This window comes from Xanthomonas sp. WHRI 10207, from assembly GCF_040202975.1.
In the GTDB taxonomy this organism is placed as follows: domain Bacteria; phylum Pseudomonadota; class Gammaproteobacteria; order Xanthomonadales; family Xanthomonadaceae; genus Xanthomonas.
Genome location: NZ_JBEGDX010000001.1, coordinates 229,614 through 286,103, shown reverse-complemented (window position 1 = coordinate 286,103; position 56,490 = coordinate 229,614). Strand labels below are relative to the sequence as shown.

Sequence of the window (56,490 nt, the reverse complement as noted above, 5' to 3'; positions counted from 1 at the left end):
TCGATGAGGGCATCGACGAAACGAAACCCGGCGTTGTGCCGGGTTTGCGCGTGTTCCGGACCCGGATTCCCGAGCCCGACGATCAGCCGAAGTGCAGACATGCCAGTCACCGCAGCCGATTCCCCGCGCAGGCGAGGAATCGGCCGACGGATTACTTGGTTTCTGCGCCTTCGCTGCCTTCTTCACCGGCAGCGTCTTCTTCTTCGATGCGCACGTGCTTGGCAGCAACCACGGCAACATCGTGTTCCTTGCCCAGCTTCAGCTCGGGGATTTCCACACCGGCCGGCAGCTTGATTTCGGACAAGTGGATCACGTTGCCCACTTCCAGCGCACCGAGGTCGACTTCGATGAACTCCGGCAGATCCTTCGGCAGGCAGACCACCTGGACTTCGTTGAGCTCGTGGGTCACGACCACTTCGCTCGACTTACCAGCCGGCGAAGTTGCTTCGTTGACGAAGTGCAACGGCACCGCGGCGCTGAGCTTCTCGTTGGCGCTGACGCGCTGGAAGTCGATGTGGATGATCAACTGCTTGAACGGATGGCGCTGCATGTCACGCAGCAGCACCTGCTGCACGTCGCCATTGAGGTTCAGGTCCAGGATCGACGAGTAGAACCACTCGTTCTGCTGGGCGAGCCAGATCTGCTCGTGGTTGAGCTGGATGCTGACCGGCTCGAGTTCGCCACCATAGACGATGGCCGGAATGACGCCAGCGTGACGTAGGCGGCGGCTCGCACCCTTCCCCTCGTTCGCGCGGCGCTCGACCTTGATTTCGTGAGTCTTTGCCATGTTATTTCACTACCTAGATTGGAATACCGCCTCGCGGCGATGAAGCGTCTCACCCGCGACCAGGAGAGACGTAGTACGGCACCCGGAGATCCGGGCGCCGAATGGGATATCAGTCGACGTAGAGCGAGCTGACCGATTCGCCGAAGGCGATGCGGCGGATGGTCTCTGCCAGCAGTTCGGCCACGCTCAGCTGACGAATCTTCGGGCAGGTGCGCGCCGCTTCGTTCAACGGGATCGTGTCGGTGACCACCAGCTCGTCGAGCTGCGAATTATTGATGTTGTCCACCGCCGGGCCGGACAGCACCGGGTGAGTGATATAGGCCACCACCTTGAGCGCACCGCGCTGCTTGAGCGCTGCGGCGGCCGCACACAAAGTGCCGGCGGTATCGACCAGGTCGTCGACCAGCACGCAGGTCTTGCCCTGCACGTCGCCGATGATGTTCATCACGGTGGCGACATTGGCGCGCGGACGGCGCTTGTCGATGATGGCCAGATCGGCGTCGTCCAGACGCTTGGCGACGGCGCGCGCGCGCACCACACCACCCACGTCGGGCGAGACCACGATCAGGTTGTCGGTGCCGTAGGCGCGCCAGATGTCGGCCAGCAGCAGCGGCGAGGCGTAGACGTTGTCGACCGGGACATCGAAGAAGCCCTGGATCTGGTCGGCATGCAGGTCGACCGTCAACACGCGGTCGGCCTCCATCGCGCAAATCATCTTGGCGGCGACCTTGGCGGTGATCGGCACGCGCGAGGAGCGCATGCGACGGTCCTGACGCGAATAGCCGAAGTACGGGATCACCGCAGTCACCGAGGCGGCGCTGGCGCGCTTGAGCGCGTCGATCAGCACCAGCAGCTCCATCAGGTTTTCCGCGCTCGGCGCGCAGGTCGGCTGGATGACGAACACTTCCTGCCGGCGCACGCTTTCTTCGATCTCGACCTGCACTTCGCCATCGGAAAAGCGCGTGACCAGCGCCTTGCCCATGCGAACGCCCAGCTCCTTGCAGATGCTCTGGGCAAGCGGCTTGTTGGCATTGCCGGAGAACACCAGCAGATTACGTTGGTCTTGCATGGGATCTCTCAGGCGGCGGCGATAGAGCGTGCGGGTGGGTGAAAGAGCAGACGAGCCAAGCCGTTGCCCGGCCGTTCCTCGATCTCCGCACGTGGATGTGCGGGCGTTTGCAGAAGAATCTGCGTCTACAACTCTTGCAGGGCGACCTGCATCGGTACATTGGCAGGGGCGGTAGGATTCGAACCTACGAATGCCAGGATCAAAACCTGGTGCCTTGGGCCTCTTGGCGACGCCCCTGCATCAAACCTTTGTTGCGTCCAGTGCGTCGAGCAATGGCGAGTGCGCTGCACCCTCCACCACCCACGCCCGCAGGCTGTCCGGCAATTGCGCCAAGGCCTGCTCTGCAGCAGCGCGCGTGGCGAATTCGACGAAACACCCACTCCCCGACCCGGTCAAACGTGGCGTGCCGATCTGGGACAACGCCTGGAACACGGCCTCTACGGCAGGTTCGCGGCGCCGCAGGACCGGCTCGAACGCATTGTCGAGCAGAGAACCGGAAGCGAAGTCCGCTATTTTCACGGGCGCAGCATCCCGCGTCAATTCCTGTGATTGAAATAACGCCGGCGTCGGCACGTGAACGCCCGGATCGACCAGCACATAGGCGGCGTCGGGAAGCGCAATCGGGGTGAGTTGCTCGCCCACGCCTTCGGCCCAGGCGTTGTGTCCGCGGACGAACACCGGCACGTCCGCGCCCAACTGCAGGCCCAGCGCGGCCAATGCATCGACCGGCAAGCCCAGGCGCCACAAGGCATTGAGCGCGACCAGCACGGTTGCCGCGTCCGACGAGCCGCCGCCAAATCCGCCACCGGCGGGGATGCGCTTGTCGACGCGGATCTCCGCGCCCGCCCGGGTGCCGGTAGACGATTGCAGCAGGCGTGCGGCGCGGATCACCAGGTCATCGTCTTCGGCAACGCCAGGCAAACTGTCGCCGATGCGCCGGATCAGGCCGTCGCTGCGCAAACGAAGATGAATGGTGTCCCCCCAGTCCAGCAGCCGGAACACGGTCTGCAGCAGGTGGTAGCCGTCGGCACGGCGCCCGACGATCTGCAGAAACAGGTTCAGCTTGGCCGGCGCAGGCCACGCCGACCAGCCGTCCAGCGCTGCCATCAGGGCGATACCGTCCACTGATCGACCAACAGGCGGACCTTGGCGGTGCCGTTATGGGCTTCGATGCGCTGCGGCAGCGCGGGCTGGCCGTCGCTGGCCGGCGCCCAGGCGAGAAATTCGATGGTCCAGCCATCCTGTTGCACGGTGCGTGGGCGCCCGGCAGCGTCGAGATCGACGCGCTGCGCGCCGGCATCGGCAATGCGCAGCGCGCGCACCCAGTCCGGCATCTGATTGACCGGGATGGTCCAGCCGGTCGCTTCCAGCAAGACCTGTTCGGCATCGGGGCCGCTGCGCGGACCGCCGTCCAGCCCTTCGAGCCGACCGGCGCCGGTAGTGGTATCGCCGGTAAGCACCCAGCTCTGCCGGGTCACCGGGGCACTGAGCTGCACGCGGTACTGCGGGCCGTTCTGCTGCCAGTCGATGCGCCCGCTGCCGCCGTTGCGGTCCTTGCTGATCGCCACCCGCCCCTGGAACGACCACTGTGGGTGGACCTGCAACCAGGCCTGGCGCGCAGCTTCGGCGTGACGCGCTTCATCGGAGACGCGCTCGACCACCGCCGCGCCGCCGCCCTGCCCGCGAGGCACGCTGACGCAGCCGGACAGGCCGACCAGCACCAGCCCGCTCAGGGCCAGCGCGCGTCGTGCAGCGCTCATAGCCCGAACTTTTCCACGGCGCGTTGCAGCGCGCGGTTGTCAGGATCCAGCCGGCGGGCTTCGTCGAAGTAGCGCCGCGCCTCGTCCTGCTTGCCGCTGACCCACAGCACCTCGCCCACGTGCGCGGCGATTTCCGGGTCCTTGACCAGCGCCCAGGCGCGGCGCAGCTGCACCAGCGCTTCCTTGGTGCGGCCCATGCGATACAGCACCCAGCCATAGCTGTCGACGATGGCCGGGTTGTCCGGGTCGGCGGTGCGGGCGCGATCGATCAGCGCCAGCGCTTCCTTGTAGCGGGTGGTGCGGTCGGCCAGGGTGTAGCCCAACGCGTTCAAGGCCGCCACGCTTTCCGGCTCGGCGACCAGGATCTTGCGCAGGTCGGCCTCGGCGCGCGCCACGTCGTCGCGACGCTCCCAGGCCAAGCCGCGGGCGTACAGCAGCGCGCTGTCGTCCGGATAGGCGGCCAAGCCACGTTCGAAGGCATCCAGCTCGCCCGGGGCGTCGTCGGCGCGCTGATGCAGCTCGGCTTCCAGCACATAAGCATCGCGACGGGCATCGTCGTCGGCGCTGGCATCGCCCTGCAATGCACGTACTTCGGCCAAGGCTTCGGGCTTGCGGCCCAGCTCGTATAGCGCGCTGGCGGCGCGCAAGCGCGCTTCGCTCACCTGCGGCCCGCCGGGTACGCCGCGGTACCACTCCACCGCTTCGTCGTAACGCTTGAGGAATTCGGCGATCTTGCCCAGCAGCAGGCGGCGATCCGGGTCGGGCTTGGTGGCGTTGCTCTTGAGCTCGCCATACAGCGCTTCCAACGCGGTGCGGTCCTTCTCTTTGGCGAGCATGGACGCGCGCAGCCCGTAGGTCTGGGTGTCCTGCGGGCCGGTGGACAGCACGCGCGCCGCCGCTTCGGTCTGACCCATGGCGTCGTAGGCGAAGGCCAGCGCGCCGCGCAGTTCGGAATCCTTCACTGCCTGCGGTTCGACGTTCTTCAGCAGCGCCAGCGCTTCGTCGTTCTTGCCCTCCTGCTGCAGCTGGGTGGCATGCAGCAAGGCCACGCGCGGCTCTTCGGGGAAGCGGCGCACCACTTCGTCGACGATGCGCTTGGCCAGCGCCGGGCGCTCCATGCGCAGCGCGAGCCGGCCGAATTCCTGCCACACCTCGATCTGGTTGGGGATGGCGCCGGCCTTGACCAGGTCTTCGAGCACGTCGGCCGAGGCTTCCGGCTCGCGGCCACCATTGGCCAGCGCGATCAACGCAAAGCGCCAGCCGCGCGGGTCGGGTTCTTTGAGCAGGCCGAGCAAGTCGCGGCGCGCGGTGCGCAGATCGTTGCGGCGCAGGGCCAGCGAGGCTTCGGTGCTGCGCATCGACATCGACGATGGCGCGCGGGCGCGCCACAGCGCCAGGGCTTCGATGGCACGCGGGTCGTCATTGGCCAGCATGGCGATGCGGGCGGCGCGTTCAGCCAGCCCGGCGTCGCCGGCCTCGGCCTTGGCGGCGTCCAGATAGGCGCGGGCGGCTTCGTCCAGCTGCCCGGCCTGCAAGGCGAATTCGCCGGCAAGCACAGGTTCCAGCGAGGTGGCGCCGGCACTGCTGACGGGTGGAGCGGGAGGTGCTTTTTTGGGTGCTGCCGTGGCGTTGGCGGACACTGCTACCAGCAAAAGAACACTCAGGATGCGAATCGGTACAGGCATCGGGGGCAACCGGGCCGTAAAATGGGGCCCTGAATGGCCGCCAGCTTATCGCAAGCAACTGAACAATGACGTTGTGGGTGCTCGGACTGAATCACCAGACCGCACCTGTGGACCTGCGCGAACGCGCGGCGTTCGCAGGTGACGCGTTGCCGCGCGCGCTCGAATCGTTGCGGGCCTTGCCGCAGGTGCGTGAGGCCGCGCTGCTGTCCACCTGCAACCGCACCGAGCTGTATGCGATGGCCGACGACGTGCAGGCGCTGGCCGGCTGGCTGGACGCGCATGCGCCGGGACTGAGTAGCTATCTGTACCAGCATCAGGATGCCGACGCGGTGCGCCACTTGTTCCGGGTCGCTACCGGGCTGGATTCGATGGTGCTGGGCGAGCCGCAGATCCTGGGCCAGGTGAAAGATGCCTGGGCGGTGGCGCGCGCGCATGGCGCACTGGGCAGCGGGTTGGATCGGTTGTTCCAGCAGACCTTTTCGGTAGCCAAGCGCGCGCGGACCGATACCCGTGTCGGCGCCAATCCGGTGTCGGTGGCCTCCACCGCCGTGCGCCTGGCACAGGAGTCCTTTGCCCGGCTCAACGAATCGACCGTGTTGCTGGTCGGCGCCGGCGAAACCATCGAGCTGGCCGCCAAGCACCTGAGCGAAGGCCGCGTGCGGCGCCTGTTGATCGCCAATCGCACCCTTGCGCATGCGCAGACACTGGCCAGCCAGCACGGCGGCTATGCCTTGCCGCTGACCGATCTGGAACGCCATCTGGCCGAGGCCGATGTGGTGTTTTCGGCCACCGCCGCGCGCGAGCCGGTCATCACGCGGGTGCAGGTGGAACAGGCGCTGCGCGCGCGCAAACGCAAGCCGATGCTGTTGTTCGACCTGGCGGTGCCGCGCGATATCGAAGCCTCGGTGGCCACGCTGAGCGATGCCTACCTGTACACCGTGGACGATCTGGAACGCGCGGTCGAAGACAACCGCCGCAGCCGCCGCGAAGCCGCAGACCAGGCCGAGGCGATCATCGACCTGCAGGTGGCGCGCTATGTCGAGACCGTGCAGGCCAACGCGCGCCAGGCACCGCTCAAGCGGCTGCGCGCGTTCGGCGACAGCACCCGCGACGAACTGTTGGCCAAGGCGCGTCAACAGTTGAGCAACGGCAAGCCGGCCGACGAAGTGCTGGAGCAACTGGCGCATGCGCTGACCAATCGCCTGTTGCACCCGCCGACCGCCGCGCTGCGCGATGCCGCGCTCAACAATGACCTGGAATTGACCAGCGCGGCCGACCGGCTGTTCCCGGAAAAGCCCGGTTACCCACATCCCCCTGTAGCTACCCCGATCGTGAGGACTGATGACGCCGACCCTGCGCCGTAAGCTCGAAGCGCTGGCCGAGCGCCGCGAAGAACTGCAGCACCTGTTGTCCGACCCGGACGTGGTCAACAACAACGACAAGTTCCGCAGCCTGTCGCGCGAACTGTCGCAACTGGAACCGGTGGCCGTAGCGCTGGAAGACGAGGCACGCGCCAAGGCCGACCTGAGCGCGGCCGAAGCCATGCGCAACGACCCGGAAATGCGCGAGTTGGCCGAAGAGGAAATCGCTGCGGCACAGGCGCGCCTGGACGAACTGGATGCGCAGCTGGCATTGCTGCTGGTCCCACGCGACCCGCGCGACGACGGCAACCTGTTTCTGGAAGTGCGCGCCGGTACCGGCGGCGATGAGGCGGCGATCTTTGCCGGCGATCTGTTCCGCATGTACGCACGCTATGCCGAGCGCCAGGGCTGGAAGGTCGAAATCGAATCCGACAGCCCCGGCGAACACGGCGGCTACAAAGAAGTGGTGGCACGCGTGGTCGGGCGCGGCGCGTATTCGCGGCTGAAGTTCGAATCCGGCACCCATCGCGTGCAACGCGTGCCGGCCACCGAGTCGCAGGGCCGCATCCATACCTCGGCGGCGACGGTGGCGATCATTCCCGAAGCCGACGACGTGGAAGAGATCGTGATCAATCCGGCGGATTTGAAGGTGGATACCTTCCGCTCGTCCGGCGCCGGCGGCCAGCACGTCAACAAGACCGAATCGGCCATCCGCATCACCCACGTGCCCAGCGGCGTGGTGGTGGAGTGCCAGACCGAGCGCAGCCAGCACGCCAATCGCGACAAGGCGATGAAGCGCCTGAAGGCGCAATTGGTGGAAGCCGAACGCAGCAAGGCCGCGGCCGCCGAAGCGCACACGCGCAAGTTGCAGGTGGGCAGCGGCGACCGCAGCCAGCGCATCCGCACCTACAGCTTTCCGCAGGGCCGCATCACCGACCACCGCGTGGAAGGGCTGACGCTGTACGACCTGCCCAACATCATCGAAGGCGATCTGGATGCGTTGGTGGCACGGTTGCTGCACGAGCATCAGGCCGACGAACTGGCGCGGTTGAGCGACAGCCCGTGAGTGCCAACGTCCCGCGCGAGTTGCTGCAGCTGCGCGAGGCGGTGCAGCGACAGCCCGGCGATTTCGTTGCGTGGTTGATGCTGGCCGATGCCGAGCTCGGCATGGGCGGCATCGCTGCTGGCGAGCTGGCCGTGCAACGCGCGTTGGCCCTGCATCCCGGCCACCCGGAAGCGATTGCGCGGCTTGGGCGCGTGCGTTGGGCGCAACAGCGGCATGCCGAGGCGTCACGTCTGCTGCAGCAGGCATCGGACCTGGTGCCGCAGCATCCGGGCATTGCGCTGTGGCTGGGCCATGCCTTGGAAGACGCCGATCAGCCGGAACAAGCGGCAGCGGCCTATACACGCGCGTATCACCTGCTGCCCGACGAGCCGTACATCGCCGCGCAGCTGCTCAACTGGCGACGTCGGTTATGCGATTGGCTCGGCCTGGATGCCTTGGCCACGCAGGTCCGCAACGCCGTGGCACATGGCGCGGCGGCGGTGGAGCCGTTCGCGTTCCTGAGCGAAGACGCCACTGCGGCCGAGCAACTGGCCTGTGCGCGCACGCGTGCGCAGGCGATCGCTTCAAGCCTGCAGCCACTGCCACCAGTTGCGCTACGCAGCCGCGGCGGGTTGCGCGTGGGCTTCGTATCCAATGGCTTCGGCGCACATCCCACCGGTGTGTTGACGGTGGCATTGTTCGAGGCATTGCAGCGGCGCCAACCGGAACTGCAGCTGCACCTGTTTGCGACCAGCCAGGACGACGGCAGCGCGATTCGCGCGCGCCTGACGCAGGCCACGACCCTGCACGATGTCACCGCGCTTGGGCATCTGGCCACCGCGCAGCACATCCGTGCGCAGGGCATCGACGTGTTGTTCGATCTGCGCGGCTGGGGCGGTGGCGGACGCCCGGAAGTGTTCGCGCTGCGGCCGGCGCCGGTGCAGATCAATTGGCTGGCATACCCGGGCACCTCCGGTGCACCGTGGATGGATTACGTACTGGGCGACGCGTTTGCATTGCCACCGTCGTTGGGGCCGTTTTACAGCGAGCAGGTGCTGCGCTTGAACCGCGCGTTTCAGCCGTCGGATACCACGCGCACGCCTGGCGAACCGCCGTCACGCACCGCCTGTGGGATACCCGCGCAGGGCACGGTGTTTTGCTGTTTCAACAATAGCTACAAACTCAATCCTCGCAGCATGGCGCGCATGCTGGCAGTACTGCATGCGGTGCCCGGCAGCGTGCTGTGGCTGTTGTCGGGGCCGGGCCAGGCCGATGCGCGGTTGCGTGCGGCAGCACAGGCGCAGGGCGTGGATGCGCAGCGCCTGGTCTTCATGCCGAAGTTGCCTCACCCGCAGTATCTGGCACGTTACCGGCACGCGGATCTGTTTCTGGATACGCATCCTTATAACGCGCACACCACCGCCTCCGATGCGTTGTGGGCGGGTTGTCCGGTGCTGACCGCGCCCGGCGAGACGTTTGCCGCGCGGGTCGCGGGCAGCCTCAATCAGCATCTGGGGCTGGAAGAGATGAACGTGGCCGACGACGCGGCGTTTGTGGCCAAGGCGGTGGCATTGGCAAGCGATGCGGATGCGTTGGCCGATCTGCGTGCGCGGCTGGCTGAGCAACGACAGCGCAGTGGCGTTTTCGATATGGATGGGTTTGCGGACGATCTTGCAGCTCTGCTGCAGACGATGGCGCGGGAGCGTGGTTGGTTGGGGGTTTAGATGTCGGCCAAACACTGCCGGTGGACCTGCTCCCTTCTGCCGTCGGGAGAAGGTGGCGCGCAGCGCCGGATGAGGGTGCGAGCAAGCCTGCAATGCTCAGGCTGCGACCGATCGCCAATACTCGTGTCTCCGCGGATCGCTGCTGCCTTGTGCTCACCCATGTAGCAAGTGCTGCCATGCAGGCTTCGCCCGTACCCTCACCCCAACCCCTCTCCCGCAGGAGAGGGGCTTTGTTCACTGCGCGCTGAGAGTCGCAGCGCGCGTAGTGGCTGACGCTCGATAGCCCAACACTGATCGACGTCCAACATTGAACGAATCCCAGCAGTGATCGATCTCCACCGCTCGGCTTCCTTCAAATTCACACTGCAGCGCTGTACCCGGCCGCTGCGGCTGGTTACGCTGCGGCATGCCTTCTACTCCCGACTTCATTCCCCTGCGCCTGTGCGTGCTGACGGTGTCCGACAGCCGCACGCTGGCCGACGACCGCTCCGGCGATTACCTGGCCGACGCCCTCACCCAGGAAGGCCACGTGCTGCACGACCGTGCGCTGTGTCCGGACGATCGTTACCGCATGCGTGCGGTCGTGTCGGCATGGATTGCCGATGCGCAGGTGGACGGCATCCTGGTCACCGGCGGCACTGGCTTTACGGGCCGCGACAGCACGCCTGAGGCGATCACGCCGCTGCTGGACAAGATCATGCCGGGCTTCGGCGAGATGTTCCGCGCCATCAGCGTGGAAGAAATCGGCACGTCTTCGCTGCAATCGCGCGCGTTTGCGGGGCTGGCCAATCACAGCTTCGTGTTCTGCCTGCCCGGCTCCACCTCGGCGTGCCGCACGGCGTGGGAAAAGATCGTGCGTGCGCAGCTGGATGCGCGCACCAAGCCATGCAATCTGGCGACATTGCGTCCACGGCTGGGCGAATAGCCTGCGCGTTCGATCGTCGAACGGAACCCGCATGTCGCACCTGAAACGCAAGGCCTACAAAAAGTTGCTGGCACCGCTGCAGTTGGAGCTGGTCGGTATGGCGCGCTGGTTGCGCCACACCAATCAACGCGCCCTGGTGCTGGTGGAAGGCCGCGACACCGCCGGCAAGGGCGGCGTGATCCAGACCATCGCCAGCCATCTCAACCCGCGCCAGTGCCGGGTGGTGGCGCTGCCTAAGCCCAACGACCGCGAAAGCACGCAGTGGTATTTCCAGCGCTATGTAACGCATCTGCCGGCCGGCGGCGAATTGGTCCTAATGGACCGCAGTTGGTACAACCGCGCCGGCGTGGAACGGGTGATGGGCTATTGCACCGACGCGCAATACGAGGCGTTTCTGGAGCAGGCGCCGCGCTTTGAACAGATGCTGGTCGATGATGGCATTCTGCTGTTCAAGTACTGGTTGTGCGTGGACCAGGCCGAGCAGGAAGACCGCTTTGCCGAGCGTCACGAAGACCCGCTCAAGGGCTGGAAGCTGTCGCCGGTGGATCTGCAATCGCGCACCAAATACGACGATTACACCACCGCGCGCGAGCGCATGCTCGAAGTGACCCATATCCCGGATGCGCCGTGGACGCTGGTGGACTTCAACGACCAGAAACGTGGCCGGCTGAGCCTGATCCGCGATTTGCTGGATCGGCTGCCGGACACTTCGGTGCCGGAAGAGCCGCTAGCGCTGCCGCCCTTGCACGGCAAGCCGCACAAGGAGCGCTACGGCGTGCTGGAACCGATCGACGATTACGCCGGCCAGTCCTGAGAAACTTCGTCGCTGGCCGTGGTGGCGCGCGGCAGCGGATGCAGGCCGGCCTGACGTTCGGCCTGCTCAGCCTGCAGCACCAGCTGGCTCAGGCGCTGACTGAACAACTGCATGAAACCGCGGTGCAGCGGGCGCATCGCTTCCATGTAGTCCACATCGTCGGCTTGCGCGCCGAGCGGGCTGCAGGACGACAACAGCACTTCGTCCAGGCGTAAGGCGCTGTCGGGCAGACGGACCAGCGCAGCGCGACGCAACCAGTCGCGCATGCCTTCGCGGTATTCGGCGGCCAGGATGTAGGCCACTTCGACCTGGTCCAGGTCCACGTCCGGGTTCCATGCCAGCACCTGGATCACCTGCGAGCGCTCGTCCAGCATGCGGCCTTCGGCCACCAATGCATGCAGTTGCTGCAGCAGCCGCCACTGCACGCCGGCCGCGTCGCGTTGTGCGGTCGGCATCGCTTCGATCGCCAGCGCCAGACGGCGCGAGAACAGGGCCGGTACATCGGCCAGGACCACTGGGCCCGCATCGGCGCCCAGCAGGAAACGCTCGGTGCGCAACGCGGCGGTATCCGGCAGATAACCGTCCTGCAGCGGGCGCATCACACCGTGATCGAGCAGCGACAGCACCACGTCGAGCCAGTAGCGGCGATCCTGCTGCAGCGCGCGGTTGACCGAGGCGTTCTGCCAGGCGGTGCGTCCCTCGTCCAGACGTGCGATGCAGGCCTGGGCATCCATCCCATCCCACGGTGCGCGGGTGGCATCGTTGGGGTCGAAGGTTTCGGCGCTGAGCATGCCGGCGCCAAAGCGGTGCCAGGCGGCGCCACGCTGGGTGTCGGTCGGGTCGAGGCGGGGGGTGGCAGGCGCGACCGGAGCCGCCGGACGCAGCAACGCCGCGTAGGCATCGGTCCACGATTCGGGCAGGCGTGCGGACATCGGGTAGGTCGCCGCTGGCTGCGCCAGACCGCGACGCGCCAGACGCAGGCTCCACGCCACCGCACCGATCACGATGCCGCCAAACGTCCACGCCAGCAGCCAGCTGGTGGCCGCCTGTTCGGGCTGGAGGACGCGGGTGGACGGCTGCACGAACAGCAACCAGCCGCTGCCCAGCAGCGCACCGAGATACAGCCACGGCCCGAACTGCGTCAGCTGGTGATTGCGGCGATGTGCCGCCGGAGCGTGCCCGTCGTTGTGATCTTGAGATGGAGCGGCCATTACATTCCCCTGAACGCCTGATCGCGTTGAGAAGGTTATCGGCGAAGCAACGCAACTCTGTTGCCCCGCCGTGGCGGCACGCACTCAGCCAGTTACAAATTCTTCAGTCGGCGGAACCGCGCACGCCGTGCGTGTCACCGACGTCACCTGCGCCGCTGGCGGGCCTTGCCACAGCCAGGTTTCCAACGCATCCAGTGCGGCCTGGCTGCCGACGGCGACCACCTCCACGCTGCCGTCCGGCTGGTTGCGGGCGTGGCCGTACACACCCAGCGCAAGCGCGCGCTCGCGGGTGGAGGCGCGGTACCACACGCCCTGCACTGTCCCGCTGACCACAAAGCGCGCCGCCTGCATCACCCTGCCTTGCCGGTGATGCCGACCGCCGCCTCGATGTCGCGGGCGGTGACCGGGCCGAGGAACTGCTTGGCGACCTTGCCGTCCGGGCCGATCAAATAGGTCATTGGCAAGCCGCGTGGCGTGGCGAAGTCCTGCGGCGGCTGATACGGGTCCAGGATCGCCACCGGGTAAGACACCGGGTGATCCTTCAAAAACGCCTGCATGTCGGCGGCGGTGATGTCTTCATAGGCAAGGCCGACCACTTCGACGCTGTCGCGCATGGTGTGCAGTGCCGACAGCTCCGGCATTTCCTTCAGGCAAGGCGCGCACCAGGTGGCCCAGAAGTTGACCACCACCCACTTGCCGCGATGCGCGGCCAGGTCGTAGGTCTCTCCCGACACCGTGGGCAGCGACAGCTTGGGCATCTCGGCGGTCTGCTGCACCACCGAGGTATTGGCCGCGCTTGCCGGGTCAGCGGCGGGTTTTTCGGGTGTCTGGGTGGTTGCGGCAGGCGCAGCCGCCGAATCGGCTGCAGCGGGGGTGCCCTCGCCGGTAGGCTTGCAGGCGGTCAGGATCAATAGCGGCAACAGCAGCGCGCATGCGCCGCGCACAAGACGCATCGTCATAGGGGATCTCCGGGGAGGTGGGTGTAGAGGTCGCCGACCGGTTGCGCCAGAACGCCGCGCAACGGTTGACGCAATTGTTCCAGCGCGGCGGCGGCGGCCTGGCCGTAGGCATCGTCGCGGCACGGCAGCGGGCGGTCTTCGATCGGCACGCGCAGCTGGCAGTTTTCGTAGAGTTCGGCCATTGGCACCACGTCCAGATCGCGCGCCAGCAGCCATTGGCCGCGTTCGTCGCGCCGCAGCAGGCGGATGCGTTTGAGCTCGCACAGCAGCTCCTGCATCAGCGTGTCGGTGAGCATCGGCTCCAGCGCCAGGATGCGGTCTTCGTCCAGGCCATTGCCGTGGATGCGCGCCTGCCGGAACCGGCCGAGCAGGCGCAGCAGGCCATAAATTTCGAAGCCCGGCGGCAGGCGCATGGCTTCGGGCTGATAGCGGAATGCGGACATCGACGACGCCAGCGACGCGCCCAGCAACACCGACACCCAGCTCAGATAAATCCACAGCAGCAGGATCGGCAGCGCCGACAGCGCGCCGTAGATGCGCTGATAGGTCTGGAAATTGCCCAGATAGAAGCCGAAGCCCCACTTGACGATTTCCATCAGGATCACCGCCAGCAGCGCGCCAGGCAGCGCGTGCCGCAGGCGCACCGCATGCTGCGGCACCACGCGGTAGATCAGCACGATGCAGACGAACTCCACCGCCATCGGTGCCAGCCGCCAGGCGAATTCGGCCAGCCACTGGCCTTCGGTGGTGCGGAACAGCGGCAGCGCGAACACGTAGGCCGCCATCGCCATCGAGGCGGCGGCGAGCATCGTGCCCAGGGTCAGCACGGTCCAGTAAATCAAGAACCGCGTCACCTTGGGCCGCGCGGCAGCCACCCGCCAGATGCTGTTGAAGGTCTGCTCGATGCTGTGCAGGGTGATCAGCAACGAGGCCACCAGCGCCACCATACCGGCGACGGTGAACTTGCCCAGATCCTCGAGCGAGCGGTTGAGATAGTTCTGCACCGAGCGCGCGGCGCCGGGCACGAAATTGTTGAAGATGAAGTCGGTGAGCGCGTCCTTCCACTCGTTGAATGCAGGAAACGCCGACAATACGCCGAACACCACGATGGCCAGCGGCACCAGCGCAAACACCGTGGTGTAGGCCAGCGAGGCCGCTGCCTGGAACAGGCGGTCGTCCAGAAAGCGGCGCCACAGAAAGCGCCCGAAGCTCACCGTCCGCGCGCGATCGCGCAGACGCTCTTTCCATTGGTGGAGTTTGTTCACACGCGACATCGCGCAAGGGTACCCGATGCGCCGTCATCGCGGCCTTGTCGCACCTGCGGCGTGCAGGCAGGCGGCGGCATGGCCGATACTGCGGCAACTCAACAGGCGGCAGAGGCACGATGGCGGAGATTCTGGTGCTGTATTACAGCCGCGGCGGCTCGGTGGCGCGGCTGGCGCGGCAGATCGCGCGCGGCATCGGCGAGGTGCCGGGCATGAATGCGCGGCTGCGCACGGTGCCGCCGGTGGCTGCGGTCACCCAGACCAGCGCCCCACCGGTGCCTGACGAAGGCGCGCCGTATGTGGACCGCGTCGATCTGGCCGAATGCAGCGGCCTGCTGCTGGGCAGCCCGACCCGCTTCGGCAACATGGCCGCACCGATGAAACACTTCCTCGACAGCCTGGGCGCCGAATGGGCCACCGGCACCCTGGCCGGCAAGCCGGCAGGCGTGTTCACCTCCACCGCATCGATGCATGGCGGCCAGGAATCCACCCTGCTGTCGATGCACCTGCCGTTGCTGCACCACGGTTGCCTGATCGTCGGCATCCCGTTTACCGAGGCCGCGCTCAGCCACACCACCAGTGGCGGCACTCCGTACGGCGCCAGCCATGTGTCCGGCGCCGCTGGCGACCCGCAACCCAGCGAGGACGAAACCCTGCTGGCGCGCGCGCTCGGCCGCCGCGTGGCCGACATCGCGCGCCGGCTCGCCACGCCGTGAGCCTGCGCGCCGTGCATTGGCTGCTGACGCTTGCGCTGCTGGCGCTGGCGGTGGTGTACGTGATCTGGTTTCACGACGACCCGCATCGCACCGCCGCCTTGCTGGTCTTCGCGCTGCCGCCGGCACTGACCGGCGTGCTGGCCGTGCGCAGTGCCCGTGCCCGCTTCTGGGCCGGCACCTTTGCGCTGGGCTGGTTCAGTCACGGCGTGATGGCGGCCTGGAGCCAGCCCCACGTCCGTGGGCTGGCGTGGCTGGAACTGCTGCTGGCGCTATTGGTCATCGGGCTGGTCAGCGGGCCCGGCGTTGCCGCGCGCTTCGGTAAGCGCCGCCCGACACCCTAACCGCAAGCGACACGCGGGCACTCAACGTACTGGAACACCCCCGTTGCCAAGCGGCGGGCGGGCGCTGTTGCACGCCACCACCAGTCACCGGCAAGCGCGCCAGGCGTTGATGTTGATCATTGGCACTAGCGCCAGACTGCCCTTGGTGGGCCGAATCGCCAAACACCGTGGTTTTTTTAAAAACACGACGTTAATTTTTTGCCGACACATCCATCTCCGAATCATTAGAGATAAAGAAAATATTAGAGACCACTCCTACAAAACAGAGTTTGTCTTTCTGTGCGGATCCCCAATACATTCTCGCAACACGGAATAGATCGATTCCACAACACTCAAAGCCACTGGCTTAATGCTTCGTTAAAAAGGTCACATATTCTCCTGTCCAACCGGCTATCGCCACAGGAGACATGACCACATCTAGAGACCAATAAATACCCGCAAAACGGCCTGGCAACGTAGTCTTATTTAAACAAACTATCTAATTTTAATCTTTGCCTGAATCTTTAGCGCAGCGACACACAGTGTCAGTCGATGACACGTAGCCAATCAAAGGCACCAGTACGTTTGCGACGCAGGGCGGCACCCGCATCAACTTAACTACGCACTGCCTTTCGTAGAAATGTGAATCTGTAACGACGGAATAAATCACGCCGTCGTAGTCCCGTTTTACTTGCCAACCTCAATCACTATCCGGCACGAACTGCGCGATTATAACCGAGCACCCCACTCTTCCTGGGACATTCAACGATGCACCAATACACACCGCGACGCCGAAATCTTTTATTCTTCGCTATCGGCAGCGTGATCGCCTGCATAGCAATATACAGTTACTCCGGCACCCCTTCACCCAATGGGAAATACGGCAATTCAACCAGCGAAAATTCCTTGAGTAAAAAAGCTCCTTCTTCACGCAATTATTTTTCGCCACCCGCCACCGATGCGCGTGCCCTGACCTCTGAAAATCCACTGCCATCGCAGGATGAAGGCATCTTTTCTGCTGACGAGATCGCATCCCGGGTCAAGGAGTATTTCGAGCGCCTAGTGTCCGACCCATCGCTCTCCGATGCACAGCGCAGCGCGTTCGCGGCACGTCTGGTTGCAAGCATTGAGGCCGATCCCAAAGCGAAGCTTGCCGTTTCAGACTACCTCAGCAAGATGCCTGATGACATGCTCCGGGACGAACTTGGCAACATGCTGGTGCTTAACGCAACCGGCAGGGAGATGCTGGTTACCGAGGCAAACCGCATTTGGCAAAGCAAGGACAAGACACTGTATCGGGGCATGTACATGACATATGCCAACATGCCCGGCACTGCTTCTCCTAACATCCTGGCCGATGCGATTTCCTCGCTAGGCGAGCGCAGCAATAGCGACTATCCGTCGATTTCAGCACTGAACTTCATCGGGACCCTGGAACAGGACACCTCCATCGAAGGTGCCGCGCTTCGACAAAGCGCACTGTCGCAATTGGAGTCCCTGATCAGAGGCGATGGCGACGACACCGTGCGCGCCATCGCCGCTCAAAAAGTCTATCGCCTGTCTTCCCCAGAGGCGGCTGCAGAGGCAGCCACAAACTATCTTTCGCATAACCCGAGCAATCCGTTGGTAATGGAAACGCTCAATTCGGTGCGCAGCGGAGATGTGGAGCTGACTCCGCCACTCAGATCCAAACTTGCCGCAGCCGTGTCCCGTCCACAGGCATCCCAATCGGAAATACAAAGTTTTGCCGCGTTGACCAAGGCACGCGGCTCGTAGGACTGCTTTCACCGTGAACGAGGGGGAAGTGCATGACACCACATCATCGTGGTCGCCGGTCATGAACGGTGTCGCCGCCTGATCTGGATGGAATGCGTACGTCGTTAAGCCGCTAAATCACTCAAGGTGCATCCCCAATGACTTAAAGCCCTCCGGCCTAAGCCGTGCGCACGCTCAAATATTCAAAAACTTATCATTCTCAACGGAGTTGAAAAATGCTGAATAAAACATTCAAAACCACTTGGTTGATTGTTGCGGCGGCTGTTTTGTTCGCAAGCAGTTGCGCCAATGCCGCAACCATCCATGCGAAGGATATCGAGTTATTCAATGGTTGGGTCGGCAAGACGCAAAAGGCGTTCTATGAAGACGGCGATTTCAAGAATTGGTCCACTTGCTTCAGCTCGACCAACGGAAGCTGCAGCGCCAGCACCAAGTCCTCCACCGTTGGCACGTGCCGGAGTACCGAATTCGGTATCGGCGCAGACTGGGAGCTACCGATGAAAATCCCAGGATTGTCACTGAGCGGAAGTGCCAGCCATAGCTGGACCGAGTGCAACGAACGCTCCGAATCGACCGAATGTACGCCCCATGTAGGATTCAAGGGCGGAACAGCGGTTTTGGTGAGCGAACGCATTGGCCGAACGAAGTATCTGGGCGTGCTTGCGATTCCCCTTGGCAAGGTGACGTTGCCAGCCAATTACTTTGCAAGCAGTTATCAAGGCCGCAAGATCTACCAATACTCGGGAGCACCCATCATCACGCAAGGCTATCTTCCCGAGTACAGAGCCTATGGATGCCAGTATGTTCGCCCGTGGGTGAACTGATCGCATCGCGTCTGGGCACTCGGCCGTCATACGTCCGGCCTTGCACCCTCGGCGTGTTTGCGTGACCTGAAGTGTGTGACACAAGGAGTCCGTGCTTGCATAGCAAGCACGGACTTTGTACAGGCGCCCATCCAACTGCATCACTGCGGTGGGTAGCCACATCATGACAACCTCATCCAATTGGGGTGCCTTGCACTGCTGATGCAGCGCCCTGCAGGGCGCCGGCCGGGGCCGTATCATGACGGCCTTGCGCGGCCCGCACCGTGCCGGCCCTACAGGATCCGCAGCAATGGAAGACCTCCTGATCGTCACCACCGGTGGCACGATCGACAAGATCTACTTCGACGACAAATCCGACTACCAGATCGGCGACCCGCAGATTGGCCAGATCCTCAAGGAGCTGGGCGTGACCTTCCGCTTCTCGGTCATTCCGATCATCCGCAAGGATTCGTTGCACATCACCGAGGCTGATCGCGAGCTGATCCGCGCCACCATTGCCGCCCAACCGACCCGCCACGTGTTGATCACCCATGGCACCGATTCGATGGTGGCAACCGGCAAGGTGCTGCAGTCGATCGCCGACAAGACCATCGTGATGACCGGCGCGCTCAACCCGGCGCGTTTCCGCGGCTCGGATGCGGAGTTCAATATCGGTTGTGCGGTCGGTGCGGTGCAGTCGCTGCCGGCCGGCGTGTATATCGCCATGAACGGGCGGATCTGGAATCCGGAACAGGTGCGCAAGAACGTCGCTGCCAACCGTTTCGAATCGCTCTGAGGTCATGAGCAAGGCCACTCGCGCGACCAAGGCATTGGACGCTGCCGGCGTGGCCTACGGGCTGCACCCTTACGACTATCAACCCGACGCAGACGCCAAAGGCCTGCAGGCGGCAAACGCGCTTGGGCTGGCACCGCAGACGGTACTGAAAACATTGATGGCCTGGGTCGACGACCTGGCCGTGTGTGCAGTCATTCCCTGCAACCGGCGCCTGTCGCTGAAACAACTGGCCAGCGCATGCGGCGGAAAGTCCGCTCGCATGATGGACGTGGCGGATGCCGAACGCCGCACCGGCTACAAAGTGGGCGGTATCAGCCCGCTCGGTCAGCAGCGGCAGGCGCCGGTGCTGATCGAAGCCACCGCGCTGGACGCACCGGCACTGTGGATCAATGCCGGCCAGCGTGGCTTGCTGCTGGAATTGCCCGGCGCGCAGCTGCTGCAGGCCCTCACTGCACGGGCTTGCGTGCTGTGCGAGTAACAGCGGCCAACAAACCGTAGCGCACCCGTCAGGTCCGCATGGACGGCATGCTCAGCACCGGAACGTAGGCGTGGTACATCCCGCACCCAGCATCGGCCACGCCCACCTGGTGGTAAGCGCAGCCGGTGTGTCGGCGGTCTTAAGCCCGCATCGGGAGCCGTGCTCCCGCGATGCTCAGTACGTCGCCGTAACGCTGACCCCTGAAAACGCCAGCGTTGCCTTCAACCGCACGTAATACGTGCCGGCCGCCGGTGCGTTCAATGTGCAGCTGTCGGCATTGCCCGGCAGCAGGCTGCGGCAGTTGTAGGCGGTGTCGGTGGGCAGTGCAGCTGCGCGTAGCGACAGATCCGCATTGCCGCTGCCCCCGTTGAGCGCCACCTTGAGCGAGCGCGTACCGGCCGGCACGTTGATCTTGTAATACAGCACGTCCGACTGCGCTGCACTCAAACCGGTACGTGCCACATTCCTGTTCAAGGTGGTCGACGCGATCACCGCCGCCACCGCGCCATCGGCATTGACCAGCCCCGCACCGCACCCCTGCGTGCAGGCAACCGGCAACGGCCGGGCGCTACTTTTGAGCAGGGCTTTCACCATGGCCGGCGTGAGCGGATTCAGTGCCACCGACTGCATCAGCGCCACCACACCTGCCACATGCGGTGCAGCCATCGAGGTGCCGCTGTAAGACGCATACGCCGCATTCCCCGGCACCGTGGTGCCGCTGTTGAGCGTGGAGACGATGGCCTGCCCCGGCGCTGCAATATCCACGCCTTTGCCGAAGTTGGAGAAGCTGGCCTTGGCGCCCGCCGAGGTGGTGGCCGCCACGGCGATCACGTTCGGGCAATTGGCCGGCACGCTGGTGGCCACATCCATATTGCTGTTGCCTGCCGCCACCACCACCGAGCTACCCCGCGTCACCGCACCGGCGATGGCCGTGCTCAGCGTTGTCGAACAATTTCCCGCACCACCCAGCGACAGATTGATCACCGTGGCCGGATTCGGATTGGCCGGCACACCGGTGACCTTGCCGCCCGATGCCCAGACGATCGCATCGGCGATATCGGACATGTACCCGCCGCAGCGGCCCAATACGCGCAGCGGCAGCAACTTGGCATTGAACGCCGTGCCGACCACGCCGCCTGCATTGTTGCCGACCGCCGCCACGATGCCGGCCACATGTGTGCCATGCCAGCTGGAGCTGGAGGCGGACGCACCGGGCCCGCATTCGTTTGCCGCCGTCCAGTCGCCCTGGTCGGCGGCATTGGCGTCGCGCGCATTGCCGTCGCGCGCCGTCGCCGGGTCGACGATGAAGTCGTAGCCGGGCAGCACATTGGCGTCCAGATCCGGATGCTTGGTGATGCCGGTATCGATCACCGCCACCACGATGCCCTTGCCGGTGGTGCGGTCCCATGCCGGCCGGATGTTGAGACCGGCGGTGCTGGTGCCCATCGCCCACTGCTGCGGCACGCCGGGATCGTTGGGCACCAGCAAGGCGCGCATCAACACGTCCACTTCCACACGCTTGACGGCCGGGTCGGCGGCAAGGCGCCGCATCAGGCTTTCCGCATCCACGCGATCCAGTTTGCGATCGGCCACCAACAGCATCGGGCCAGTGCTGAGCCGGCGCGTGGCGGACAACCCCAGCGCGCGCCCGCGCTGTGCAGGCACGGCGCGGGCGATCTCGCGCCACGGCGCAGACAGGCCGGTCGCACGGCTGCTGCCGACACGGTCCTTGTAGCTGACGATGAAACGTTGATGGGTGGAACTGGACGCCAGCCCTTGCAGGCTGACCTCGCCGGCAGTGGCATAAAACGTGCAGGACAACGCACAGACAAACGCAGCGTGGCGCAGCACACCAACCGAGACATGCGACATGGATCAACCCTCCCCAAGGAGCTGAAAATTCGGAAGACAACGCGCTGACGCCCTCTGCGACGCGCACTGCCTGATCGTGGGGCGGTTGCACACGGCCATGCCTCACGTGCGGTGGCTATCGGCGCGCCGTTTGCGGGGCTGAAGCGGCAGCAAGGCTGCTCCATGCGCTTTGTTCAGCCATTGCCGCCGCCGGTTGGCCGACGCCCAGTCGTGGCCTATGCCCAAACGCACACTGCCCCGCCGAAGCGGGGCAGTGCAGGATTCAAAACACCGACAGCTGCGTCGGGGCCGGCCCGACGTCGATGCCGACGGTCAGTCCGGCATCGCGCCTTGCCTTCGCCTTACGGAGTCTGGCTGACCGCACCCGCCGCGTTGACGATACCGGCGCCGCAGCCGCCCGAGCAGGCGCCCGGCAACGGACGTGCGGTGTTCTTCAGCAGGGTTTCCACCGCCGCCGGCGTCAGCGGACGGCTGGCCGCCGATTGGACCAGCGCAACCACGCCGGCCACGTGCGGGGCCGCCATCGAGGTGCCGTTGTAGGACGCGTAGCTGGCGGTGCCCGGCGTGGTGGTGCCGCTGTTCAAGGTCGACAGGATCGCCGAGCCCGGGCCGGAGATGTCGATGGTGGTGCCGAAGTTGGAGAAGCTCGAACGCGCACCGGCCGAGGTGATCGACGCCACCGAGATCACGTTGGCGCAGCTGGCCGGGGTGAAGTTGGCCACGTTGGCATTGCTGTTGCCGGCCGCCACCACCACCGTGGTACCGCGCGAGACCGCACCGTTGATGGCGTTCTGGTAGGTGCTGGAACAGGTGCCGTTGCCGCCCAGCGACATGTTGATCACCTCGGCCGGATTGGCGTTGGCCGGTACGCCGGACACCGTGCCGCCGGAGGCCCACACGATGGCGTCGGCGATATCGGAGGTGGAGCCGCCACACCGGCCCAACGCGCGAACCGGCACGATGCGCGCGTTGAATGCGGTGCCTGCCACGCCGGTGTTGTTGTTGGTGACTGCGGCGATCGTGCCGGCCACGTGGGTGCCGTGCCAGCTTGAGTTGGAGGCCGGCGAACCCGAGAAGCACTGGTTGGCCGTGCTCCAGTCGCCCTGGTCAGCCGGATTGTTGTCGCGGCCGTTGTTGTCGCGCGCTCGCGTGGCATCGCTGATGAAGTCGTAGCCCGGCAGCACGTTGGCATTGAGATCCGGGTGGCTGGTAATGCCGGTGTCGATCACCGCCACCACCACGCCGGTGCCGGTGGCGGTGTCCCAGGCCGGACGCACGTTGATGCTGGATGCGGTGGTGCCGAAGCCCCACTGCTCGGACAGCCGCGTGTCGTTCGGGGTCAGCGTCGGATACATGATCTGATCGATTTCCACGTAGTCCACGCTCGGATCGGCGGCGATGCGGCGCATCAGCGTCTCGGCTTCGGCACGGTCCAGGCCACGGCTGGCCTTGAGCACTTCCGACCCCAGCGCGGTGCGGCGCACGTGGCTCAGACCCAGCGCGCGACCGGCGCGGGCCGGCACGGCGGAGGCGACCGAATTGAGCGATGCGCGCATCGACGTCGGGCTCACTGTCGGGCTGCTGCCGTCCTTGTACTTGACGATGAAGCGGTCCAGCGTGGGCTGCGATTCCAGACCGGACAGATTGACCTGACCGGCAAACGCCGGCACGGCCAGCAGGGAGGTCAGCGCGGAAACACCCAGCACTACCAGTGCGCGTGCAGGTGCACGACGTTGCGACACATTGGACATCGATCGTTCCTCAAGAAGTAGAAGTGCCGCAGCTGCGGCGAGATGACCGAGCCCTTGCCGCAACACCGCGGATCGGGCCGGACGAAACGGGCGCTGGCGCCCGTCGAAACGACTGACCGGTGTCCATTCCGGCCGAGCGGCAATGCCCTGCCTGCGCCTGCCGAAACGGCAGACGTGGGCGGACATCGCAGATGAGGTGTCGCGCTGGGACAGCGCTGCCTGGCCACGCGGCCAGACAGCGCAACAGCGTCGAACGGCAACGTTTAGTAGCTGGCGCTCAAGGTCACGCCAGAGAACGTGCTGTACGCCTTGACCCGCACGTAATACGTGCCGGAGGGCACGCTGATGTTGCAGGTTTCGGTATTGCCGCTGAGGTACGGACGGCAGGCGTAGGTGGTGTCGGTCGGTGCACTGCCGGCGCGCACGTACAGGTCTGCATCGCCGGTGCCGCCGCTGATCGCCACGGTGAGCGTGCCGCTGCCGGCGGGAACGGCGATGGTGTAGTTCAGCTCCGCACCGCTGGACGCGCCCAGGCCGGTGACCGGCGTGCCGTTGGTCAGCGTGTTGCCGGTTCCGCCACCGCCACCACCGTTGCTGCCGCTGATGGCAGCCGTCACCGCGGCGTCGGCATTGACGATGCCGGCACCGCAACCGCCGGAACAGGCACCCGGCAACGCGCGTGCGGTGTTCTTCAGCAAGGTTTCCACCGCTGCCGGAGTGAGCGCGGTCGGCGCGACCGACTGCACCAGCGCGACCACGCCGGCCACATGCGGCGCCGCCATCGAGGTGCCGTTGTAGGACGCGTAGCTGGCATTGCCCGGGGTGGTGGTGCCGCTATTGAGCGTGGACAGGATCGCCGAGCCCGGCGCGGATACATCGATGCCGGCGCCGAAGTTGGAATAGCTGGCCTTGGCACCCGCCGAGGTGGTGGCCGCCACCGCGATCACGTTGGCGCAGTTGGCCGGCAGCGAGCCGGACACGTTGGCCGAGCTGTTGCCGGCCGCCACCACCACGGTGGTGCCGCGCGACACCGCACCGCTGATGGCGTTCTGCATGGTGGTCGAACAGGCACCGCCACCACCGAGCGACATGTTGATGACCTCGGCCGGGTTGGCGTTGGCCGGAATGCCGCTGACGCTGCCGCCCGACGCCCACACGATGGCGTCGGAGATGTCCGACAACGAGCCGCCGCACTTGCCGAGCACGCGCACCGGCACGACCTTGGCGTTGTAGGCGGTACCGGCCACGCCGGTGCTGTTGTTGGTCACCGCAGCGACCGTGCCGGCCACATGGGTGCCGTGCCAGCTCGAGTTGGAGGCCGGAATCCCGGTGCCGCACTCGTTGGCGGCATACCAGTCGCCCTCGTCTGCAGGGTTGCTGTCGCGGCCATTGCCATCGCGCGCAGCCGTCGCGTCGCTGATGAAGTCGTAGCCGGGCAGGATATTGGCGCTGAGGTCGGCATGCGTGGTGATGCCGGTATCGATCACCGCCACCACGACGCCGGTCCCGGTGGCCTTGTCCCAGGCCGGACGGATGTTGAGGCCGGCATTGGTGGTGCCAAAGCCCCACTGCTCGGACAGCCGGGTGTCGTTCGGGGTCAGCGTGGCGCGCAGGATCTGGTCGACTTCCACGCTCTGCACGTTCGGGTCGGCGGCCAGTTGACGCATCAGGGTCTCGGCCTCGGCACGGTCCAGCGCGCGGTCGGCCTTGATCAGCTCGGGCCCCAGCGCCAGACGGCGCACCGCGTTCAGACCCAGCGCCTTGCCGGCCTTGGCCGGAACCGCGCGTGCGGCGGTGCGCAGCGAGGTGCTCAGCACAGTGGGACTGGCCAGCGCAGTGCTGCCGTCCTTGTAGGTCACGATGAATTTCTGGTGGGTCTGGGCAGTGGCAAGACCGTCCAGGTAGACCTCACCGGCAAACGCAGGTGTTGCCAGCAACAGGGAGGTCAGCGCGGTGGCGCCCAGGACGGTAAGCGTGCGAGGACGCTTGCGGAATGACTCGTTCGACATCGAATTCCCTTCCAAATCAAAGAGAACCGCCTTGGCGGTGTAATCCGGCACCGCCTGCATAGGTCGGCGCCGAGTCCCCGAATCAATCCCCTGTTATTGATCCGTTCAGCGAACCTATCCCACTCCAACCAGACTGGACAATACGAAATCGACACTTTTGAAACTTAAATATCAGTTTTGTGACAAGCGTCATGTCTGCTCAGTCCGCTTCCCACAGTTTTTTGACGGGATGCATGTCGCCCTGCTGCACAGCAGGCAAAAAAAAGCCCCTGCGCTGACGCGCAGAGGCCTGTTTTTGACGCTGTACCGCTGACTCAGGACAAGCGCACCAACCAGCCATGCCGGTCCGGCACGCGGCCGTACTGGATATCGGTCAATTCCTGGCGCAGCGACATGGTCACCTCGCCAGCCGGCGCGGACAGATCGCCCACCGCAAAACCGTCGCCCTTGAGCTCACCGATCGGGGTGACCACCGCAGCGGTGCCGCAGGCAAACACTTCGACAATCTCGCCCGACGCCACGCCCTGCTTCCATTCGTCGATGGACACCTTGCGCTCGACCACGCGCATGCCGCGGTCGCGCGCCAGCTGCAGGATGCTGTCGCGGGTAATGCCTTCCAGGATGCTGCCGGACAGTTCCGGGGTCACCAAGGTGCCGTCCTGGTAGACCAAGAACACGTTCATGCCGCCCAGTTCTTCGATGTACTTGCCTTCGACCGGATCCAGAAACAGCACCTGCGAGCAGCCCTGCGCATAGGCTTTCTGCTGCGGCAGCAGCGAAGCGGCGTAGTTGCCGCCGCACTTGGCCGCGCCGGTGCCGCCCTTGGCCGCACGTGCGTATTCGGTGGACAACCAGATCGACACCGGCGCCACGCCCTTGGCGAAGTACGGGCCGGCCGGACTGGCGATCACGTAATACGACGCCTTGTGCGCGGCGCGCACGCCCAGAAAGGCCTCGTCGGCGATCATGAACGGGCGGAAATACAGGCTGGTCTCCGGCGCCGACGGCACCCAGCCGGCGTCCACGGCCACCAGCTGGCGCAGCGATTCGACAAACAGGTCTACCGGCAATTCCGGCAGCGCCAGACGACGCGCCGAGCGCTGCAGGCGTTCGCCGTTGGACTGCGGGCGGAAGGTCCAGATCGAGCCATCGGCATGCCGGTAAGCCTTGATGCCTTCGAAGATTTCCTGGCCGTAATGCAGCACCGACGCGGCCGGGTCCAACTGCAGCGGGCCGTAGGCACGCACTTGCGCGTCGTGCCAGCCCTGCTCGTTGTTCCAGGAAATGGCGACCATGTGGTCGGTGAAGTGCAGCCCGAAACCGGGCGCGGCCAGGATCACGGACAGTTCGTCGGCGCTGCGCGGCGACGGAGAACGGGTGGAAGCGAAGGACACGGACACCGGAAGATTCCTGTATGGCGGGCGAAAGGACGCGGCGCCACATCTGCGGACATGGCGCCTGACGATCAGAGCATGCCGGTCTCGAGACGGGCCGCTTCGGACATCATATGCCGGCCCCACGGCGGGTCGAACACCAGCTCGACATCGGCCTCGGCAATGGTCGGGATCATTTCCACCTTGCTGCGCACGTCGTCGACCAGGATCTCACCCATGCCGCAGCCGGGCGCGGTGAGCGTCATCTTGACGTCCACCCGACGCTGGTTGTCCTCTTCGCGATGGCTGACCACCGCTTCGTAGACCAGGCCCAGATCGACGATATTGAACGGAATTTCCGGGTCGAAGCAGGTGCGCAACTGCTGCCATACCAGCGCTTCCACTTCTTCGTCGCTGGCGTTGGCGGGCAATTCCAGCCCCGGCGGGGCCTCCTTGCCGATCGCATCGCCATCCTTGCCGGCAATGCGGAACAGATTGCCTTCGACAAAGACCGTGTAGCTGCCACCCAGGGCCTGGGTGATATAGCCATAACTGCCTGCGGGCAGGGTCACCGAATCGCCCTGCGGCACCATGACGGCATCGCAATCGCGTTCGAACTGGACGGGTTCGCTGCTACGGGAGTACATGGGCTGGATATGGGGCCGCGCCGGACGCGCGCAAGTCGGCCATTCTAGCCGACCGCGATGGCGCCGCCGCCGCTGGCCGCCAATCCCTTCAACGACGCTGCATTCCATCTGCCGATGCAGTGCGTCGCAAAGTGCGGCATGCGCTCTATCATGTGCGCACTGTCAGGAGCTCCAATGCCGCCCACCTCCGCGTCCGCCAGAAGCGCCCACTGGCTCTGGCCCCCGCTCCTGTTGCTGGGAAGCGTCACCGCCCTCATCGCCTGGCTGCTCATCGCCCTTGCGCTCGGCAACCAGGCCGGCTGGATGGCGGTACTGGTCGCACTGGAAGTGGTCTGGATGCTGCGCCTGGGCACATTGCGCGCCGGCAGGTTGCGTATCGGCGTGGCGGTGGCGACCACCGCATTGATCATCGTCGGCGCCAACTGGGGCATCGCCTCGGCGCAACTGGGCGGATCGCTGGGTCTGGACCCGTGGACCTCCGCCCAGAAAATGGGCCCGCGCCTGGCCTGGACCCTGCTGCAACTGGCCAATAATGCGTTCGACCTGCTGTGTTACTTCGCAGCGGTGCTCGTGGCGTGGTGGGCTGCGCGCTGAGCAAGGCGCAGTTGTCGCGGTAGCCGAAGCAGCGATGCGTTGAAGCGGATGCCTCGGTCATACAGATCCAGATGGCGCTGTTCTTCGAAGACTGTCGTGCTCATTGTGCCGACGCAGCGATGCCTGGAGCTCTGCGACTTGGCTGCAGGGCCCTTACCCGCCCACCCTCGCGGGACACGCTGCAAGTACGTCCTTGTAAGCTCTTTGGCGGCATCCATGCCGCCAAAGGTCCCGCGAGGGTGGGCGGGCAAGGACCAGTCAAGCTGGTCGGTGTATGTGGTTGCGAGCAGGGCATGACGTGCGCTGATCAGCCCACTGTGCGTCGACCAGCTTCTCACCACCTTCTCATCGCAAGCCGAGCAGCAGACCGGCTTTCAACACGCAATCCAAACACTTTACATTTGCATAGCGCAGCGCAAGACCCGCAGTACGCTTTCAAGAAAGCAGCCGACCAACTCTCTGATGCGGTGTCCTCGCCGATTGCGGGACCCTTGGCGGCATAGATGCCGCCAAGGAGCCTCCAAGGACGGATTCACGGCGTGTCCCGCAAGCGGCGAGGGCACCGCGCCCTCGACGAGCTGAGCGTTGGACTACCTCTGGACACTGCTGCGATTCGAAAGCTCGGCAGCTTGTTTGCGACTGGCTGGAGATTGCGGATAGATCACGCGTGAGCTGCCGATCTGCGCCTCAGCTGCAAGGAACTTGGCAGCGAGCACACCGCCCTCGACCAATCGGCTTCTCAAGTGCATCCGCGACATCCGTCGTACGAGGCCTCAATGCCCGCCCCCATCCAGCGCCTTTAGCTCGCTGACCAGCGCGCTGGCCGCTTCGGCACCGTCGCCGTAGAGCATGCGGGTGTTGTCGGCGTAGAACAGCGCATTTTCGATGCCGGCAAAGCCGGTGCCCTTGCCGCGCTTGATCACCACCGTATTGCGTGAATTGACCACGTCCAGGATCGGCATGCCGTAGATCGGGCTGGCCGGGTCGGTCTTGGCGACCGGGTTGACCACGTCGTTGGCGCCAATCACCAGCGACACATCGGTGCTGGCGAACTCGGGATTGATGTCGTCCATGTCGGCGATCAGGTCGTACGGCACGCCGGCTTCGGCCAGCAGCACGTTCATATGCCCGGGCATGCGCCCGGCGACCGGGTGGATCGCAAACTTCACCTTGACACCGCGCGCGATCAGCCGCTGCGCCAGCTCCCAGATCTTGTGCTGCGCCTGCGCCACCGCCATGCCGTAGCCGGGCACGATCACCACCCGTTCGGCGAAGGCCATCATTGCGGCCACATCGCTGGCCTCGATGGGTTTTTGCGCGCCGCTGATCTCCTGCGCCTGCCCGCCGCCACCGAAGTTGGAAAACAGCACGCCGCTGATCGGCCGGTTCATCGCCTTGGCCATCAACCGAGTCAGCAGGATGCCGGCCGCGCCCACCATCATGCCGGCAATGATCAATGCCTCATTGCCCAGCACATAGCCTTCAAACGCCACCGCCAGGCCGGTAAAGGCGTTGTAGAGCGAAATCACCACCGGCATGTCGGCACCGCCGATCGGCAGCGTCATCAACACGCCCAGCGCGAGCGCCACGGCGAAGAAGGCGATGATCGCCAGCGGCTGCAGGCTGGTGGCGGCCCAGATGCCGAGTGCCAGGACGGCCAGCGCCACCAGCAGATTGACCGCCTGCTGGCCGGGAAAGGTCACCCGTCGGTCGAGCCGGCCATCCAGTTTGGCCCAGGCGATGATCGAGCCGGACAACGACACCGCCCCGATCGCCGAGCCGATCACAGCCAGCATCACCGTGGTGGTGTCCGGCCGCCGCGCCGCCAGTTCGGCGATCGCCTGCGCGCTCCAGTGCGCAGTGTCGCGATTGGCGAAGAAGGAAAACCGCAGCAGCTCCACCGCGCCGATCGCCGCCGCCGAGCCGCCGCCCATGCCGTTGTACAGCGCCACCATCTGCGGCATGTCGGTGATGGCCACCTTCTTGGCCGACCACCACGCCACCCCGGTGCCGATCGCCAGCGCTGCCAGGATCAGCGGCACGTTGTGCAGTTCCGGCAGGAAGAACGTGGCCACCGTGGCGATCAGCATGCCGGCGCCGGCCCAGCGGATGCCGCTACGCGCGGTCCTGGGAGAGGCCATACGTTGCAGGCCGAGCAGGAACAGGGTCGCGGCGATCAGGTAGCTACTCTTGATGAGGATCGGCAAAAGGTGCATCAGCAGCCACGCTCCAGAGAAGGACATCTGCCCGAACGGCAGCACATAAGCCAGGAAGCCCAGCGCGAAGCCGAGCAGCGGGACAAGCACGGCTGCGGCCAGCACCGCTGCGATGCGATGCGTAGGCGCCGTACGTTCAATCTTTCGCGTCGCGCTTGGCCGGATCCGGCTTGCTGGATTTGAACATGTCCAGCATCCGCTCGGTCACCACGTAACCCCCGGCCGCATTGCCCGCGCCCAGCACCACCGCGACGAACCCCAGCGCTTTTTCCAGCGTGGTGTCGGCATGCCCAAGCACCACCATCGCGCCGATCAGCACGATGCCGTGGATGAAGTTGGAGCCGGACATAAGCGGGGTATGCAGGATCACCGGCACCCGCGAGATGATCACGTGGCCGGCGATGGCCGCCAGCATGAAGATGTACAGCGCTACGAACCCGTCGCTCATCGTCTTTCGCTCCACTGGCCGGTGCGGCCCGCCGATCATACCCACGCATCGGGCATGTCAACCGAATCGGCGCTGGGCCGTTGACGTCGTATCGTCTTCGCGGAAGCTACGCTGTGCTGGTGGGAACCCCTTTCGATCCGCAGCCTTCTACAACGGCCGCCGCCGTCCCGGTGTCGCTGGACGCATTTTTGGCGGGCATCGGTCCGCGTGCGTTCCGTTTTGCCGAGGCCGGTCTGCGTCACCGCGAAGACGCGCTGGATGCCGTGCAGGACGCCATGGTCAAGCTGCTCGGCTACCGTGAACGGCCGGCCGAGGAATGGACGCCGTTGTTCTGGAGCATCCTGCGCAGCCGCATCATCGACCTGCAGCGCCGCCGCACGTTCCGGCTGAAATTCTGGGCACCGGCCGAGCACGCCGATGATGAAGGCCCGATCGAGTGGGCCGACCCCGGCATCGGCCCGGTCGGCGCGCAGCAACATCAGCAGGCCTACCAACGGCTGGTTGAGGCGCTGCGTAGCCTGCCGGCGCGCCAGCGCGAGGCGTTCACGCTGCGCGTACTGGAAGACCTGGATGTGGCCACCACCGCCAAGGCGATGGGCTGCTCCGAAGGCTCGGTCAAAACTCACCTGTCGCGCGCGCGCGACGCGCTACAAAAACAGTTCGAGGATTTCCTGTGAACCGCTCCCACGATCCGGCCCAGTTCGATGCGCAACTGCGCCAACTGCACGCCGCCGCGCTCACCAGCCTGCCGCCGCAGACCCTGGCACGCCTGCGCCAGGCACGCCACGCGTCGGCGCCGCGTCCACGCCGCGGTTACTGGTTGCTGGCCACCGCCTGTTCGGGTCTGCTGGCCGTCGCTATCGGCCTGCAACTGCGACCGGGCGACACTGCACCCACAAGCGTCGCGCCAACCCAGGCAGTGGCCGGCAACAGCGCCGGCACCGACACCGACGACCTGCTGACCCAGAACCCCGACCTGTATGTCTGGCTCGGGTCCGATACCGCTTTGGCAATGGAATGAGCACGATGACCCGCACCACCCGCCTGCTGTTGACCCTGCTGCTCTGCGCCGGGCCGTGCGCGTCGCTGTTGGCGCAGGATCGCCCGCCGCCGGGCCCGCCGGGGCCACCGCCGATGGACGGACACGGCCCGCATGGCCCAGGCCCACGCAACGAGACGCCGATGCCGGAGTGGGACAAGCTGACCCAGCAACAGCGCCAGGTGCTGATCGATGCGCTGCGCGAGCGCTGGAACGATGTGCCCGAAGAACGTCCGCGCATGTACCGGCATGCCAGTCGCTGGCTGGACATGACTCCCGAACAGCGCAAGCAGGCCAAGGCCGGCATGGACCGCTTCCGCAACATGAGCCCGGACCAGCGCCGCGAAGCCAAGGCCTTGTTCGACCGCATGCGCGCGCTCAACCCGCAACAGCGCAATGAGCTGCAACAACGCTGGCAGAAGATGAGCCCGGCCGAACGCAGCGCCTGGTTACGCGACCACCCGCCGACGGACGATTGAACGCCGCCGCACTAGCGGCGCAGCAACGCGACGGCGTGCGATGAAGGCTTGACGGTCACCTCCATCGCGCGCAAGCGACAGGTCGAACAGCCACTGCGCGCACGCACGCAGCGCGCTAGGCCGCCGGTGTGGCCGACCAACGCGTCTTCGCCAGCAACTCATCGTCCCAGTCGAATGACAGCGCACCGTCGCTGATCAACAACGCGGCGAATGCGTAGACGTTGCGCGCAAACATCTCGCTGGCATGCACCGCGCCCTGGCTTGCCAGGTTGAGCGGCCCGGCGACCACCACGCCATCGAGATCGACGGTTTCGCCCGGACGCGTGGCCGCGCAATTGCCGCCGGTTTCCGCAGCCAGATCCACGATCACGCTGCCGGCGCGCATGCCCTGCACCATCTCCGTGGTCACGATCTTTGGCGCTGGTCGCCCCGGCACGGCCGCAGTGCAGACCACCACATCCACGCCTTTGAGATGCTCGGCCAGGCGGCGCTGCTGCTCGGCGCGTTCGTCGTCGGTGAGTTGGCGTGCGTAGCCGCCTTCGCCGGCAGCGCTGACGCCCAGATCCAGAAAGCGCGCGCCCAGGGACGCGATCTGCTCGCGGGTTTCCGGGCGCACATCGAAACCTTCCACCTGCGCGCCCAGCCGTTTGGCCGTGGCGATCGCCTGCAAGCCGGCCACGCCCGCACCGATTACCACCACCTTGCAGGGGCGCATCGTGCCCGCGGCAGTAGTGAGCATCGGGAAGAACCGCGGCGCCAGTTGCGCGGCCAGTAACACGGCCTTGTAGCCGGCCATGCCGGCCTGCGAACTCAGCACGTCCATCGATTGCGCACGCGTGGTGCGCGGCAGGCGCTCCAGCGGAAACGCGACCAGTCCGCGCGTGGCAAATGCCTGCGCACGCGCCGGGTCGGCATCGGGTGCGAGCATGCCGATCACCACCGTCTGCGGTTTGCACAACAGCAAGACATCGGTCGGCGGTGCCTGCACACAGAGCAGCATGTCGGCCTGATCAAGCGTGTGTGCGCTGGCAAGTTGCGCACCGGCCTGCAGATACGCCGCATCGTCCATGCTGCTGGCGCGGCCGGCGTCCGGCTCGATCCACACGCTGGCGCCAAGCGCGACCAGCTTCTTGACCGTTTCCGGCGTTGCCGCCACCCGGCGTTCGCCCGCTGCCTGTTCTTTCAGCACCAGCACCTGCACAGCCATGGGTTGCTCCGGTCTCGCGCTCAGTGCGGCGATGCTAGCAGAGCGTGGCCGCGGCGCCTGGCACGTGTGCTGCGCTGGCTGTCGGCTAGGCCGCACGTCAACCCGTACCGCGTTTTCCCCGCAGATCGCGCCTCAGGGTTCAAGCACCGCATGCAGCAACGGGGCAAACACCAGTTCCGGCGCAAACGCGCGCAAGGCGTCGTGCTTGCGGTCGATCGCAAGCGACGCATAGCCGTGCACTGCACTCCACGCCAGCAGGGTGCGTTGTTCCAGCAGCTCGGCGTCTGGCGCGCTGCCGTGACGGGCACTCCACTGTGTGCGCACCGTGTCGCGCAGGCAGGCCATGGCTGCCTCGCTGGCCTGCAGCAGCCGTGGCAGGCTGCGCGAACGCAGGTCCAGGCCCAACATCAGCCGGAACTGCTGCGGATAGTCGATGGCGAATCGCAAGTAGCCCAGTCCACAGCCCAGCAGCGGGTTGGCAAGTTCCTGCTGGGTTGTGTGGATGCGCACGAGCATGCGTTCGTAGCCATCGGCCGCCACTTCCGCCAACAACCCGTCCAGCGAGCCGAAGTGGTGCGCGGGTGCGGCATGCGAGACCCCGGCGCGGCGCGCACATTCGCGCAAGGTCAGCCCACGCACGCCCGATTCGCCGACCAGCTCCCAGCCAGCGCGACGCAATGCGGCCGGCAGATCGCCGTGGTGATAGCCAGCAGGAACGTCTGATCGCGACATGGCGGCTTCGTTTATCGGGAGCTCAGTGGAGCAGATCATCTTGACGCTGACAAGATTCAATCGGCAGACTTGCGTCGCATCTTGTCGGCGACAAGATGTGCGACGCGCCCTCCCCACAAGGACTCCCCCATGAGCTCGTCCATCGCCAAATTGCGTGCGCGGCTGCTCCGCGGCCTGATGCGCACAGTCAGTCGCCTGGCCCCCGGCCCGACGGGCCGCTCTCTGGCGCGCCGTTTCGTCACCCCGGGTGCGGCAGGGCGTCGGCAGGCGGCCACCATCGCCGCGACGTTGACCGATGTGCAGCAGCAAACCCTGCACATCGACGGCATCGACATCGCCGTCTACCAATGGGGCGACCCCGCGCAGCAGCCGTATGTGCTGCTGTCGCATGGCTGGGCCAGCTACGGCCTGCGCTTTGCGGCCTGGGTACCGCAGCTGCGCGCACTTGGCTATGCGGTGCTCGCGTTCGACCAGGCGGCACATGGCCTGAGCAGCGGCAAGATCAGCAACATGCCGCATTTCGTCAAGATACTGCGCCAGATCGGCGAGCGCTTCGGCCGCCCTGCGGTGTTCATCGGCCACTCGCTGGGTGCAGCCTCGGTGGTGTTTGCCGACGACCCGGCCTGGCGTCCGGCCCGTTATGTGTTGATCGCCCCGCTGGTGGCGCCGGCCGCCAGCGCGCAACGTCAGTTCCGCGCCTTCGGCATCGCACCCGGCGCATTCGCGCCGTTCGAAAATTGGCTGATCCAACTCACCGGCAAGTGTTTTGCCGACTTCGATGCGACCGCGCACCTGTCGCACTTCGATCGCCCGGCGCTGATCATCCACGACCGCCGCGACCGCGAGACGCCGTGGGAAGAAGGCGCACGCTTTGCCGCACTCTGGCCAGGCGCGCAACTGTTCAGTACCGAAGGACTGGGCCATAACCGCATGGTCGATCACGCCTCGGTGATCGCGCGGGCGCTGGAGTTCATCGGCCCGGCATCGCGCTGAAGACTGCGCTCTGGGATGCAGTCATCGCGGGCGTAGTTGCCGGAGTGCAGGCGTCAGGGCAATGCGTCGGTTAAGAGCGGCTGAGAAAAGGACTGTGCTCACCGCCAAGCGGGCGCGGCCGGTGCCCTGTGCCGCATGTACCACGCGTACACTCCGGTTCCTCCGTGCCGTCCACACCCACCTGGCGACTGCTCGCTACGTTTTGTTAGCCGCTCCAAGCGTGTTGCGCAATCCGATCGCAAATGCAGCGCTTACGTATTGCGCGACAAGGCAGCACACGTCGCGCTTGCTGCTGCAATGATTCCGCGCCTGCCGATGAGTCACTTCGAAAGAGTCGCCTGGCCATCCGAACCGCCACGACGCCGCAAACATCCGGCGTCTGCCGCAGGAGCCCGACGACTCCAGGAGCCCAAACGCCGGCACAGCAAGACCCTCGCGATGGTCGCGCCAGCGACGCACATCCATTCTTCAAAACACGCTCGCCGAAGGAAGCGACACAGCCTCCGTCGCGCAGCGACAGCGCTGCGCAATCGATGCAATCGCTCAGTGCACCGTGCCGTTGTTGTGCAGCGGATCCAGCCGGTCGATCACGCCCTGCATCGCGCTGTCGAACGCGCCGTCGTTGATGTGTTCGCGCAGGCGCCCCAGCCGCACCATCACCGCCAGTTCTTCCGGCGAGGCGACGCAGAAACGCACACCGCGGCGGTTGACGAACAATAGCCGCTGCGAAATCGGGCTGACCCACGACAGCTTGCCGGCCTGCACCTTGCCGTCCTTGTCGACAAAATCCAGCCAGGTGCCGATGTCCATCGCACGGAACCGTTCGGCGTCGGCACTGTCGATGCTCTGCGCCACCGCTTCGGCACCCAGCACTACGCTGACGCTTTCGGCCGCTGGCGGCGGCAGGTTGACCTGCGGCAGTTCCGGCAAGGCTTTTTCCAGCTCCGGGCGTGCCTCGGCGATGGCTTGCAAGGTGTCGTGCAATGCGGTGATCGCTACCACCACCGCGTCGCCATGCAGGCCAACGCTGGCGAACACGCGATGCAGCGCCGGTTGCCAGACCTGCAGCCACGGCTTGCCGATGATGTGGCGGCGCGCCTCGCTCAGTTCTTCCAGCACGCCATCGGCCAGCGCCAATGCCTCGACCGTGCCGGGACCTTCGTCGCCGTCGCGCAGGATCGCCATGGTCAGGTGATGCAGCCACGGCTGGCGCAGGAAGTCTTCCACCGCCTTGGGCAACGGCGCACCGGACAGCACGCGCTGCTCCAGCTCCGCCAGCGCGCGGTTGCGCGCCAGCTCCAGTTTTTCCTGGCCGCGCTGGGTTTCGGTGGCGCGGCGCTCGGCAATTTCCACACGGCGGCGGTGCTGCGACAGGAAGTCGCGAAACTCTTCTTCCAGGGTCAGGAAGATCGCCAGGTTCTCGTTGAATTCGGCCACCAGACGGTCGACGATTTCTTCGACCTTGCCCATCAGCACGCGCTCGGCGGCGCTGTCGCCGTTGTTGCCCTCGCAGGCCTCGGCCAGCGAGTTGAGCAGGCGCCGCGCCGGGTGAGTCTTCTGCACGAACATCTTGCGATCCAGCAGCGCCACCTTGACGAAGGGCACCACCAGCCGGCCGATCATCTCGCGCGAGCGGTTTTCCAGATCGCGCTCGTCCAGCATCACGTCGAACAGCATGCCGACCAGGTCGATCGCATCCTCGTCCATCGGGTCCAGCTTTGCGGTGGCCGGGTCCACGCCCAGACGCGTGGCGCTGTTGAGCACTTCGTTCTTCAGTCGCTGCGCAAGTGATTCGTTGTCGTCGCCGATGGCCGCCTGCAGCGTTGCGCTGGGCGTGGCCTGCAGCAACGACAGCACCGACATCATTTCGCGCTGGCTCAGCGGGCGTTGCTGGCCCACTGCCACCGACGCAGCCGAGGCCGTGCTGTCGCGCACGCTACGGGTCTGCTGCAGCAGTTCGTGCAGTGCATCCAGCAGCATGCCCTGGCTGCCGCCAGGATGATCGGCCTCGCCTTCCATGCCGCCAGCGCCGCCACCATCGGCATGGCCGCGTTGCGCAGCGGCCTGCATGCGCCCACGGCTATGCGCCCAGCGGTCCAGGAAGCGATTGGCCCAGGCTGGCGCGTATTGGTCGTTCTGATCGTCGCCGCCCATTTCGGCATCGCCGCCATAAGCGTCGGCCTGCGCGCGCGCTTCGGGCGTCTCGCCGCGTGGCTGCATGCGCGGCGGCTGGCGCTTGGGCTGCGAAATTTCCGGCATCACACCGGCCTTGACCAGAGTTTCGTCCAGACGCGCATACAACTTGCCGATCGGTTCAGCCAGGTCGCGCTCGCATAGCTTGATCACTACCAGGCGCACTTCCGGCGCCAGATCGCAGGTGGCGAACGCTTCGTGGATCGCCACGCCCAGATGTTCCGGACCGAACGGATTGGTGTCAGCCACCAGTTCCAGGCCACCGGCAATCCAGCCCAGGCGGCGGTCGACACGCGCCAGCACCTGCTTGAAATCGCGCAGCAGCACGGTGGCAAGGTTGCGCACTGCCAGCCGCGATTCGAGTACGTGCTCGGGCACCAGGCTGAGCGGGCCTGTGCCCATGTCGCCGGCCAGTACCACTTCGGCCGACAACGGCGTGCCGAGCAACAGCGCCTGCCAGCCGTCTTCCAGCTGTTGGCGGAATTGGGTGGTCACGTCTTCGCGCTTGCGGCGCAGCTCGCGCATGCCATCGAGAAACAGCAACTGTGACGCGCCGGCGGATTCGGCGCGATCGAACAGGACATCATCGAAATGCGCGACTGCAGCTGCAAACACCTGCACCAGCGCGGGCACGAACACGTCGTGCGCCTGCTCGAGCAAGCGTTGGTCACGGCCCGGATGTCCCGACGGACTGGGCTGAAAAGTCATGCGCAAAGGCTCCCCGCCTCTGCAGGCGTGAAAATATTCAAACGAGTAAAAACAGACGCGGCCCCAAATTCCGCCCTCGCATGGTAGGCGTTTCGCTCGTTCGTTAAGTGTGACGCAGCTCTCACTTTACTCGTGACCGCCCAGGGTTTGCGTGTCAAGGAGACATCGTAGCCCGCAACCTTGCGGTGGAGCCTGCCGGCACCCGTTATACGCCTGCGGGGGTTAAGCCTTGAGGGGGGTCAGACGCGTCCAGCCCGTCGACCACGTCCTGCATCGCGCTGTAGAAAGCGTCTTCTTCACGGTGCAGGCGCAGGCGATCCAGCCAGACCATCATGGCCAGCTCTTCCGGCGAGGACACGCACAGCCGCCCGCCGCGCCGATTGACGAACATCAGCCGCCCGGAAATCGGGCTGATCCACGACAGCTTGCCCGGTTGGACACGGCCTTCGCGGTCGACGAAGTCCAGGCTGGTGCCGATTGCCATGGCGCGAAAGAAGTCAACGGTGATGCGGTCGAACTCCACCTGCCCGCCCGCATCGAGCATCGGAGTCAACGGCTCTGCCACCGGGTCGGCGGGGCTGGGCACCAGGCGCAATGCGGTCAGGGTGGGGGCAAGCGCTTCCGCATGGGCAGCAGCCGGCATGGGCGCCAGCGCGCGCAGCAATTCCTGCAAGGCCTGCTCAGCCTCGCGCGGCCCCAATCCGGCCAGCGCAAACGCCTGCAGCAACGGCGCACGCTGTGCATCCAGCCCGGTGTCACTGCGCGCGGGCGTCAGCTGCGCCAGCACGGCGTCGCCCACTGCCATGGCGGCGTCCAGGGCCGGGCCGGCGCCATCGGCGCGCAACGCAGCCTGTTGCACGCTCGGATGCCAGACGCGGCTGAGAAAGTGCTCCACCACCGGCGGCAGCGATCCGCGTGCCAGCCGCTCTGCCAGCGCCTGGGTGGCAATGCTGCGTGCGCGTTCGCGGCGTTCTTCGGCACGTTGCAATTCGTTGGCGCGGCGCTCGGCAATCTCCACGCGTCGCCGGTACTGCTCATGACTGGCGCCGAACTCGGCTTCCAACGCCAAGAACACCGCTGGATGCTCGTCGAAGTCGCGCACGACGGTTACGACTGCCGCCTCCACCTGCGCCAACAATGCCTGTTCGGCCGCGCTTTCGCCGCCATTGCCGTCGCAGGCATCCACCAGCAGATTGAGCAGACGACGCGCCGGATGGCCATCGCGCACGAACAGATGGCCGTCGAGCATCGCCATCTTGGCCATCGGCACCAGCAACTGCCCCAGCAGGCGGCGTTGCGCATCGGAAAGCTGGCTCTGCACCAGAATCGCGTCGAACAGCAGCGCGATCAAGTCCAGCGCATCGGCATCGTTGGGGTCCAGGCAGGTGGTGACCGGGTCGACGCCAAGCGAGGCAGCCGAGCGCATGAGGTGCTGCCGCAGTGCGTGCGGCAAGCCGCGCTGCCCGTCGTCGATGCTGTCGAACCCGGCGCCGGGCATGGTCTGCAGCAGCGACAACGCCGAAACCACCTCACGCGGCGACAGCCGCCGCTGCGCGACCGACTCCAACCGCCCGGCATCGGGCTCGCGCAGGTGGCGCGCCTGTTGCAAACGCTGGTGCAACGCGGCCGGCAGCACTTCGCGGCCGCTGCGCAGATGCACGTCGATCACCTTGACGTCGACCAATGCCCCCTGCCCGCCGGACCAGTCGGCAAAGAACCGTGCGATCCAGTCCGGCGTCTCGGTGGTGTCCTCGTTGCCGGTCTTGCCCTGGCGCGGGATGCCGCCGCGGCGATGGCGCGCCTGCGGCAACTCGCGCAGGCTGGCAACCTGCGCCAACGCCTGTTCCAGCTCTGCGTAGCGCTGGCCGACGCGCGGCATCAGCTGCTGCTCGCAGACCTTGATGACCGCCAGATGCACCTTCGCCGCCAGCGTCACGCCCTGGAAGGCCTCGTACAGCGCCACGCCCAGGTGCTCAGGGCCGAACGGATTGCTGTCGCCATCGATGCGCAGCCCGCCGGCGATGAAGCCCAGATAGCGATTGAGCCGCATCAGCTCCGGCCGCCATTGATGCTGCAAAGAGCCGGCCAGATTGCGCACCGCCAGCCGGACTTCAAGATCCTGTTCGGGCAGCAGGGTCAGCCCCGCAGCGCCGCGTGCCAGGCTACGCTCGGCCGACAACGGCCGCGCGGACTCCAGGCCCTGCCAGGCCTTGGCCAGATGCCCGCGAAAGCGCGCGGTGATCGGTTCGCGCTGCTGCCGCAAGGCCTGGATGGCTTCCATGAAATCGTTCTGGGCCGCGCCGGCATCGGCCGCCAGGCGGAACAACGCCTCGGCCAGCGCGTCCTGCACGTCGATAAACGCATCGGCCAGCGGCACCAGCACGATATCGCGCACCTGATCGAGCAGTTGCGGGTTGCGGCTGGGCAGAGGATCGGTGGACACGAACTGGGTCATCGGACAACGCTGAAGGAGCGGGCAGGAAGGAGCGATGCCGTTGCAGCAGACGTCACCCGGCCGGCCATCATGCGGCGGGCGTTGGGAAGGGCCCGTCTATAATTGACGCATTCGTCGCCCAGAACCGCAAATTATGCATGCACCGTATTCGCTACAGGCGCTGGACGCGCGTCGTTCGGTCCCCTCCAAACAATTGGGCGAGCCCGGCCCGGATGAAGACACCTTGCTGCGCATGCTGACATCGGCCGTGCGGGTGCCCGACCACGGCAAGCTGGTGCCGTTCCGTTTCCTGCGCATCAGCGGCGACGCGCGGCATGCCCTGGGCGACTTTCTGGCCGAACGCACCCAAGCCGCCGATCCGCTGGCACCGCCGGCGGCGGTCGAGAAAGACCGCAACCGCTTCAGCGACGCACCGTTGGCGATCGTGGTCATCGCCTCGCTGCGCCCCGAGCACAAGGTGCCCGAGCAGGAACAGCTGCTCACCGCCGGCTGCGTGTGTTTTGCATTGCTGCAGGCCGCGCAGGCGCATGGCTTCGGCGCGCAGTGGCTGACCGCCTGGATGGCCTACGACCCGGCCGTCAGCGGCTATCTGGGCCTGGGCGAAAACGAGCGCATCGCCGGCTTCATCCATATCGGCACACCGCGCATGCAGGTGCCCGAGCGCGAGCGTCCGGACCCGCGCGTCTTATTGCGCGACTGGACCCCATGAGCACGCTGCCGGGTGCCATTGCCACGGCGCTGCCGGGCGGTCCGCGCCCGGAGCCGCTGTATCTGATCGATGCCAGCCTGTACGTGTTTCGCGCCTGGCATTCGATCCCGGACGAGTTTCAGGACGCGCAAGGCTGGCCGACCAATGCGGTGCACGGCTTTGCGCGTTTTCTGCTGGACCTGCTGGAACGCGAGCGCCCGCAGTACATCACCATTGCCTTCGACGAAGCGTTGGACAGCTGCTTTCGGCATGCCATCTACCCAGCCTACAAAGGCAACCGCGAGCCGGCGCCGGATGCATTGCGGCGCCAGTTTGCGCATTGCAAGGCACTGTGCGCGGCACTGGGCCTGAGCGTGCTGGCGCACCGCGAGTACGAGGCCGACGATCTGATCGGCAGCGCCTTGCACAGCGTGCGCGCGCAAGGCTTGCGCGGGGTGATCGTGTCGGCCGACAAGGATCTGTCGCAGTTGCTGTTCGAGCACGACGAACAGTGGGATTACGCGCGCAACTTGCGCTGGGGCATGGACGGGGTAAAGGCGCGCCATGGCGTGCATGCGCATCAGATTGCCGACTATCTGGCGCTGTGCGGCGATGCGATCGACAACATTCCTGGCATCACCGGCATCGGCGCAAAATCGGCAGCCGTGCTGCTGGCGCATTTCGGCAGCCTGGATGCCTTGCTGGAACGCATTGACGAGATCCCGTTTCTGCGCTTGCGCGGCGCCGCGCAAATGGCCGTGCGGCTGCGCGAACAGCGCGACCATGCGTTGTTATGGCGCCAGCTCACCACCATCGCATTGGACGCACCGCTCGGCTTGACCGACGCCGGCTTCACGCGCACGCAAGCCGATGCGGACATGCTAATCGGGTTATGCGACAGCCTGCGTTTCGGGCCGCTTACGCGCCGCCGCCTGCTGGCCGTGTGCGACGGCGCCGCACTGCCGCCCCCTCCCGCTTCCCTGTCTCAAGGCACCTACCCATGAACCGACACGACACCCCGCCCACCGTGGTTTACGAAGGCAAGTACCAACGCATGGTCGTGCGTGGCACCTGGGAATATTCCGAGCGCGTGCACGCCGGCGGCCTGGCCGCGATCATCGTGGCGGTGACGCCGGACGATGCGATGTTGTTCGTCGAGCAATTTCGCGTGCCGCTGCAAGCGCGCACCATCGAAATGCCGGCCGGGCTGGTCGGCGATGTGCATGCCGATGAGTCGATCGAGCTATCGGCGATCCGCGAACTGGAAGAAGAAACCGGCTGGACCGCCGAGCACGCCGAAGTGCTGATGATCGGCCCCACCTCGGCCGGCGCGAGCAGCGAGAAGATCGCGTTCGTGCGCGCCACCGGGCTGCGCAAAGTCGGCGCAGGCGGCGGCGATGCCAGCGAAGACATCACCGTGCACGAAATCCCGCGCGCGCAGGTCGGCGCGTGGCTGGTGCAGAAGATGGCCGAGGGCTATCAGATGGATCCCAAGTTGTGGGCCGGGCTGTATCTGGTCGATCACGCACTGGATGGCACGCCGCGTGGTTGATGCCGCTGCCGGTCACTTGCTTGGCCCCGAGGATCCGCCAGCGTTCACCGTGCACAACGCGCAGGCGGCATCGCCGTGGCTGTTGATCGCCGATCACGCCGGCCAGCGCGTGCCCGCACGGCTGGCAAATCTGGGCCTGCCGCAGCAGGAGCTGGACCGCCATATCGGCTGGGATATCGGCATCGCACAGGTCACCCGCCTGCTGGCCAACGCGCTGGATGCCATCGCTATCACCCAGACCTATTCGCGCCTGGTGATCGACTGCAACCGGCCCGATAGCGCGGCCAGCCGGATGCCGGAGATCAGCGACGGCACATCCATTCCCGGCAACCTGGCGTTGACCGCCACCGATCGCCAGCAACGTATCGATGCGATCTTCGCGCCCTACCACGCACGCATCGCGGCCGAACTGGATGCACGCGCACAGCGCGCCCAGCCGACGCTGCTGGTGTCGATGCACAGCTTCACCCCGGTGATGGCCGGCAACGCGCGTCCCTGGCATGCCGGCGTGCTGTACCACCGCGACACGCGACTGGCGCATCGCTTGCTGGATGCCTTGCGCGCAGAAGCGGACCTGGTGGTTGGCGACAATCAACCGTATGCGGTGAGCGACGCCACCGACTACGCCATCCCGGTCCATGGCGAAGGCCGCGACCTGCTGCATGTGGAACTGGAAATCCGCCAGGACCTGATCGGCGACACCGCCGGGCAACAGGCATGGGCAGATCGATTGGCGCGCATCCTGCCACCGCTGGCCCAGGCGCTGTTGCCACGCTGAAACAACAACCCCCGTAGGAGCGTGCCTGCGCGCGAGGAAGCGTTATCGATAACGCCTCATCGCGCGCGGGCACGCTCCTACGGGTCATGCACCAGCGTGAGCTGGCACATCACTCGCCTGCGCCCGACCGGCTCGCTCAAGCAAACCCGTCGGTCGCGCGCACCAGTGCATCGACATTTTCCGGCTCGAAGGCCGAATGCCCCGATGCCGGGCTGATCTGCAGCTGCGCCTTCGGCCACGCCTTGTGCAGATCCCAGGCGCTTTGCAGTGGGCACACCACATCGTAGCGGCCATGCACGATCACCCCGGGGATGTCGGCAATGCGGTGCGCATCGCGCAACAGCTGGCCTTCCACCTCGAAGAAGCCCTTGTTGACGAAGTAGTGGTTTTCGATACGTGCGAAGGCCAACGCAAAGTGCGCGTCCTCATGCCCGGTGACGAAGTCTTCGTCCACATGCAGAAAGCTGGTGGCACCCTCCCACACGCTCCAGGCCTTGGCCGCGGCCAGACGCGTGGCCTCGTCGTCGCTGGTCAGGCGGCGATGGAAGGCGGCGACCAGATCGCCGCGTTCGTCGGCCGGGATGGCGTTGATGTAGTGCTCCCATGCATCCGGGAACAGCCGGCTGGCGCCTTCCTGATAGAACCAGTCCAACTCGAAACGACGCAGCAAAAAGATGCCGCGCAGCACCAGCTCGGTGACCTGCTGCGGGTGGGTTTGCGCATACGCCAAGGCCAGCGTCGAGCCCCAGCTACCGCCGAACAACTGCCAGCGGTCGATGCCCAACTGCGTGCGCAAGCGCTCGATGTCGGCGACCAGATCCCAGGTGGTGTTGTCGGTGAGATCGGCATGCGGGGTGGACCGCCCGGAGCCGCGCTGATCGAACAGCACGATGCGGTACTTGGCCGGGTCGTGGAAGCGCCGCATCTTGTCGTTGCAGCCGCCGCCCGGGCCGCCGTGCAGCATCACCACCGGCTTGCCCTGAGGGTTGCCGCACTGTTCGAAATACAGCGTGTGGCGGTCGTCGACCTTCAGGCTGCCCTGCTCGTAGGGCGTGATCTCGGGATAGAGCGTGCGCATGCGTCGGTCCTGGGCGAAAACCCGCATTGTAGCGATCGACGATGGAGCCAACGGCGGTGTCTTCCCGTGGCGAGGTGAGGCTGCGCATGCCGGCGCGCAATGACTGCACCGTCGGCGACGCTGCACCAGCCAGCACTACTGCGTAGAGCCCTCCTCCCAGCAGCCCAACGTCACCCGATCGCGCTGTTCCAGATCCTGATGCGTGGCCACCTGCGTAAACCCGCGCGTGCGCAGCAACTCGGCCACGGCCGCGCCCTGATCCCAGCCATGCTCGAGCAGCAGCCAGGCGCCTGCGCGCAGATGACCGGGCGCATCGGCCACGATCGAACGGATGTCGTCCAGCCCGTCGCTGCCGGAGGCCAGTGCGCTGGCCGGCTCGTAGCGCAGATCGCCCTGCGCAAGATGTGGGTCGCCGGCCGCGATATACGGCGGATTGCTGGCAATCAGATCGAAGCGCTCGCCGGCCAGTGGTCCGAACCAGCTGCCCAGCCGGCACTCCACGTTCGATAGGCGGTGGCTGTCGGCGTTGCGCTGGGCGATGGCGAGCGCGGCCGCGCTGGCGTCGGTGGCGATCACCTGCGCCTGCGGCCGCTCGCTGGCGATCGCCAGTGCGATCGCGCCGCTGCCGGTACCCAGATCGGCCACGCGTCGGCCGGGCGCCTGATCCAGCCGCTCCAGCGCCAGCTCGACCAACGCTTCGGTGTCGGCACGCGGAATCAGCGTGGCCGTGGAGACGGCCAGGTCCAGGGTCCAGAACCCGCGCGAACCGGTCAGGTAGGCCACCGGCTCGCCAGTCTGCCGCCGCTGCACCAAGGCGTCGAAGGCCTGCGCGATGGTCGGCGGCACCGGGTCGCGGCCGTGCGCGAACAGCCAGGCGCGGTCGCGGCCCAGTGCATGCAGCAGCAGCGGCTCGGCATCGGCACGCTCGATCCGCAGCGCAGCCTGCCGCAGCAGCTGTTCGGCGGGGATGCCTGCAGGATCGTCGCTCATACGGGTCATTCACTCATGCGAAACATCGGCCGACCATTATCGGAGATGGAACGGCCCACCCGCAGCGCCAGATGCCGTCTGCAATATCGATAGCCAAAACCTATCTATGCAATTCCATTAATCGATTTGAGAAATCTATCGATCCTGCCTACCATGGCGGCTGTTCCATCCCCTGCCCCCCCTTTCATCGCACGAGGAAACTCAATGTCTCTCATCAACACCCAGGTCCAGCCGTTCAAGGCGAATGCGTACCACAACGGCAACTTCATCGAAGTCACCGAGGCCAGCCTGAAGGGCAAGTGGTCGGTGCTGATCTTCATGCCCGCCGCATTCACCTTCAATTGCCCGACCGAAGTGGAAGACGCCGCCGACAACTATGCCGCGTTCCAGAAGGCTGGCGCCGAGGTGTACATCGTCACCACCGACACGCACTTCTCTCACAAGGTGTGGCACGAGACCTCGCCGGCCGTTGGCAAGGCGCAGTTCCCGCTGATCGGCGACCCGGCCCACAAGCTGACCCGCGCCTTCGGCGTGCACATTGAAGAAGAAGGCCTGGCCCTGCGCGGCACCTTCATCATCAATCCGGAAGGCGTGATCAAGACCCTGGAAATCCACGACAACTCGATCGCCCGCGACGTCACCGAGACGCTGCGCAAGCTGACCGCAGCGCAGTTCGTGGCCAACAATCCTGGCCAGGTCTGCCCGGCCAAGTGGAAGGAAGGCGCCAAGACCCTGGCTCCGTCGCTGGACCTGGTCGGCAAGATCTAAGCCGCCGCGCATCCCTGGCCCGGTTCATCGGGCCGGGGGTGAACCGGAGCCGGTGCCGGGCTGCCCGCCAGCCATCGCCAGCACGCATCCCGACCCCGCGCCGGCTGCGGTTCACCTCCTTCCTTCCCCGGCGACCTGCCCTTCGGCAGCGACGCCACGCCCTCCCCTTGCCCATTCCCAGGAGTTTTCCATGTTGGATGCCAATCTCAAGACCCAGCTGACTGCCTACCTGGAACGGGTCACACGCCCGATCCAGATCCACGCCTCGATCGACGACAGCGACGGCTCGCGCGAAATGCTCGACCTGCTCGAAGACCTGGTGCTGCTGTCGGACAAGATCAGCCTGGACGTCCACCGCGATGACAACCAGCGCAAGCCCTCGTTCGCGCTGAACACGCCGGGCCAGGACATCTCGCTGCGCTTTGCCGGCTTGCCGATGGGCCACGAGTTCACCTCGCTGGTGCTGGCGCTGCTGCAGGTGGGCGGTCACCCGTCCAAGGCCACCGCCGAGCTGATCGAGCAGGTGCAGCATCTGGATGGCGACTACCAGTTCGAAACCTATTTCTCGCTGTCGTGCCAGAACTGCCCGGACGTGGTGCAGGCGCTGAATCTGGCGGCCGTGCTCAACCCGCGCATCAAGCATGTTGCCATCGATGGCGCATGGTTTCAGGACGAGGTCGAAACCCGCCAGATCATGTCGGTGCCTACCGTCTACTTGAACGGCGAGCTGTTCGACCAGGGCCGCATGACGCTGGAGCAGATCGTCGCCAAGCTCGACACCAATGCCGCAAAGCGTGATGCCGCCAAGATCGCCGCCAAGGATGCCTTCGACGTGTTGGTGATCGGCGGTGGCCCGGCCGGCGCGGCAGCAGCGGTGTATGCCGCGCGCAAGGGCATCCGCACCGGTGTGGCCGCCGAGCGTTTCGGTGGGCAGGTGCTGGACACCATGTCGATCGAAAACTTCATCTCCGTGCAGGAAACCGAAGGCCCGAAGATGGCGGCCGCGCTCGAACAGCACGTGCGTCAGTACGATGTGGACATCATGAATCTGCAGCGCGCCGAGCAGCTGATCCCGGCCGGTGCCGATGGCCTGGTCGAGATCAAGCTGGCCAATGGCGCTTCGCTCAAGAGCAAGACCGTGATCCTGTCCACCGGTGCGCGCTGGAGGCAGATGAACGTGCCGGGCGAAGACCAGTACAAGAACAAGGGCGTGGCCTATTGCCCGCACTGCGATGGCCCGCTATTCAAGGGCAAGCGCGTGGCGGTGATCGGTGGCGGCAACTCGGGTGTGGAAGCGGCGATCGACCTGGCCGGCATCGTGGCGCATGTCACGCTGGTGGAGTTCGACGACAAGCTGCGTGCCGATGAGGTACTGCAACGCAAGCTACGCAGCCTGCACAACGTGCGCATCATCACCAGCGCACAGACCACCGAAGTGCTGGGCGACGGGCAAAAGGTTACCGGCCTGGTCTACAAGGACCGCACCGGCGGCGACAGCCAGCACATCGAACTGGAAGGCGTGTTCGTGCAGATCGGCCTGCTGCCCAATACCGAGTTCCTGCGTGGCACGGTCGAGCTGTCGCCGCGCGGCGAGATCATCGTCGACGACCGTGGCCAGACCAGCGTGCCGGGCGTGTTTGCGGCAGGCGATGCCACCACGGTGCCGTACAAGCAGATCGTGATCGCGATGGGCGAAGGCTCCAAGGCCGCACTGAGCGCATTCGATCACCTGATCCGCTCCAGCGCACCGGTCAGCGCCGAAAACGTTGCGCAGGCCGCATAAGCGCAACGACAGCCATCGCCCGGCCACGCCGGGCGCTAAGCTGCATCACGCGTCAGTCGTTAACCGTCACCGCCTTGAGGGCTGCTGCACATGAATCTGCGTGACTTGAAGTATCTGGTAGCCCTGGCCGACCACAAGCATTTCGGCCGTGCCGCGACGGCGTGTTTCGTCAGTCAACCGACGCTGTCCACCCAGATCAAGAAACTTGAGGACGAGCTGGGTGTGCCGCTGGTAGAGCGCGCGCCGCGCAAGGTGATGCTGACGCCGGCCGGCCGCGAAGCGGCGATGCGCGCACGCGGCATCGTTGCCGAAGTGGAACAGATGAAGGAAGCCGCGCGGCGCAGCCAGGACCCGGAAGCGGGCACCGTGCGGCTGGGCATCTTCCCCACGCTGGCGCCCTATTTGTTGCCGCATGTGGTGCCGCGCATCCGCGAGCGGTTTCCGCGGCTGGAGCTGCTGTTGATCGAAGAAAAAAGCGACCGACTGATGCACCAGTTGCGCGAAGGCCGCCTGGATGCGGCGCTGCTGGCGCTGCCGTTGCAGGACGATCAGCTGCATGCAGAATTCTTGTTCGAAGAACCCTTTGTGCTGGCAGTCCCGGAAGGCCATCCGCTGTCGCGCCACGACAGCATGACGCTGGACGATCTGTCCGAACAACGCCTGTTGTTGCTGGAAGATGGCCACTGCCTGCGCGAACAGGCGCTGGATGTCTGCCATCTGGCCGGCGCGTTGGAGAAATCCGAGTTCCAGGCTACCAGCCTGGAAACCTTGCGTCAGATGGTCGCTGCCAATGTCGGCGTCACCCTGCTACCGCTTCTGGCAGTCAAGCCGCCGGTCGCCCGCTCGGAAAACATCCGCCTGATTCGCTTCCGCGAAGACAAGCAACCCAGCCGTCGCATTGCCATGGCGTGGCGTCGCAGCTCGGCCATGACCGCCTTCCTGGAGCAGCTGTCGCAGTTGTTCAAGGAATTGCCGGAGAGCCTGTTTACGCTGGATCAGCCTGCGACAGGCCCCAAGGCGGTGGCGGCTTAGGGAATCGGGAATCGGGAATCGGGAATCGCAAAAGCGTTTCATGGCTGTGGTCGCTTTGCGCGACAGTCGTAGACAACAAACATCGGCGGCGCGCAAGCGACGCCTTGTGTTTTTTCCAGCTGGTGTTTTTCTTCGGCTGCAGATTCGTCGGTGGAGCCACTCCGTCTGGCTTACCTGGGCAGGCATTTGATGCTGCCATCTGCGCCCTTAGAACTCTACCGCAGCGCTCGCTTGATCGCCGCGTTAACGCCAGTGGCTTGAAAAAAAACCACGTCGGTCTGACCCAAGTCGCCGCACGTTTCCGCCGGGCAGCATGTATTGGGATCGGCCAACGGCGCCCTCATCTTGTCGATGCCGCTTGCCATGTTGGCGAGCCGTATTCGTCAGGAGAGTGCCATGACTTCCCAACACCACAGCGGCTTGCCGCCATCCATCCTTGTTTCCAGCCACGACCTCGCCCGGCTTGAGGCCTTGCTCGATTCCCCCGCCTTCAACAAGCATCCCGCCGCCACTGCGCTGAGCGACGAACTGGGCCGCGCACGTGTGCTGCCGCCCGACCAGATTCCCGGCGATGTCGTCACCATGCACTCGCGCATCGAATGCGAAGACCAGCTGCACGGCGAACGGCATACGCTCACCCTTGTGTACCCGCATGAAGCCGATGTCCAGCACAGCCGCATCTCGGTGCTCGCGCCGGTGGGCAGTGCGCTGCTTGGCCTGTCGGTCGGCCAGAGCATCGACTGGCGCACGCCTGACGGGCGCGACCTGCGCCTGCGCGTGACCGCCGTGCACGATCAACCCGCAGCCGCGGGCGACTTCCAGCGCGCGGCGCGCTAACGTAGCGCGCTGCGTCATCCCCGACCCGTTCCACGATTCGAGAGAACCCGCATGACTGCATCCCCCTCCAAGCTTGCCCAACTGCGCGACCTGTCTGTCGTTGTTGCCGACACCGGCGATTACGACGCCATCAAGCGACTGAAGCCGGTCGACTGCACCACCAATCCCACCCTGGTCAAGAAGGCGCTGGACCTGCCGGTCTATGCCGATCTGATCGAGCGCGAACTGGCCTGGGGCCGCGAGCACGGCGGCGACGATCGCACCGCCACCACCCACGAGGTCGCCGACCGTCTCACCATCGGCGTGGGCGTCAAACTGGCCGAACTGGTGCCGGGGCGCGTGTCTACCGAAGTGGACGCCGACCTGGCTCACGACACCGAGGCCACCATCGCCAAGGCGCGCAAGTTCATTGCGATGTACGCCGAGCGTGGCGTGTCCAAAGACAAGATCCTGATCAAGATCGCAGCGACCTGGGAAGGCATCGAAGCCGCCCGTCAGCTGCAACGCGAAGGCATCGACTGCAACCTCACGCTGATCTTCAACCACTCGCAGGCGCTGGCCTGCGCGGAAGCCGGCGTGTTCCTGATCTCCCCGTTCGTGGGCCGCATCCTGGATTACTACGTCGCCCAGGGGCAGACCCCGGCCAACATCGATGAAGACCCGGGCGTGGTGTTCGTGCGCACCGTCTACAACGAGTTCAAGCGACGCGGCTCGTCGACCGTGGTGATGGGCGCCTCGTTCCGCTCCACCGCGCAGATTGAAGCGCTGGCCGGCTGCGACCGCCTGACCATCTCGCCGGATCTGCTGGAAAAGCTCGACGCCGAACACGGCGAGTTGCCGCGCAAGCTCTCCCCGGCCAAAGCCGAAACCGTGCAGATCACGCCGATCAATAGCGACAGTTTCGCCAACGACCTGGCGGCCGACCCCATGGCCACCGAAAAGCTGGCCGGCGGCATCGACACCTTCGCCAAGGATCTGCAAGCCCTGCGCAAGACCATCGCCGACAAGCTGGCCGGCTGATTGTCTTAACGTACAAGTGCGACCACCAACGCCCGCGGCCGATGCTGCGGGCGTTGTCGTTTTCGGGGTTGCAGCGGCAGTCGCACCGGGGCTTGGAATCCCGGCCGAATACGACTTCCCGCGTATCCGATACAACACCCGCAAGTCGATGCCGCTGCGTCGCGCACCTCTCTGGCGCTGGCCCACGCGGTCTAGTGAGGTAACGCAGGTAACGCGACGGATCTGATCGACACTGCGTGCCTCGCACAGCGTGGCCATCCTCAGCCGCCCCGCGCATCTGTCAAGCAAGCTCCGTTCGAGCAGCCGATGGACCAGGCCGCGATACCGCCCGCCCCCTGCGCGTCTGCACACCTTGCTTACAATCGCCGCGCGCGCACTGCCTAGAATCCAGAGACCTCAACTGGTGTAGCGGACAATGGCAAACATTGCAGTGGTGATGGTCGATGGTGTGGCCGATTGGGAAATCGGTGTGGTGCTGCCAGCGGCGCGCGAGTGGTTTGGCGATCAGGTAGCCATTGCCAGCATCGATGGTCAGCCGGTGCAGTCCATCGGCGGGCTGCGGATCGCTCCGGAATTCGCGCTCTCGGATCTGGCGCCGCTGGACGCGGACCTGTGGATCCTGCCCGGCAGCGAGCGCTGGCAGGCAGGCGAAATCCCCGGCTTAAGCGGTCTCTTGGTCGAACGCGTGCAACACCAGCGACCGGTCGCCGCCATCTGCGGCGCCACCATCGCGCTGGCGTATGCAGGCCTACTCGACGAACGCGCGCATACCAGCAACGCGCTGGCGTTTTTGCAGGAACATGTGGTGCCCTATGCCGGGGCCGCACAGTATCGCCACGAGAAAGTCGTCACCGCTGACAGCGTCATCACCGCACCCGGCACCAGCCCGGTCGGCTTTGCGCTGGCCTGCATGCGTCTGCTGCATCCCGAACGCACCGACACGCTTGCGCAGCTGCGCGGCATGTTTGCCGGCGAATTCGTCTGAGTCAACGGATTCAAGCACGCCCAGCGCGTTGCACCCACTGAGTGCTGTGATTCGCCGCACCGATGCATTGCACCGATTGGCTGCAATGATCCGCTGGCCAGTTTGCCTATCAACCACACGAGGCGACGGCAGCGCGTCTTGCGCACGCCGCACAAAAAAAGATGGCTACGTCGTCTCCGACGTAGCCATTCAAGTTGCCTGGCATGCACTCCCATGCGCTGCCTGATCGTGATAACGCTGCCGGTCACTATTGGCCATCGGCGCGCTGCCACGATCACGTGGTTGACAGCGCTTCAATCCGGCCTGCCTTTCCGTCAGGCATCCAGCCCGATCGGGCAGCTCACTCCCGTGCCGCCAAGCCCGCAATAGCCATTGGGGTGCTTGGCGAGATACTGCTGGTGATCGTCTTCGGCGTAGTAGAACGTGGTCGCCGGGAAACGGATCTCCGTGGTGATTGCGCCATACCCTGCGGCATCCAGCTGCTGCTGATAGGCGTCGCGGCTGGCAAGTGCCGCGTCGTATTGCGCCTGCGTAGTGCAATAAATTGCAGAACGGTATTGCGTGCCGACATCGTTGCCTTGCTGCATGCCCTGGGTGGGGTCATGGCTTTCCCAGAACGTGCGCAGCAACTGCGCAAACGACGCCGATGCTTCGTCGTACACCACCAACACCGCTTCGGTATGGCCGGTCTGTCCGGAGCACACCTCGGCGTAGGTCGCATTGGGTGTCTCGCCGCCCGCATAGCCCACTGCGGTGGTGTACACCCCCGGTGCGCTCCAGAACTTGCGTTCCGCGCCCCAGAAGCAACCAAGCCCGAATTGCACCTGGGCCAGGCCGGTAAATTCCCCGCGCAACGGGTGACCGTTGATCAGGTGCGTGTTGTGTAGCGGCAGCGCTTGCTCGCGTCCTGGCAGTGCCTCGCCCGGACGTGGCATACGTTGTTTAAAGGCGCCGATTCCCAGCATGGTGCAACTCCGCAATCGTGAGGATTGCCTGCTGGATGGCGCCGGCCGCAGCAGCTTTCAAGCCTGCCCGACCGGCGCTCGCCGCCGATGCAGCGCTTACTTGGCCTTGGCGACCGCCGCACGCGTATCGACTTCCGGCATCGCCGAGCTGTGGTGGTTGATGATCAACCACTTGCCGTCGCGCTTCTCGTAGACGAAGGTGTAGCGCGCCTGCACGTCGCTCTTCTTGCCGCTCTTGTCGGTCAGCGTGAAGGTGTAGACGCCGGCATCCACCGCGCTGTCGTCATCGAGCACACGTACGGTGCGGTAATTGATCACGCCCTTGGGCTTTTTGGTCAGGAACAGTTCGAAGTAGTTTTCGATCTGCTCGCGCGAGGCGCGCACTTCGTTGGAGACCGTCGGCAGCAGCACGCCGTCCGGTGCATACAGATCGGCCACCTTGTGCGGGTTACCTGTCGCCAGCGCGGCGTTCCAGGTGTCGAACAGCGCAGCGACTTCGCGCTCTTCGCCGCCAGCCGGCAGTGCGGCCTTGTCTGCGTAGTGCATCACACCGCCGGCCAGCGCCGGGGTGGCAGCCAGAGCCAGAACCAAAGAGAACAGGGTGCGGCGCATGGAAAATCTCCGTTAGGTTGTTGTGGGTGCCTCATCGGGCAAGCTCAGTATCGAAATCAAGCACCCCCAACAATTCTGCCGATTGGCATATACTCAAATATGCTGATCGGCCTAGAGCTAACCTATGGAAGCCCCTACCAATGCTGGCGATTGGCGCCTGACCTTGCGGCGCGAGGCCTCAGACAGCGCACGTTGGCAGGCGCTCTTGGAGGCGGCCGCGGCCCTGCGTCAGGCCCACACGCCGGAGCAAGCCTGCGATGCAGTACTGAGCCGCGTGCTGCTGTTGCTGGGCCTGGAGCACGGCGCCGTGCTGGCGCAGCGCGGGCCGCGCGCGCAGGTGCTTGCCAGCCGCGGGCGGGCACTGCCGCCCGGTGCCAGTGCGGCCGGCGACGGTCACGAAGCCGCCTGGCTGATGCCACCGCGCCCAAGCGACATGCGCGAAGCCAAAGTATCGATCCATGCCCTGGGCACAACCCACGGCATGCTGTGCGTGGCCTGGACCGACAGCCGCACCGCGCCCGGCAACGATGACGTGCAGGCGCTGCAAGCCTTCGCACTGTTGCTGCCGGCAATGGTGGCCGAACCGGCCAAGCCGATCGCCACGCGTCGGCGCAAACCCCAGCAGGACGACCGCCTCAGTGCGCTGAGCAAACGCGAGAAACAGGTCTTGTCGCTGCTGCCGCGCGGACTCACCAATGCCACGCTGGCAGCTGAACTGGGGATTTCTCCCGGCACGGTAAAAGTGCATGTGGAGCGAATCCTGCAGAAACTTGAGGTAAAAGATCGCACCCAGGCCGCGGTGTACGCGGTCCATGCCGGACTCGCGCTATGAATGCATTGGCAGTGCGTTGGAACGATTGGCCAATCACCCGTAAAAGTCTGGCGGTAGTGACCCTGCCGCTGCTGTTGCTGGCCGTGGCGCTGATGGCGATCTACAGCGTGGAGCGGCAGAACATCGCCGCCGAAAACGATGTGCGCCAGACACTGGAGGTGTTGAGCGACCTGTACGAAGCACATGCGCTGTTGGCCGAAACCGCGGCCGGTGTGCGCGGCTATCGCCTGGTGCGCCGCGATGAATTCCTCACCCCATACCGCGATGCCGAACCGCGGTTGCAACGCGTGGCCGAACGGCTCTCGCAACGCATCACCGACCCGGTCCAGGCGCAGCGATTTGCGCGTATCAAGCCGCTATTTGCGGAAAAAATGCAGGGGTGGCGTCGTTTGCTGGCACCGGACCTGAGCCGCGAAGAAGAGATCCGTCAGCTCTGGGACGGCAAGTACAAGCTCGACATTCTGCGTGCGGAACTGCGCGAGTTGCGCAATTACGAAACCGCGCAGTTGCAAGTGCGCACCGCCAAGGCGCAAGGGCTGCGCCAGCGCAATCTGATCATCACCCTGAGCGCGGCCATGCTCGGCGGCCTGGGCGCAGTGTTTGCAGTGGCGTGGTTCGCCTCGGCCTTGTCCGGGCGGCTACGCACGCTGGCGGCCAACGCAGACCGACTGGGCGAAGGCCTGCCGCTGGCACCGCAACCGCGCGCCGGCGATGAGTTGGGCCAGGTCGGCCAGCGGCTGGCGCAGGCCAGCGAACTGTTGGCCGCACGCGCGGCCGAAGCGCAACTGGCACGGCGCGATGCAGAAACCGCAAACCGCGCGAAAACCGAATTTCTCTCGCGCAGCAGCCATGAACTGCGCACGCCGCTCAACGCAATTCTGGGCTATGCGCAGGTGCTGGAAATGGACCTGCCCGAACCGGGCCACCGCCGCCATCTGCAGCACATTCTGGGCGCCGGCCGGCACTTGCTGGGGCTGATCACCGAGTTGCTGGACATCGCGCGGATCGAAGCCGATCAACTGGATCTCAGCCCGGAACCCATTTCGGTGCGCGCGGCCGTGCACGAAGCGCTGGGCCTGATCGCGCCGGATGCCGACAAGTACGGCATTGCATTGCAACCGGCCGCCATCGAAGGGCCGTGGACGGTCCGCGCCGACGCGCAGCGGCTGCGTCAGGTGCTGCTCAATCTGCTGTCGAACGCGGTCAAGTTCAATCGTCCCGGCGGTCAGGTGCAGGTCACCGCACAGGCAGATGGCGAACAACTGCGCATCACCGTGGCCGATCAGGGCACGGGGCTGACGCCTGCGCAGATCGAGCGCTTGTTTACGCCGTTCGAGCGACTCGGTGCCGAGCGGTCGGCCGTGGAAGGGACCGGTCTGGGCCTGGCACTGAGCAAGCGCCTGATCGAGGCGATGGGTGGGCAGATCGGCGTGGACAGCAGCCGCGATGGCGCACGCTTCTGGATCTCGCTACCGCAAGGCGAGCCGCAACCCAACGAGCCAGCACGCATTCTGCTGCCGCCCAGCACCAGCGGCAGCGCGGTGTGCCGGCTGCTGAGCATCGAGGACAACCCGTCCAACCAGGCGCTGATCCGCACCCTCACCGAGCGTCGCCCGCAATGGCACTTGCTCGAAGCCGCCAGCCTGGCGCAGGCGCGCGAGTTGTTGCAGCAGGGCGTGCCGGATCTGATCCTGCTGGATCTGCACCTGAGCGACGGCAACGGCGAGGAGCTGTTGCGCGAGCTGCAAGCGCAGCCGGCCACTGCGCAGGTGCCGGTAGTGGTGATCAGCGCCGATGCCACCACCGCCACCCTGGCGCGCGTCGGCAATCAGGGCGTACGTGCGTATCTGACCAAACCGCTCGACGTGGCGGAATTCTTCACCGTGATCGACAGGCTGCTGGCATGACACGCGACGAAATCCTGGGCTCTCGCATCCTCATCGTCGACGACGAGCCGGCCAATGTGCGGCTGCTCGAAGACCTGCTGCAGCGCGAAGGCTTCCAGCAGGTCATCGCCACCACCGATCCGCTGCGGGTCATGGGGCTGGTGTCGGCGTTCGCGCCGGACCTGATCCTGCTGGATCTGAAGATGCCCGAGCTGGACGGCTACGCGCTGCTGGAACAGCTGGCGCGGCTGTCCGATCCGGGGCATTTTTTGCCGGTGATCGTGCTCACCGCCGACCCCAGCCGCAGCGCGCGCCACCGCGCCCTGGGCCTGGGCGCCAAGGACTTCTTGACCAAGCCGCTGGACACCTTCGAAGTCGCGCTGCGGGTCTGGAACGTGGCCGAAACCACGGTACTGTTCAAACGCCTGCGCGCGCTGGCCGCGCCAGAGGCCGCGCCGCCAGGGTGGCGTCAGT

At 65.6% G+C, this 56,490-nt stretch carries 54 protein-coding genes, 1 tRNA gene and 1 other RNA gene (2 of these 56 running past the window's edge); 30 read left to right on the top strand and 26 right to left on the bottom strand.

From position 1 onward, the window contains the following. The 7 genes from pth to ABQU90_RS01230 all read right to left on the bottom strand — a co-directional run. On the bottom strand, positions 1–101 hold the 5' end (the start) of the coding sequence (gene pth / locus ABQU90_RS01260) for an aminoacyl-tRNA hydrolase (RefSeq protein ID WP_115527197.1). It extends 484 nt beyond the left edge of the window; only the first 101 of its 585 coding nucleotides appear in the window; its start codon is at positions 99–101; the stop codon falls past the left edge of the window. Between the two features lie 50 nt (positions 102–151). Next, complete coding sequence (locus ABQU90_RS01255; RefSeq protein WP_023902813.1) at positions 152–787, bottom strand: 50S ribosomal protein L25/general stress protein Ctc; 636 nt, start codon at positions 785–787, stop codon at positions 152–154. Positions 788–896: 109 nt separating this feature from the next. Continuing rightward, positions 897–1,856: a ribose-phosphate diphosphokinase gene (locus ABQU90_RS01250; RefSeq protein WP_055851346.1), complete on the bottom strand. Its 960-nt coding sequence runs from the start codon at positions 1,854–1,856 to the stop codon at positions 897–899. Positions 1,857–2,016: 160 nt separating this feature from the next. Continuing rightward, positions 2,017–2,093: transfer RNA gene (locus ABQU90_RS01245), tRNA-Gln, on the bottom strand. A 3-nt stretch (positions 2,094–2,096) separates the two neighbouring features. Beyond that, a complete protein-coding gene (gene ispE, locus ABQU90_RS01240) occupies positions 2,097–2,981 on the bottom strand; it encodes a 4-(cytidine 5'-diphospho)-2-C-methyl-D-erythritol kinase (protein ID WP_323521765.1) in 885 nt (294 codons plus the stop codon). Beyond that, a complete protein-coding gene (gene lolB, locus ABQU90_RS01235) occupies positions 2,963–3,616 on the bottom strand; it encodes a lipoprotein insertase outer membrane protein LolB (protein WP_323521764.1) in 654 nt (217 codons plus the stop codon). The genes ispE and lolB overlap by 19 nt, the downstream gene beginning before the upstream one ends. Next, a complete protein-coding gene (locus ABQU90_RS01230; RefSeq protein WP_323521763.1) occupies positions 3,613–5,301 on the bottom strand; it encodes a tetratricopeptide repeat protein in 1,689 nt (562 codons plus the stop codon). Before ABQU90_RS01230 ends, lolB begins: the two co-directional genes overlap by 4 nt. Before the next feature lie 65 nt (positions 5,302–5,366). On the opposite strand from ABQU90_RS01230, the gene hemA reads away from it, so the two are divergent. The 5 genes from hemA (at position 5,367) to ppk2 (ending at position 11,170) form a co-directional block, all read left to right on the top strand. Then, positions 5,367–6,665: a glutamyl-tRNA reductase gene (gene hemA, locus ABQU90_RS01225; protein ID WP_055851334.1), complete on the top strand. Its 1,299-nt coding sequence runs from the start codon at positions 5,367–5,369 to the stop codon at positions 6,663–6,665. After that, positions 6,643–7,728, top strand: a complete 1,086-nt coding sequence (gene prfA, locus ABQU90_RS01220; protein ID WP_055851331.1) for a peptide chain release factor 1 — start codon at positions 6,643–6,645, stop codon at positions 7,726–7,728. The genes hemA and prfA overlap by 23 nt, the downstream gene beginning before the upstream one ends. Next, complete coding sequence (locus tag ABQU90_RS01215; RefSeq protein WP_323521762.1) at positions 7,725–9,431, top strand: O-linked N-acetylglucosamine transferase, SPINDLY family protein; 1,707 nt, start codon at positions 7,725–7,727, stop codon at positions 9,429–9,431. Before prfA ends, ABQU90_RS01215 begins: the two co-directional genes overlap by 4 nt. Before the next feature lie 406 nt (positions 9,432–9,837). After that, the gene (gene moaB / locus ABQU90_RS01210; RefSeq protein WP_115561393.1) at positions 9,838–10,356 is read left to right on the top strand and encodes a molybdenum cofactor biosynthesis protein B; all 519 of its coding nucleotides are present in this window, start codon (positions 9,838–9,840) and stop codon (positions 10,354–10,356) included. A gap of 31 nt (positions 10,357–10,387) precedes the next feature. After that, positions 10,388–11,170 carry a polyphosphate kinase 2 gene (gene ppk2 / locus ABQU90_RS01205; protein ID WP_323521761.1) on the top strand — a complete coding sequence of 261 codons (783 nt, stop codon included), beginning with the start codon at positions 10,388–10,390 and terminating at the stop codon, positions 11,168–11,170. Here the strand turns inward: ppk2 and ABQU90_RS01200 are convergent. The 4 genes from ABQU90_RS01200 to ABQU90_RS01185 form a co-directional block, all read right to left on the bottom strand. After that, a complete protein-coding gene (locus tag ABQU90_RS01200; protein WP_323521760.1) occupies positions 11,152–12,381 on the bottom strand; it encodes a hypothetical protein in 1,230 nt (409 codons plus the stop codon). The two genes, ppk2 and ABQU90_RS01200, sit on opposite strands and share 19 nt — an antisense overlap. 84 nt (positions 12,382–12,465) lie before the next feature. Then, complete coding sequence (locus ABQU90_RS01195; RefSeq protein ID WP_115553115.1) at positions 12,466–12,732, bottom strand: acylphosphatase; 267 nt, start codon at positions 12,730–12,732, stop codon at positions 12,466–12,468. Further along, positions 12,732–13,340, bottom strand: coding sequence for a TlpA family protein disulfide reductase (locus tag ABQU90_RS01190; RefSeq protein WP_104614975.1), 609 nt, complete (start codon positions 13,338–13,340; stop codon positions 12,732–12,734). Before ABQU90_RS01190 ends, ABQU90_RS01195 begins: the two co-directional genes overlap by 1 nt. Next, a complete protein-coding gene (locus ABQU90_RS01185) occupies positions 13,337–14,614 on the bottom strand; it encodes a YihY family inner membrane protein (RefSeq protein ID WP_228324032.1) in 1,278 nt (425 codons plus the stop codon). Before ABQU90_RS01185 ends, ABQU90_RS01190 begins: the two co-directional genes overlap by 4 nt. A 110-nt stretch (positions 14,615–14,724) precedes the next feature. Between ABQU90_RS01185 and wrbA the strand changes: the two genes are divergently transcribed. The 6 genes from wrbA (at position 14,725) to ybaK (ending at position 19,494) form a co-directional block, all read left to right on the top strand. Next, positions 14,725–15,321 (top strand): NAD(P)H:quinone oxidoreductase, encoded by a 597-nt coding sequence (gene wrbA, locus ABQU90_RS01180; protein ID WP_104614973.1) that lies wholly within the window; start codon positions 14,725–14,727, stop codon positions 15,319–15,321. After that, the gene (locus ABQU90_RS01175) at positions 15,318–15,662 is read left to right on the top strand and encodes a DUF2069 domain-containing protein (protein WP_323521757.1); all 345 of its coding nucleotides are present in this window, start codon (positions 15,318–15,320) and stop codon (positions 15,660–15,662) included. The genes wrbA and ABQU90_RS01175 overlap by 4 nt, the downstream gene beginning before the upstream one ends. A gap of 747 nt (positions 15,663–16,409) precedes the next feature. Then, complete coding sequence (locus tag ABQU90_RS01170) at positions 16,410–17,417, top strand: hypothetical protein (protein ID WP_323521756.1); 1,008 nt, start codon at positions 16,410–16,412, stop codon at positions 17,415–17,417. Between the two features lie 215 nt (positions 17,418–17,632). After that, positions 17,633–18,241, top strand: a complete 609-nt coding sequence (locus tag ABQU90_RS01165; RefSeq protein WP_323521755.1) for a hypothetical protein — start codon at positions 17,633–17,635, stop codon at positions 18,239–18,241. 289 nt (positions 18,242–18,530) lie between these two features. Next, positions 18,531–19,016 (top strand): asparaginase domain-containing protein, encoded by a 486-nt coding sequence (locus ABQU90_RS01160; protein WP_055851295.1) that lies wholly within the window; start codon positions 18,531–18,533, stop codon positions 19,014–19,016. A 4-nt stretch (positions 19,017–19,020) separates the two neighbouring features. Then, positions 19,021–19,494: a Cys-tRNA(Pro) deacylase gene (ybaK, locus tag ABQU90_RS01155; protein ID WP_323521754.1), complete on the top strand. Its 474-nt coding sequence runs from the start codon at positions 19,021–19,023 to the stop codon at positions 19,492–19,494. Between the two features lie 174 nt (positions 19,495–19,668). On the opposite strand, the gene ABQU90_RS01150 is transcribed toward ybaK, so the two are convergent. The 5 genes from ABQU90_RS01150 to sufT all read right to left on the bottom strand — a co-directional run bounded on the left by ABQU90_RS01150 (position 19,669) and on the right by sufT (position 27,146). Further along, entirely contained in the window at positions 19,669–21,366 is a 1,698-nt protein-coding gene (locus tag ABQU90_RS01150; protein ID WP_323521753.1) for a S8 family peptidase, read from the bottom strand. 341 nt (positions 21,367–21,707) lie between these two features. Further along, positions 21,708–23,117 (bottom strand): S8 family peptidase, encoded by a 1,410-nt coding sequence (locus tag ABQU90_RS01145; RefSeq protein ID WP_323521751.1) that lies wholly within the window; start codon positions 23,115–23,117, stop codon positions 21,708–21,710. A 263-nt stretch (positions 23,118–23,380) separates the two neighbouring features. Then, positions 23,381–25,126, bottom strand: a complete 1,746-nt coding sequence (locus ABQU90_RS01140; RefSeq protein ID WP_115514444.1) for a S8 family peptidase — start codon at positions 25,124–25,126, stop codon at positions 23,381–23,383. 314 nt (positions 25,127–25,440) lie between these two features. Further along, positions 25,441–26,526, bottom strand: a complete 1,086-nt coding sequence (locus tag ABQU90_RS01135) for a branched-chain amino acid aminotransferase (protein ID WP_115512432.1) — start codon at positions 26,524–26,526, stop codon at positions 25,441–25,443. 65 nt (positions 26,527–26,591) lie between these two features. Then, entirely contained in the window at positions 26,592–27,146 is a 555-nt protein-coding gene (gene sufT / locus ABQU90_RS01130; RefSeq protein WP_011260066.1) for a putative Fe-S cluster assembly protein SufT, read from the bottom strand. A gap of 174 nt (positions 27,147–27,320) precedes the next feature. On the opposite strand from sufT, the gene ABQU90_RS01125 reads away from it, so the two are divergent. Continuing rightward, positions 27,321–27,740 (top strand): hypothetical protein, encoded by a 420-nt coding sequence (locus ABQU90_RS01125; RefSeq protein WP_115553153.1) that lies wholly within the window; start codon positions 27,321–27,323, stop codon positions 27,738–27,740. A 773-nt stretch (positions 27,741–28,513) separates the two neighbouring features. Here the strand turns inward: ABQU90_RS01125 and ABQU90_RS01120 are convergent. Both ABQU90_RS01120 and ABQU90_RS01115 read right to left on the bottom strand, forming a co-directional pair. After that, positions 28,514–29,956, bottom strand: a complete 1,443-nt coding sequence (locus tag ABQU90_RS01120) for an NAD(P)(+) transhydrogenase (Re/Si-specific) subunit beta (RefSeq protein ID WP_407078658.1) — start codon at positions 29,954–29,956, stop codon at positions 28,514–28,516. Between the two features lie 136 nt (positions 29,957–30,092). Then, entirely contained in the window at positions 30,093–30,404 is a 312-nt protein-coding gene (locus ABQU90_RS01115) for an NAD(P) transhydrogenase subunit alpha part 2 (RefSeq protein WP_055851467.1), read from the bottom strand. A 113-nt stretch (positions 30,405–30,517) separates the two neighbouring features. Between ABQU90_RS01115 and ABQU90_RS01110 the strand changes: the two genes are divergently transcribed. The 3 genes from ABQU90_RS01110 to ABQU90_RS01100 are packed head-to-tail and all read left to right on the top strand — an operon-like array spanning position 30,518 to position 31,922. Further along, positions 30,518–31,081: an RNA polymerase sigma factor gene (locus ABQU90_RS01110; RefSeq protein WP_323521750.1), complete on the top strand. Its 564-nt coding sequence runs from the start codon at positions 30,518–30,520 to the stop codon at positions 31,079–31,081. Then, positions 31,078–31,425, top strand: a complete 348-nt coding sequence (locus ABQU90_RS01105; protein WP_055851274.1) for a hypothetical protein — start codon at positions 31,078–31,080, stop codon at positions 31,423–31,425. The genes ABQU90_RS01110 and ABQU90_RS01105 overlap by 4 nt, the downstream gene beginning before the upstream one ends. 5 nt (positions 31,426–31,430) lie before the next feature. After that, positions 31,431–31,922 carry a DUF3106 domain-containing protein gene (locus ABQU90_RS01100; RefSeq protein ID WP_055851463.1) on the top strand — a complete coding sequence of 164 codons (492 nt, stop codon included), beginning with the start codon at positions 31,431–31,433 and terminating at the stop codon, positions 31,920–31,922. A 115-nt stretch (positions 31,923–32,037) separates the two neighbouring features. On the opposite strand, the gene ABQU90_RS01095 is transcribed toward ABQU90_RS01100, so the two are convergent. Next, positions 32,038–33,129 carry an NAD(P) transhydrogenase subunit alpha gene (locus ABQU90_RS01095; RefSeq protein WP_323521748.1) on the bottom strand — a complete coding sequence of 364 codons (1,092 nt, stop codon included), beginning with the start codon at positions 33,127–33,129 and terminating at the stop codon, positions 32,038–32,040. 132 nt (positions 33,130–33,261) lie between these two features. Further along, entirely contained in the window at positions 33,262–33,861 is a 600-nt protein-coding gene (locus ABQU90_RS01090) for a TetR/AcrR family transcriptional regulator (protein ID WP_323521747.1), read from the bottom strand. Between the two features lie 129 nt (positions 33,862–33,990). On the opposite strand from ABQU90_RS01090, the gene ABQU90_RS01085 reads away from it, so the two are divergent. Both ABQU90_RS01085 and ABQU90_RS01080 read left to right on the top strand, forming a co-directional pair. Then, a complete protein-coding gene (locus tag ABQU90_RS01085) occupies positions 33,991–34,854 on the top strand; it encodes an alpha/beta hydrolase (protein WP_323521746.1) in 864 nt (287 codons plus the stop codon). 135 nt (positions 34,855–34,989) lie between these two features. Continuing rightward, positions 34,990–35,065: non-coding RNA, sX9 sRNA (locus ABQU90_RS01080), on the top strand. Between the two features lie 332 nt (positions 35,066–35,397). On the opposite strand, the gene pacR is transcribed toward ABQU90_RS01080, so the two are convergent. Together pacR and ABQU90_RS01070 are read right to left on the bottom strand one after the other, a co-directional pair. Beyond that, positions 35,398–37,755 carry a PacR family protein gene (pacR, locus tag ABQU90_RS01075; protein ID WP_323521745.1) on the bottom strand — a complete coding sequence of 786 codons (2,358 nt, stop codon included), beginning with the start codon at positions 37,753–37,755 and terminating at the stop codon, positions 35,398–35,400. A 205-nt stretch (positions 37,756–37,960) separates the two neighbouring features. After that, complete coding sequence (locus ABQU90_RS01070; protein ID WP_323521744.1) at positions 37,961–40,210, bottom strand: DUF1631 domain-containing protein; 2,250 nt, start codon at positions 40,208–40,210, stop codon at positions 37,961–37,963. Positions 40,211–40,343: 133 nt separating this feature from the next. Here ABQU90_RS01070 and ABQU90_RS01065 point away from each other — a divergent pair, with 133 nt between their 5' ends. From ABQU90_RS01065 to ABQU90_RS01050, 4 genes are read left to right on the top strand one after another with little or no spacing between them, the layout of a single operon-like run. Next, positions 40,344–40,919 carry a nitroreductase family protein gene (locus ABQU90_RS01065; RefSeq protein ID WP_323521743.1) on the top strand — a complete coding sequence of 192 codons (576 nt, stop codon included), beginning with the start codon at positions 40,344–40,346 and terminating at the stop codon, positions 40,917–40,919. Next, positions 40,916–41,902, top strand: coding sequence for a 5'-3' exonuclease (locus tag ABQU90_RS01060; RefSeq protein ID WP_323521741.1), 987 nt, complete (start codon positions 40,916–40,918; stop codon positions 41,900–41,902). Before ABQU90_RS01065 ends, ABQU90_RS01060 begins: the two co-directional genes overlap by 4 nt. Beyond that, complete coding sequence (locus tag ABQU90_RS01055; protein ID WP_005988855.1) at positions 41,899–42,450, top strand: NUDIX hydrolase; 552 nt, start codon at positions 41,899–41,901, stop codon at positions 42,448–42,450. The genes ABQU90_RS01060 and ABQU90_RS01055 overlap by 4 nt, the downstream gene beginning before the upstream one ends. Continuing rightward, positions 42,431–43,228 (top strand): N-formylglutamate amidohydrolase, encoded by a 798-nt coding sequence (locus tag ABQU90_RS01050; protein WP_323521740.1) that lies wholly within the window; start codon positions 42,431–42,433, stop codon positions 43,226–43,228. The genes ABQU90_RS01055 and ABQU90_RS01050 overlap by 20 nt, the downstream gene beginning before the upstream one ends. Positions 43,229–43,364: 136 nt before the next feature. Here the strand turns inward: ABQU90_RS01050 and pip are convergent, their stop codons facing one another. After that, entirely contained in the window at positions 43,365–44,306 is a 942-nt protein-coding gene (pip, locus tag ABQU90_RS01045) for a prolyl aminopeptidase (protein WP_323521739.1), read from the bottom strand. Between the two features lie 135 nt (positions 44,307–44,441). Next, positions 44,442–45,296, bottom strand: a complete 855-nt coding sequence (prmC, locus tag ABQU90_RS01040; protein ID WP_323521738.1) for a peptide chain release factor N(5)-glutamine methyltransferase — start codon at positions 45,294–45,296, stop codon at positions 44,442–44,444. A 204-nt stretch (positions 45,297–45,500) separates the two neighbouring features. On the opposite strand from prmC, the gene ahpC reads away from it, so the two are divergent. From ahpC to ABQU90_RS01010, 6 genes are all read left to right on the top strand, one after another. After that, positions 45,501–46,064 carry an alkyl hydroperoxide reductase subunit C gene (gene ahpC / locus ABQU90_RS01035; RefSeq protein WP_011036070.1) on the top strand — a complete coding sequence of 188 codons (564 nt, stop codon included), beginning with the start codon at positions 45,501–45,503 and terminating at the stop codon, positions 46,062–46,064. 190 nt (positions 46,065–46,254) lie between these two features. Next, entirely contained in the window at positions 46,255–47,847 is a 1,593-nt protein-coding gene (gene ahpF / locus ABQU90_RS01030) for an alkyl hydroperoxide reductase subunit F (protein WP_323521737.1), read from the top strand. Positions 47,848–47,937: 90 nt separating this feature from the next. Beyond that, positions 47,938–48,879 carry a LysR substrate-binding domain-containing protein gene (locus ABQU90_RS01025; protein ID WP_055851233.1) on the top strand — a complete coding sequence of 314 codons (942 nt, stop codon included), beginning with the start codon at positions 47,938–47,940 and terminating at the stop codon, positions 48,877–48,879. A 396-nt stretch (positions 48,880–49,275) separates the two neighbouring features. Next, the gene (gene rnk / locus ABQU90_RS01020) at positions 49,276–49,716 is read left to right on the top strand and encodes a nucleoside diphosphate kinase regulator (protein WP_055851460.1); all 441 of its coding nucleotides are present in this window, start codon (positions 49,276–49,278) and stop codon (positions 49,714–49,716) included. Between the two features lie 51 nt (positions 49,717–49,767). Continuing rightward, complete coding sequence (gene tal, locus ABQU90_RS01015; RefSeq protein ID WP_323521735.1) at positions 49,768–50,736, top strand: transaldolase; 969 nt, start codon at positions 49,768–49,770, stop codon at positions 50,734–50,736. A gap of 415 nt (positions 50,737–51,151) precedes the next feature. Continuing rightward, on the top strand, positions 51,152–51,721 hold the full coding sequence (locus ABQU90_RS01010; RefSeq protein WP_323521734.1) for a type 1 glutamine amidotransferase family protein: 570 nt from the start codon (positions 51,152–51,154) through the stop codon (positions 51,719–51,721). 314 nt (positions 51,722–52,035) lie between these two features. Here the strand turns inward: ABQU90_RS01010 and msrA are convergent, their stop codons facing one another. Both msrA and ABQU90_RS01000 read right to left on the bottom strand, forming a co-directional pair. Beyond that, entirely contained in the window at positions 52,036–52,686 is a 651-nt protein-coding gene (gene msrA / locus ABQU90_RS01005; protein WP_323521733.1) for a peptide-methionine (S)-S-oxide reductase MsrA, read from the bottom strand. A gap of 96 nt (positions 52,687–52,782) precedes the next feature. Next, positions 52,783–53,298, bottom strand: a complete 516-nt coding sequence (locus tag ABQU90_RS01000) for an SgcJ/EcaC family oxidoreductase (protein WP_323521732.1) — start codon at positions 53,296–53,298, stop codon at positions 52,783–52,785. 124 nt (positions 53,299–53,422) lie between these two features. Here ABQU90_RS01000 and ABQU90_RS00995 point away from each other — a divergent pair, with 124 nt between their 5' ends. The 3 genes in view from ABQU90_RS00995 to ABQU90_RS00985 are tightly spaced (each overlapping or abutting the next) and all read left to right on the top strand, a layout consistent with a single transcriptional unit that may run on beyond the window. Beyond that, positions 53,423–54,130: a helix-turn-helix transcriptional regulator gene (locus tag ABQU90_RS00995; protein WP_323521731.1), complete on the top strand. Its 708-nt coding sequence runs from the start codon at positions 53,423–53,425 to the stop codon at positions 54,128–54,130. Beyond that, positions 54,127–56,037 (top strand): ATP-binding protein, encoded by a 1,911-nt coding sequence (locus ABQU90_RS00990; RefSeq protein ID WP_055851218.1) that lies wholly within the window; start codon positions 54,127–54,129, stop codon positions 56,035–56,037. Before ABQU90_RS00995 ends, ABQU90_RS00990 begins: the two co-directional genes overlap by 4 nt. Continuing rightward, a protein-coding gene (locus ABQU90_RS00985; RefSeq protein WP_055851215.1) for a response regulator crosses the window boundary here: on the top strand, positions 56,034–56,490 show its 5' portion. Its footprint extends 8 nt past the window's final position; the window shows 457 of its 465 coding nt (coding positions 1–457); its start codon is at positions 56,034–56,036; its stop codon lies off the right edge, out of view. Before ABQU90_RS00990 ends, ABQU90_RS00985 begins: the two co-directional genes overlap by 4 nt.

Coding starts and splice junctions, on each gene's coding strand:
- prfA (WP_055851331.1), top strand. CDS start 6,643: ATGACGCCGACCCTGCGCCGTAAGCTCGAAGCGCTGGCCGAGCGCCGC.
- ABQU90_RS01140 (WP_115514444.1), bottom strand. CDS start 25,126: ATGTCGAACGAGTCATTCCGCAAGCGTCCTCGCACGCTTACCGTCCTG.
- ABQU90_RS01170 (WP_323521756.1), top strand. CDS start 16,410: ATGCACCAATACACACCGCGACGCCGAAATCTTTTATTCTTCGCTATC.
- sufT (WP_011260066.1), bottom strand. CDS start 27,146: ATGTACTCCCGTAGCAGCGAACCCGTCCAGTTCGAACGCGATTGCGAT.
- ABQU90_RS01160 (WP_055851295.1), top strand. CDS start 18,531: ATGGAAGACCTCCTGATCGTCACCACCGGTGGCACGATCGACAAGATC.
- ahpC (WP_011036070.1), top strand. CDS start 45,501: ATGTCTCTCATCAACACCCAGGTCCAGCCGTTCAAGGCGAATGCGTAC.
- ABQU90_RS01185 (WP_228324032.1), bottom strand. CDS start 14,614: ATGTCGCGTGTGAACAAACTCCACCAATGGAAAGAGCGTCTGCGCGAT.
- ABQU90_RS01255 (WP_023902813.1), bottom strand. CDS start 787: ATGGCAAAGACTCACGAAATCAAGGTCGAGCGCCGCGCGAACGAGGGG.
- ABQU90_RS01060 (WP_323521741.1), top strand. CDS start 40,916: ATGAGCACGCTGCCGGGTGCCATTGCCACGGCGCTGCCGGGCGGTCCG.
- moaB (WP_115561393.1), top strand. CDS start 9,838: ATGCCTTCTACTCCCGACTTCATTCCCCTGCGCCTGTGCGTGCTGACG.
- ABQU90_RS01050 (WP_323521740.1), top strand. CDS start 42,431: ATGGCACGCCGCGTGGTTGATGCCGCTGCCGGTCACTTGCTTGGCCCC.
- ABQU90_RS01055 (WP_005988855.1), top strand. CDS start 41,899: ATGAACCGACACGACACCCCGCCCACCGTGGTTTACGAAGGCAAGTAC.
- ABQU90_RS01165 (WP_323521755.1), top strand. CDS start 17,633: ATGCTGAATAAAACATTCAAAACCACTTGGTTGATTGTTGCGGCGGCT.
- pip (WP_323521739.1), bottom strand. CDS start 44,306: ATGCGCACGCTCTATCCCGAGATCACGCCCTACGAGCAGGGCAGCCTG.
- ABQU90_RS01120 (WP_407078658.1), bottom strand. CDS start 29,956: ATGCACCTTTTGCCGATCCTCATCAAGAGTAGCTACCTGATCGCCGCG.
- ABQU90_RS01190 (WP_104614975.1), bottom strand. CDS start 13,340: ATGACGATGCGTCTTGTGCGCGGCGCATGCGCGCTGCTGTTGCCGCTA.
- ABQU90_RS00990 (WP_055851218.1), top strand. CDS start 54,127: ATGAATGCATTGGCAGTGCGTTGGAACGATTGGCCAATCACCCGTAAA.
- prmC (WP_323521738.1), bottom strand. CDS start 45,296: ATGAGCGACGATCCTGCAGGCATCCCCGCCGAACAGCTGCTGCGGCAG.
- ABQU90_RS01195 (WP_115553115.1), bottom strand. CDS start 12,732: ATGCAGGCGGCGCGCTTTGTGGTCAGCGGGACAGTGCAGGGCGTGTGG.
- ABQU90_RS01070 (WP_323521744.1), bottom strand. CDS start 40,210: ATGACCCAGTTCGTGTCCACCGATCCTCTGCCCAGCCGCAACCCGCAA.
- ABQU90_RS01090 (WP_323521747.1), bottom strand. CDS start 33,861: ATGTCGCGATCAGACGTTCCTGCTGGCTATCACCACGGCGATCTGCCG.
- ABQU90_RS01230 (WP_323521763.1), bottom strand. CDS start 5,301: ATGCCTGTACCGATTCGCATCCTGAGTGTTCTTTTGCTGGTAGCAGTG.
- rnk (WP_055851460.1), top strand. CDS start 49,276: ATGACTTCCCAACACCACAGCGGCTTGCCGCCATCCATCCTTGTTTCC.
- ahpF (WP_323521737.1), top strand. CDS start 46,255: ATGTTGGATGCCAATCTCAAGACCCAGCTGACTGCCTACCTGGAACGG.
- ABQU90_RS01025 (WP_055851233.1), top strand. CDS start 47,938: ATGAATCTGCGTGACTTGAAGTATCTGGTAGCCCTGGCCGACCACAAG.
- ABQU90_RS01115 (WP_055851467.1), bottom strand. CDS start 30,404: ATGAGCGACGGGTTCGTAGCGCTGTACATCTTCATGCTGGCGGCCATC.
- ABQU90_RS01145 (WP_323521751.1), bottom strand. CDS start 23,117: ATGTCCAATGTGTCGCAACGTCGTGCACCTGCACGCGCACTGGTAGTG.
- ABQU90_RS01200 (WP_323521760.1), bottom strand. CDS start 12,381: ATGGCCGCTCCATCTCAAGATCACAACGACGGGCACGCTCCGGCGGCA.
- tal (WP_323521735.1), top strand. CDS start 49,768: ATGACTGCATCCCCCTCCAAGCTTGCCCAACTGCGCGACCTGTCTGTC.
- msrA (WP_323521733.1), bottom strand. CDS start 52,686: ATGCTGGGAATCGGCGCCTTTAAACAACGTATGCCACGTCCGGGCGAG.
- ybaK (WP_323521754.1), top strand. CDS start 19,021: ATGAGCAAGGCCACTCGCGCGACCAAGGCATTGGACGCTGCCGGCGTG.
- ABQU90_RS01125 (WP_115553153.1), top strand. CDS start 27,321: ATGCCGCCCACCTCCGCGTCCGCCAGAAGCGCCCACTGGCTCTGGCCC.
- ABQU90_RS01065 (WP_323521743.1), top strand. CDS start 40,344: ATGCATGCACCGTATTCGCTACAGGCGCTGGACGCGCGTCGTTCGGTC.
- ABQU90_RS01250 (WP_055851346.1), bottom strand. CDS start 1,856: ATGCAAGACCAACGTAATCTGCTGGTGTTCTCCGGCAATGCCAACAAG.
- ABQU90_RS01100 (WP_055851463.1), top strand. CDS start 31,431: ATGACCCGCACCACCCGCCTGCTGTTGACCCTGCTGCTCTGCGCCGGG.
- lolB (WP_323521764.1), bottom strand. CDS start 3,616: ATGAGCGCTGCACGACGCGCGCTGGCCCTGAGCGGGCTGGTGCTGGTC.
- pacR (WP_323521745.1), bottom strand. CDS start 37,755: ATGACTTTTCAGCCCAGTCCGTCGGGACATCCGGGCCGTGACCAACGC.
- ABQU90_RS00995 (WP_323521731.1), top strand. CDS start 53,423: ATGGAAGCCCCTACCAATGCTGGCGATTGGCGCCTGACCTTGCGGCGC.
- ABQU90_RS01000 (WP_323521732.1), bottom strand. CDS start 53,298: ATGCGCCGCACCCTGTTCTCTTTGGTTCTGGCTCTGGCTGCCACCCCG.
- wrbA (WP_104614973.1), top strand. CDS start 14,725: ATGGCGGAGATTCTGGTGCTGTATTACAGCCGCGGCGGCTCGGTGGCG.
- ABQU90_RS01150 (WP_323521753.1), bottom strand. CDS start 21,366: ATGTCGCATGTCTCGGTTGGTGTGCTGCGCCACGCTGCGTTTGTCTGT.
- ABQU90_RS01010 (WP_323521734.1), top strand. CDS start 51,152: ATGGCAAACATTGCAGTGGTGATGGTCGATGGTGTGGCCGATTGGGAA.
- ABQU90_RS01085 (WP_323521746.1), top strand. CDS start 33,991: ATGAGCTCGTCCATCGCCAAATTGCGTGCGCGGCTGCTCCGCGGCCTG.
- ppk2 (WP_323521761.1), top strand. CDS start 10,388: ATGTCGCACCTGAAACGCAAGGCCTACAAAAAGTTGCTGGCACCGCTG.
- hemA (WP_055851334.1), top strand. CDS start 5,367: ATGACGTTGTGGGTGCTCGGACTGAATCACCAGACCGCACCTGTGGAC.
- ABQU90_RS01095 (WP_323521748.1), bottom strand. CDS start 33,129: ATGGCTGTGCAGGTGCTGGTGCTGAAAGAACAGGCAGCGGGCGAACGC.